Below are 57,671 nucleotides of genomic sequence, written 5' to 3'. Positions count from 1 at the left end.
CAGAATTAACGCAACAATTGCTCACAGTCGCCCGACGTCAACCATTAGACGCAAAGGTTGTTAATGTGCGTGATGTTTTTGACGGGCTGGCGGAGTTGCTCAAACCTTCATTGCCTTCAAACATCACGTTGGGCATGACGATTGAAGGTCAATCGCTGTTTGCACGCGTGGACCCCGGGCAGATGGAGAACGCGTTGCTAAACCTTGCGCTGAATGCAAAGTCAGCAATTGATGATGCAGGCAAGTCTTGTAAAGGCCAGATCAACTTGATGGCACGCTCGGTTACGCTTGATCGAATTCAAGCCGATCGATTGGGATTGCAAGCAGGAGAATTCCTAGAGATTTCATGCGAAGACACCGGTGCTGGCATGAGCCTATCAGTTCAAAAACAAATCTTTGATCCATTCTTTTCGACCAGAAACGAAGCTGGTGGCACAGGTCTGGGACTTTCCATGGCGCAAAGTTTTGTTGAGGTTTCGGACGGCAATATATCTGTTCAAAGCGAAGTCGGCAAAGGCACAGTTTTCACCATTCTTATTCCCCGCGTTTTCGACAGTCCCTCAGACACCCGCCCCTTGCAACCAGAATATCCAGCAAATTTTGATGGGCAAATCGCACTGCTGGTTGAAGACCAGGAAGAAGTGCGTAAAGTTTTGCGACGTGACTTGGTCGAATTAGGCTTTTTGGTTGTAGAAGCGGAAGATGGTGAAGAAGCGAAAGAACTCATTCACTCGGTCGATGAGATTGATCTTTTGCTATCTGACATCTCAATGCCGGGACAAATAAACGGCGTTGAATTGGCACAGTTAGTGGCCAAAGAATACCCGCTCACATCAATCGTTTTGATGACAGGACAAGCCCAGATTGACCAAGACCAAAGCATAAGATTTCCGTTGTTGCGCAAACCATTTGAGCAAAATAGGCTTATCGATGCTATTCAATATGCACAAATCGCGCGTAGTGATTACGGCGATATGGACACCAACAAAGAGTAAATCAAATCAATGAGCCAGAAGATCATCTATATTTTGGAAGATGATGCCGACGTGCGTGCTCTATATGCGCGCGAACTCAAGGCGCACGGCTTTGCAATCTCTTTGTTTGGCACAATAGCTGCGTTCGACGAAGCACTGCTGGCAAAAGAGCCTGACCTATGCATTATCGATCTATCATTGCCGGATGGCGACGCCCTAACTTTGTTGCGCGACACGCTGGGCCAAATTGACGTTCCCACAATTGTTGTTAGCGGTAGAGGAGCACTTGGTGACCGCGTGCTCGGTTTAGACTTTGGCGCCGATGACTATTTGGTGAAGCCAATTAACACGATTGAGCTTGCGGCCCGCGCACGCAGCCTATTGCGCAGAATAGATAAACTACATTCAGTTTCATCAAGTGAACAGCTTGAACATGTTTTATTTGCGGATTGGCGGGCGGATTTTTCAACGTTAGAGCTAACCAGCCCAAATGGGGTCACAGAGATAATGAGTGCAGCAGATGCTCGCCTGCTAAAAGCGTTCGTTGCGTCACCTGGCAAAATACTTTCCCGAGAGCGACTTATGGACATTTACAACCAAGACAGCGACGCTTTTGACCGGTCTATTGATGCGCAAGTTTCAAGACTGCGGAAGAAGCTACATGACACGGCAAAAAACCCAAAACTCATCCGAACAGTTTATGGCGCAGGCTATGTGTTCACGCCAAAAGTGTCAGCCTTGTCTTAACGTGGATGATTTCACTTGGGTGTGAACAAAAACACCCAACGTCTGATGAGGTTTCTAGACCCTAGTCAAAATTTATGTCACCCAACAACTGTTTACTGAGCACGCCTGCAATCCTATATGCCGAATATTGGGCGCGTAGAACATCAAACTTGTTTGAGATTTGCTCAGCCTGCGCCGTATACAGTTCTTGCTGTGCATCTAACACTTCAAATATAGTGCGCTTACCCGCTTTATACTGCTCCGTGTAAAGCCGCACCACATCCATGCTTGCACCAATGCGCCGCTCAATTGTGTTCCGTTGGGTTTTTGCAGTACTTACAATACGGGCGGTATCGCGGATATCTCGTTCCAAATCTCTACGAGCTTCACGGTAACGAGCTTCATTTTCGCTAATCCGTGCATTAATTTGCTCAAGCTTAGCCATTTTTTCACCGCCGTCATAAATTGAACCGCGCAACACAATTTGCAGCCGTGCATCGCCAATGGCTGGCGATACACCCATAACGTTTTGTTTTACAGCGGCAGCGCCTTCCAACGTAAGGCGAGGTAGATAAGCCAACTGCATAGATTCTTGCTGCCTATAGAGGCTTTGAATATCAGACAAAATACCGTTCAAATACGGATTGCGATTTACATAGTCTTCGCTCAGCCCTAGCGCAAAGTTACGCTGTCCTTTAGGCAGAGCTGGCATCACGAGCCTTCCAGGGGCCATTCCAGTTAAACGTCGGAACTCGCTTTCGTTGCGCTTTCTTTGCGAAGCCTGTTCAATCGATTGAGTTTTCGCATTCTCCAGTCGAGTGGCCGCCTTTTGGACATCCGCAACAGTTGCATTTCCCGCTTCTTCATTCAACTTTACCAATCGGTAGGTTTCACGATGAGCATTATAATTCGTGTTGCTATTATCCAGCAACATATCCAGCTCTAAAACCGTAAGATAAATGTCGGAAACTTCGTAAAGAATTTTTTCAATTTGATCTTTGTAGCGCCATTGTGCCGAGTTTTCCAATGCTTTGGACCAATCCACTTCGGCGCCAGTTTTCCCGAAATCAAACAACAATTGGCTCAAAGACAATCCAATTTCTGAACGAATATGTCCTTCGCCAATTTCAGTGCGAGTGTCGTAAGTCACCTCTCTGCCGGTTGCCAAACTATAGTCAATTTTGGGCAAATATTTGGCCTTGGTAATGTTTACGCCAGCCTTCGCATCCTCCCGACGCCAATGTGCAATACTAATAGTTGGATTTGTCTGAAGAGTAACAACCGCAACTTGTTGCAGGCTCAAACGCGCCTTGGCCGCGTTTCCCTCTTGCATCACTTTGTTTGATTTTGCCGCAGAGAGCTCAACCTCAGCTTCAGATGCACTCGAATGGCTGGAAGACATATCGTTTATCGCCGCGCAGTTGGACACCGTTGCTGTCAAGCAAGTGTTTGATCTGGACTTAGAGGCGCAAGCCGACAGACTCAAAGCCGCTCCTGTCAACACGACGACCAATAAGGGGCGTCCATAATTCTTGCAATAAAAACCAAACAAACCGCATTTCCTTACTTAGACTTTACGCAGAACATTAAGAAACGCGGTTAAAATAACCTTAAAGTGTGAATTATTTACATACAAATCGACTATCGAAATTTGGATTCTGCCGCACAGCCTACGTATATGTCACCAAGTAGAGTTCCAAGGCGCACAACGTACTCCTGCAGTAAATCGAGCCCGTGAATAACTACGACGTTCCCAAAATGGTTTTTCATTTCATTAACCACTATTGTTTACAAAAACAGAGACTAATATTTGCATTTTATTGGATCACTATAAGCAGTCCTGCCAATAGATCTTAAGGTTTGTTGTAGAGTGGGCGTATCGAGGTATCGCATGGAAAACGACAATCCAACTGAGCTCGCTTTAGGGGCAGCAGAACCCGATACAGCCAAAGGTACAAATGCGAACGTCGAAGTTGCCTCAACAGAAGCTATTCAAAAGCCAAGCTCAGGGGAAACACGTATAGTTGAGCCTGTAAATGGTGAACAGCTAACGTTCGACTTCGATATTGAGGACGCCCAAGTTGCTTTGTCAGATGTTGATCTGATTATTGAGTTCCCCGACGGCTCTAAACTCGTAATTCTTGAATATGGCCTATTGGCGACAATTGGTGAAGCACCAACGATGATGTTGGCTAACCAAGTCTATTCGGCGCAGGAAATATTGGGCAAAGTTGGTCAATTTAGAGATCAAGACAGCTCGGATACGAGCACATTCACATCTTTGTCTCAAACAGAACAATCAGAGCCTATAGAGGAAATACAAGAACCCCAACAACCGGTTGAAGCAGAACAAACGGCGCAGGTGGAGCAAGTACAAAAACTCGCAAAACCAACTCCTGAAGAACTCATTGACAAGAAAAAGGGCGACAGTGAGAATGAGTTTGATCGCTCCAATATCGACGAAAAAATAGGTGCAAGCGAGCTCACTGGTAGGTCTGACAGCACTGCATCGGCCTCCGCCCCCCCTGCACAAAACGGTATTGAGGCGTTGCCGGAAGCCGAGTTAAGCCTACGCGTATTTGGCATCACCGGGCAGACTTCAGAAATTGCCGACGATGGGCGCACCATCATTAAAGGAGCAACCCACCGCCCCCCAGCTGCAACGGATAGCAGCTATAGCGCTATGAGTGCTGATGAAGTCGTCAACGGCACTGCCAACGCTGATATCATTTATGCCGACAACCAAGATCTGGCATCAAGCGGTTCAAGCGCCGTGTCCGTGGAAGTCTCTGTTGATTTTCCTTTTAAGGGCTGGACGCCAACAAGCCTTACCGTAACCAGTCTTCCCGCTGGCATGCGTGTTTTGGGCGCAACAGAAACCGACCAAGGTTGGGAGCTTTCTGTCGATACGGCTACGCCGTTGACAACACAAATCCAGGTTGCATTCGATGTGCCCAACGCCGGGCAAACAGCCAATGAAAATGGTTTCTACAATCTTGGTTCGATTGGCATTGAATATGCACTGGACGATGGGAATGGTGGCTTAGGGACATCCAACGCCAGCGTACAGCTTGGTGTTGGTGAGGTGAATTCTGATGGTGACATCGTGTTTATCGACCCGTTGACGGAAGAGACCATTGCTGTCGTTTCTGGCAACCCTCCTGGTAACATAATCAATGCTGGCGCAGGCGATGATACAGTTTATGCAGGCATTGGACACGACCAGATTGATGGCAGCTCGGGTAACGACACTGTATCTTATTCAACATCAAATATTGGAGTTAATGTAGACCTTGGTGTCAATACGGCTGATGGCGGCTACGCAGCGGGTGACACCCTTACAAACATTGAGAATTTGGAGGGCTCTGCCCTTGTAGATCGTTTGATTGGCGATGGCGGCGACAACATACTTCAAGGCCTTGCAGGCGGCGACCATTTAGATGGCGGTACGGGCAACGATACAGCAAGTTATGAAAAATCTGATGAGGCGGTATCTGTCAACCTAAGCACAGGCACTGGTATTGGCGGCCATGCTGGGGGCGATACACTTATCAACATCGAGAACATCTCAGGATCCGACTTTGACGACAACCTAGCAGGTGATGGAGTGGCAAACACTTTATCGGCCGGTTCCGGGGACGATAAAATCCAAGGTGGCGCAGGTTCTGATCAACTCACCGGCGGCGAAGGAGTGGACACACTAGCTTATGAAAGTTCTGGCGCTGGGGTAAGTGTAGATTTAGGCAGTAGAGTGGTGTCGGGTGGTGACGCGAGCGGCGATATAATCGCAGAATTTGAGAACATTTCGGGTTCTGACTTTGCTGATATTCTTGTGGGCGACGCCGGAGACAACACCCTGGCAGGCAATGCCGGCAATGATCGACTTATCGGCAATGATGGTGCGGATAAGCTTTTCGGCGGTGCAGGCGACGACCAGCTTGTCGGTGGTGCAGGTGCCGACCAAATTGACGGTGGCTCAGGAACAGATACGGTAGACTATAGCGCCACGTCGAGCGCTGTTCAAATCGATCTGAAAGCGGGAACTGGAGCAGGTGGAAGTGCTCAGGGAGACACGCTTTCAAACATCGAAAATATTGTTGGTACTGATTTCGCGGATAGCCTTTTAGGTGATGACGCTGCAAATATGCTTTCAGGTGGAGCAAGCAACGATACGCTTGAAGGACGCGCCGGCGCTGACATTTTGGACGGCGGCAATGGACAAGATGTAGCAAGCTATGCATCCTCTGCCACTGCTGTAGACGTAAACCTAACTACATCTTCGGGTTCGGGAGGAGATGCGGACGGCGACAGCTACGTCAGCATTGAAGGAGTAGAAGGTACAGCTTTCGATGATACCTTAACCGGTGATATGGGCGCGAACACCCTGCAGGGTAATGATGGTGACGATGTTTTTGTGGGTGGCGGCGGTGCGGACAATCTCGTCGGCGGTTCCGGCTCTGATACAGCATCATATCAAGGCGCAGCATCGTCAGTGGACATCGATCTATTATTAAGCGTGGGCACGGGCAGCGATGCCAACGGTGACACATATTCCTCCATCGAAAACATAATAGGCACCGATTTCAATGATCAATTGAAAGGCGACGCCAGTGCAAACCGCCTTGAGGGCGGCGTAGGCAATGATGTAATTTCTGGCGAAGCTGGCGCTGATACTCTAATTGGCGGAACTGGCACCGACACGGCATCATATGAACGAGCTTCAAGTGGCGTCAGCGCAAGCCTTGCAACTAATTCCGGCAGCATCGGAGACGCCGCGGGCGATAGCTTTACTGATATTGAGAACCTACTTGGCAGTGGATATGCGGATGAATTGGTGGGCGACGCTAACACCAACACCCTTTCTGGCCGGGCGGGCGATGATACCCTGCGCGGTGGAGCGGGTGATGACACGCTTTTGGGCGGCGACGGCAACGATACCCTGGAGGGTGGAGCGGGCGCGGACGTGATCGCCGGCGAAGCGGGCATTGATACAGTAGATTATTCCGGCTCAGGCGCGGCAGTTCAAATCAATTTACAAACCTCTGCGGCCACGGGTGGTGATGCGGCAGGGGACACTTACTCAAATGTCGAGAATGTCATTGGTACATCATTCTCCGATCAGCTGATTGGCGATAGCGCAGCCAATGTTCTTTCGGGTGGTGCCGGCAATGACACACTGATCGGCGCTGCTGGAGCAGACCGTCTTGAGGGTGGAAGCGGGGTTGATACCGCTGACTATTCGAGTTCTACCGACGCGATCAACATCGATATGTCGGCCAATTTGGCCACTGGTGGAGATGCTGAGGGGGACACTTTTTCATCGATTGAAAATATCACGGGCACAAACCTGAATGACACCATCACCGGCAACGAGCTAAACAATTCGCTTTCCGGTGGTATGGGCCAAGATAGGCTTACGGGTGGTTTAGGAAATGACACATTGTTGGGTGGCGATGACGATGACACTTTAGAAGGTGGTCAGGGCACAGATACCCTTGACGGTGCCGCAGGTACCGACATGGCCAGCTATCAGGGGTCAACAAACGGAGTAACGGTCAACCTCCTAACGGGCACCGGCACAAATGGAGATGCTCAGGGCGATATCATTACAAATATTGAAAATATCGAAGGCTCCCAACAAAGTGATGAAATAACCGGGAATGAGGGTGCCAATACCCTCTACGGGCTTGGCGGTGATGATACGCTGAGTGGCGGCGCTGACGATGACAATCTCTTCGGCGGTGCAGGAAATGATATATTATCAGGCAACACTGGCGACGACACGCTTTCAGGCAATGGCGGCAACGATGTATTGGACGGTGGACAAGGCGCAGATGCTCTTTCTGGGGGGGCGGGATCAGATACGGCGACCTATCTTAATTCTGCTTCAGCTGTGACCATCAACCTTGCCCTTTCAACCGGTAATGGCGGCGACGCCACGGGTGATAGTTATGTTTCTATCGAGAATTTAACAGGTTCTGCGTTTAACGATAGTTTGTTGGGAGACAGTTCAGCCAATGCATTGTCCGGCGGTTTAGGCGATGATGTGTTGGAAGGTGCAGGTGGTGGAGATGCATTGGATGGTGGGGTTGGAACTGACACCGCCAACTATTCAACATCCGCGCAAGCTGTAAATGTCAGCCTTACTTCTGGAACAGGTTCGGGTGGCGATGCCCAAGGCGATACACTCACAAATATTGAAAACTTAACAGGCTCAATCGCAAACGACAGCCTGGAAGGCAATGCTGCAGTAAACAACATTATCGGCAACCTGGGCAACGATACGCTTTCCGGCGGAGCAGGAAATGACGCGTTGGATGGCGGCGATGGTGATGACATTCTGCGAGGTGACGCAGGGGCAGATACGATTGAAGGCGGTGCCGGTTCTGACACAGCCGATTACACGAATTCTCAAACCGCAGTAACAGTTAACCTGACTACAGATGTGCATTCGGGTGGCGATGCCGCTGGCGATACACTCATCAATATCGAGAACTTGACCGGCTCCAATCTTGACGATTTACTTACAGGTGACGTCAATGCCAACATCATCACCGCTGGAAGTGGAAATGATACACTTTATGGGATGGATGGTGCCGACATTCTGGATGGCGGTGCAGGCAATGACCAATTGTTTGGAGGCGATGGTGCGGATCAAATTGACGGTGGCACTGGTATTGATTCTGTCTCATATCTTAGTTCAGTATCGGCCATTACAATAAACCTTGCTACTGGGATGGGCTTTGGTGGAGAAGCACAGGGCGACAACATTATCAATGTTGAAAACGCGTTTGGATCGAACTTTAACGACCACATAACAGGCAACAGTTCCATCAACACTCTTTCGGGTGGTTTGGGTTCCGATACGCTTGAAGGTGGCGGTGGATCGGATAGTCTTGATGGTGGTGACGGCATAGATTTGGCGTCTTATGCTAGTTCTGTTTCTGCGGTGACGGTCAATCTTTCAACTGGAACCGGCTCATCAGGTGATGCGGCTGGGGATACGCTGATTAACATTGAGAACCTGTTGGGGTCTTCTGGCAACGATAGTCTTACTGGTGACAATAGTGCCAACGCGCTTTCAGGTGCATCTGGTAATGACACATTGGTTGGTCTTGGCGGAGCAGACGCGTTTGACGGTGGCGCAGGATCAGACATTGTTGATTATTCAACTTCGGCTTCTGCCATTGCGATTAATCTAGCCACCAACACCGCTTCGGGTGGGGATGCTGTTGGGGATAGCTTTGTCTCAATCGAGAACATTGTTGGTTCTGACTTTAATGATGACCTGACCGGCAATAGCTCTGACAATACCTTGAACGGTGGTGCAGGTAATGATCGTTTAGTGGGTCTTGGTGGTGCGGATACACTTGCTGGGGGCACAGGCTCTGATAGTGTGGACTATTCGGCCTCTTCTGGAGCCGTGGATGTAAACCTATCCACAGGCACAGGATCTGGTGGCGACGCTCAGGGCGACACCTTGTCCGATATTGAGAACATCATTGGTTCAGCCCAAGCTGATACGCTGACAGGCAATAGCCTTGATAACCAACTATTGGGCGGCACCGGCAATGACCAACTCTCCGGCCTTGCTGGGTCTGATGACCTACAAGGTGGCGATGGCACCGATACATTGGAAGGTGGTGCGGGTGCCGATAGTTTGGATGGTGGCGCGGGCAATGATACAGCAACCTATCAAGGTTCCGCATCCGCTGTGACCCTTAACTTGACCACCAACTCTGCTTCTGGCGGCGATGCGCAGGGCGATAGCTTTACAGACATTGAGAACCTGACCGGATCTTCAAACAATGACAGCCTTACTGGTGACACTAATGCAAACACCCTAACCGGTGGTGCAGGTGATGACACCCTTATCGGTTTAGCAGGTGCGGATACTTTAGACGGCGGCACTGGGATCGATACCGCAGATTATTCAAACTCCGCTGCTGGGGTTGATGTTGAGCTGATTACGGGTACAGGTGCAGGTGGCGACGCGCAAGGGGATAGTTTGGTCTCAATTGAGAACATCACCGGCTCCGCTCTTGATGATGTTTTGACAGGGAATGCAGGTGCCAACACCCTACTGGCCGGTGCTGGTAATGACACCCTCACCGGCAATAGCGGCAATGATAGTTTGCAAGGCGAAGCAGGCAACGACACTCTGGACGGGGGAACTGGCAATGACACTCTTTCGGGTGGTTTGGGTTCCGATACGCTTGAAGGTGGCGGTGGATCGGATAGTCTTGATGGTGGTGACGGCATAGATTTGGCGTCTTATGCTAGTTCTGTTTCTGCGGTGACGGTCAATCTTTCAACTGGAACCGGCTCATCAGGTGATGCGGCTGGGGATACGCTGATTAACATTGAGAACCTGTTGGGGTCTTCTGGCAACGATAGTCTTACTGGTGACAATAGTGCCAACGCGCTTTCAGGTGCATCTGGTAATGACACATTGGTTGGTCTTGGCGGAGCAGACGCGTTTGACGGTGGCGCAGGATCAGACATTGTTGATTATTCAACTTCGGCTTCTGCCATTGCGATTAATCTAGCCACCAACACCGCTTCGGGTGGGGATGCTGTTGGGGATAGCTTTGTCTCAATCGAGAACATTGTTGGTTCTGACTTTAATGATGACCTGACCGGCAATAGCTCTGACAATACCTTGAACGGTGGTGCAGGTAATGATCGTTTAGTGGGTCTTGGTGGTGCGGATACACTTGCTGGGGGCACAGGCTCTGATAGTGTGGACTATTCGGCCTCTTCTGGAGCCGTGGATGTAAACCTATCCACAGGCACAGGATCTGGTGGCGACGCTCAGGGCGACACCTTGTCCGATATTGAGAACATCATTGGTTCAGCCCAAGCTGATACGCTGACAGGCAATAGCCTTGATAACCAACTATTGGGCGGCACCGGCAATGACCAACTCTCCGGCCTTGCTGGGTCTGATGACCTACAAGGTGGCGATGGCACCGATACATTGGAAGGTGGTGCGGGTGCCGATAGTTTGGATGGTGGCGCGGGCAATGATACAGCAACCTATCAAGGTTCCGCATCCGCTGTGACCCTTAACTTGACCACCAACTCTGCTTCTGGCGGCGATGCGCAGGGCGATAGCTTTACAGACATTGAGAACCTGACCGGATCTTCAAACAATGACAGCCTTACTGGTGACACTAATGCAAACACCCTAACCGGTGGTGCAGGTGATGACACCCTTATCGGTTTAGCAGGTGCGGATACTTTAGACGGCGGCACTGGGATCGATACCGCAGATTATTCAAACTCCGCTGCTGGGGTAACGCTTTCGACAGACGGGACCTCTGGGGTTGGCGGTGATGCTGCGGGTGACCAACTAAACAGCGTAGAAACCATTCGCGCGACAGCATTTAATGATCAACTAACTGGATCGTCCGTCAGCGAGAGCTTTTTTGGCGGCGACGGGGATGACTCTATCGAGGGCAAAGGCGGTGCTGATGTTATTGATGGCGGCGCAGGCACTGATACGGCGTCTTATGCGACATCAATTGCCAGCGTAAACATAAATCTAGCAAGTGGCACATCAACGGGTGGTGACGCCCAAGGTGACACCTTCAATGACATTGAAACAATTGTCGGCTCCTCCCACGCCGATAGTTTATCAGCGGCGGTCAGCGGCAACACCCTAATTGGTGGCGCTGGCGACGACGTTCTTACGGGCAACGCGGGCGTCGATGATCTGCAAGGCGGGGCAAACAATGACAGTCTGAGCGGACTAGGCGGTGCAGATATCTTAGATGGCGGTTTAGGCACCGACACCATCGATTATTCGGGATCTGACAACGCTGTCCAACTTAATCTTGGCACCGGCGTTGGCACGGGTGGCCACGCCCAGGGCGATACTATCTCCAACATCGAAAACGTCACTGGTTCAAATTTCGGAGATATCTTGGTCGGCGATGGCAACGTCAATACATTGGTGGGCGGAAGTGGTGATGATTTACTTGAAGGCGCTGGCGGTGCCGATAGCTTGGACGGCGGGGCCGGTATAGACACGGTCACCTACACAAACGCGACTTCTGGAGTTGCTGTTTCACTTGCTGATAGCAACGGAACAAATAATGAGGCGCAGGGCGATTTTATTCAAAATGTTGAAAATATCACCGGCTCTGGCTTCGCCGATACACTGACTGGTGCGACCGGCGCTAACACACTAACAGGCGGGGCTGGCGACGACACCCTTATTGGGCTGGCTGGCGCTGACACATTGGACGGTGGCACTGGAAATGATACCGCAGATTACTCAAGCTCGGCGACTGCTGTAATAATCGATCTTGCCCTAAACACATCAAGCGGCGGCGACGCAGACGGTGATACTTTTACATCGGTCGAATCTATAATTGGTTCAAGTCATAATGACAGTTTGACTGCACATGCAGATGGCAGCTCTCTACAAGGCATGGCGGGGGCTGATACCCTTAATGGCAGCGGTAGCGGCGACACGCTAGATGGAGGAACTGGTAACGACACAATCAGCGGCGCAGGTGGCGACGATAATCTAGCTGGTGGTACTGGGAACGATACAATCGTAGGCGGCACTGGCGCGGACACTATAGATGGCGGCGGCGGTACGGACAGTGCAAGTTATGCCGGTTCTAGCGCCGCTGTGACCGTCAGCCTATCTGACGGCAGCGGTACGGGTGGCGATGCGCAAGGGGACACTTTGTCGGGCATTGAAAACTTATTGGGGAGTGATCATGCCGATGTCCTTACTGGTGATGTGCAGAACAACACCCTAGATGGTGGTGCGGGTGACGATACTATTGATGGTGGCATTGGTGCTGACGTAATTGATGGCGGCACCGGTACCGACACCGCAACGTACGTAAATTCAGGGGCTGCAGTTACTGTAAACCTTTCAACAGGCGCAGGCAGCGGTGGTGATGCGCAGGGCGATACTCTTACATCCATTGAAAATCTGACAGGGTCAGCCTTCAATGACAGCCTTATTGGCGATACGGGCGTAAACTTGCTCACGGGCGGCGGTGGAGATGACAGTCTTGAGGGCGGCGTCGGCGCAGATACACTCGATGGTGGTGCAGGAACGGACGCTGCAAGTTATGCCAATGCAGCAACCGGCGTGATGGCAAACCTTAGCACCTCTGCAAGCAATCTTGGCGATGCCCAAGGCGACACATATATTTCAATTGAAAACCTTACAGGCTCCGCTTTTGTGGACACACTAACAGGCGACGCCACCGCAAATACACTATCCGGTAATGCTGGCAACGACATTATTTATGGCGGTGACGGCAACGACACATTGGAGGGTGACGAGGGTGATGACACACTGGAAGGTGGTGCAGGCGCAGACAATATTTACGGCGGAATCGGCATAGATACAGTTACTTATTCTTTGTCGAGCGCTGCAATCGTACTGTTCTTGTCAGGTGCAGCAAGTGCTGGCGGCGATGCCCAGGGTGATCGCTTGTATGAAATTGAACACATCATTGGCAGTGACTTTAACGACACCTTCAATGGAACCGTCGGTGCTGAAAGCTTTGAAGGTGGATTAGGCAACGATTTATTCAACGATTCAATTGGCGCTGATACTTATATTGGGGGCGCTGGCTTGGACTCGGTGAGTTACTCTGCATCGGGCACAGGCGTCATTGTAAACCTATCAACCGGCATCAATACCGGCGGGAATGCGCAAGGCGATACACTAAGCGAAATCGAAAATCTCTACGGCTCATCCTATGCGGATCAACTTACCGGCGACAGTATTGCCAACATCATTTCTGGTGGCAGCGGCAATGACATTTTGCGCGGTGGTGATGGCGACGACACTTTGTCCGGTGGTGCCGGCAACGACACCCTATATGGCGAAGCGGGTGATGATGAACTTAACGGAGAAGATGGTGCGGACACTTTGTACGGCGGAGCAGGCGACGACAATTTGGACGGTGGTGATGGCGACGACACCCTAAATGGTGGTGGTGGTGCCGATGTGATCACCGGCTCATCAGGCATGGACACTGTTGATTATTCTGATGCGGCGTCCGCTGTCGCCGCCGATTTGGGTGCCAATACTGGCACAATGGGCGATGCGCTTGGCGATACATTTAGTTCAATCGAAAACATAACCGGCTCAGGTTTCGATGACACATTAATCGGTGGCGTCGGTAACAACACCATTTCTGGCGGCGCGGGAGATGACTTTATGTCAGGTCGTCAAGGCAGTGATATGCTAGACGGCGGTGCCGGCATTGATACCGCCGATTTTTCTACCGCAGGAGCCGCGATCAGTGTTTCGCTGGCAAGCGGAACAGGCACAAGCGGTGACGCCCTTGGTGATACGTTCATTTCTATCGAAAACGTCACCGGGACTTCGTATAACGACACTATTTCAGGAGATGCTGCAAACAATGTCATTACCGGCGGTGCAGGCAATGACATCATCTCCGACCAAGCTGGAAACGATACGGTTGAAGCTGGCACAGGCAATGACACGGTTTATGACGGATCGGGCGATGATACGCACAATTTGGGCGACGGCAACGACACCATTTATGCTGGTGCCGGCGCAGACGCCGTCGATGGTGGTGCAGGCACCGATATTCTAAGATTTGACAACTCCGGTACTGCCGTTACCGTTAATCTGCAGACAGGCTCAGGCTTGGGAGGCAACGCACAAGGCGACAGCTACACCAATATTGAGACGCTTTATGGCTCCCAAGGGAGCGATACGCTTACGACCAACAATGCGGGTAATTTGGTCTACGCTGAAGCTGGCAACGACACCGTAAACGGCGGTGGCGGCAACGACACTATTTATGGCGAAGAGGGCAATGACATCATCGACGCCGGCGCCGGTAACGATACCATCTATGCTGGCAACGACGATGATACAGTGACTGGTGGGGCAGGCAATGATTATGTGTCGGGCGGTTCAGGCAATGATCTCTTTATCGGTGATGACGGCAATGACCAATATTTAGGGGATTCTGGCACCGATACGATTGATTATTCAAGTTCTGGGTTTGCAGTCAATGTTGATCTTCTTGGAACAAGCGCGGGTGGCACGGCACAGGGCGATACTTATGAGAGCATGGAAAATGTCATTGGCAGCGCTTTCAACGACACTATTTCGGGTAATTCGTTCGACAACCGACTTGAAGGTGGGGACGGCGATGACAGTTTGAACGGCGGTCTTGGCAATGACGTCTTAGATGGCGGTGATGGAACTGACATTGTTGACTACTCTAACTCAGGCGCGATCAGCATCAACCTCGCCACCGGCACTCATACAGGAAGTCATGCCCAGGGCGACAGTTTTGTTTCGATAGAACAAATTAACGGATCGGCGAACAATGACACATTGGTAGGCGGAGTCCAAAGTATCATATTTGACGGTGGTGCAGGCAACGACACGTTTTCATCTCTTGGCGCAGCCGACACCTTGATAGGTGGTGGAGATATCGACACGCTTAATTATTCAGCATCGGCCGGAGGGGTCAACGTAAACCTAAGCACCAACATTGTTTCTGGTGGGAATGCTGCAGGGGATACGATTTCAGGCTTTGAGAACATCGTTGGCAGCGCCGCCGCCGACAACTTAACCGGCGATAGCAACGCGAATACCATAGATGGTGGTGCTGGAACTGACATAATCGATGGCGGTGCGGGCGCCGACACCATTGACGGCGAAGACGGTGACGACACCATAAATGGTGAAGGCGGCGATGATGTTATTGTTGGAGGCGAAGGGGATGACATAATTGACGGCGGCACCGGGGCAGATCAACTTCAAGGCGGCGATGACGACGATACCATAAATGGTGGCGACGGAAACGACACAATTGACGGCGGCGACGAAGAAGATTTGCTCTATGGCGAAGCAGGTAACGATACGATAACCGGCGGCAGTGGAAACGATCAAATCTCAGGCGGTGCTGGCGCGGACAACCTTGATGGCGGTGCGGGCAACGATCTGTTGGACTTTTCTGGATCGAGTGGCGGCGTTTCGGTTGATATTGGCAACAATACCGCTTCTGGTGGTGACGCTGCAGGCGACACGATCGCTAATTTCGAAGATCTCACCGGCTCAAGCCATAATGATACGCTTATCGGCGAAGCAAGCGCTAACGTACTGATCGGGGGAGCCGGAGACGACCAGCTGACAGGCCTTGGTGGCGCGGACACGATCGATGGTGGCGCAGGCAATGACACCGCAAACTATTCGACTTCTGGCTCAAGCGTCAATATCCTGCTCAATGGACTTGCCTCGAGTGGCGGTGACGCACAAGGCGATATTCTCACAAGTATTGAAGTCATTACCGGCTCATCATTTGACGATACGATTAGCGGAACCTCCGCCAACGAAACATTTGATGGCGGCGCGGGTGACGACACCTTAGATGGTGCTGGTGGGGATGACGTGCTCAACGGTGGCGATGGAAGTGATACCCTAGTAGGTGGCGCAGGTGGAGACAGCATAGACGGCGGCGCGGGTGTCGACACGATTGATTATTCAAATTCAAGCACCTCAATTACAATTAATCTGGTTGCAGGTACAGGAACTGGTGGTGACGCCCAAAATGATAGCATCACCAATGTTGAAAATGTAGTTGGTTCCTTGGTATCCGACACGATTGATGGCGACGACAACGACAATCAGTTAGATGGTCATGCGGGTAATGACACAATTACTGGGGCAGCGGGTGCTGATATACTGAACGGCGGCGAAGGTAATGACACCCTTTATGGTGGTGATGGGATTGATACCATTAGGGGTGGCAACGACGACGATACGATTTCTGGCAATGCCGGTGCCGACTTTTTGTATGGCGATGCCGGTGATGATATTTTTATGGCGGATGCAGGCGCTGACACGATAGATGGCGGCACTGGCTCTGATACAGTCAACTATGCAAGCGCATCCTTTGGGGTCACCGTAAACCTCGATGGATCAACATCTTCAGGCGCTGAGGCGGCTGGAGATATCATCAACAACGTCGAGCAAGTTGTTGGATCAGCGTTTGCAGATACCCTGAATGGCACAAGTGCAAATGAAACCCTTGAAGGGGGCGCAGGCAACGACATTTTGGATGGTGGCGCAGGCAACGATATCCTTGAAGGCGGTACAGGAAATGATATTTTTGTTGCGGGAGCTGGGTCTGACACAATGGATGGCGGCATTGGCAATGACCAAATTGACTATTCAACCTCAGCAAGTGGCGTCACAGTAAACCTTGATGGTACAATTTCAGCGGGAGGTGATGCGGCTGGCGACGTGCTAACAAACTTCGAACAAGTAACCGGCTCAACCCAAAATGACATATTACGCGGCACCTCAAGTGCTGAAACGTTGATTGGTGGCGACGGCGACGACACTATTGTCGGTGGTGGCAGTGGTGACAATATGCAAGGTGGCGACGGCAACGACACACTCGACTATTCAGGGTCCAGTTCTGGGGTCACAGTTGATCTAAGCGCCAACAGTGCCACAGGTGGCGACGCGACCGGTGATACCATTTCCGGCTTTGAAAATATGACCGGCTCCGCCCAAAACGACTCGCTGACAGGGTCGAGCGCTAACAACACCATTGCTGGCGGCGGTGGAAATGACACCATAACGGGAAATTCAGGCACCAACACCATTGTTGGAGATGCTGGCGACGATACGATTGTTGGTGGCGCTGGTATCGACATTATTGATGGTGGCACAGGTATGGACCATGTCAATTATACCAATTCTGCATCGGCGGTTACCGTCAACCTTGATGGCACCGCTTCATCTGGCGGCGACGCACAGGGGGACCAGCTCTCGAGTATTGAGCAAGTTACGGGGTCTTCAGGAAATGATCAGTTTAACGGCACTGGAGTTGCTGAAACACTGATCGGCGGAGCGGGTAACGATACATTTAATGATGGCGCCGGTGATGACACTCTAACTGGCGATGCTGGGGACGATTATTTCAACGGCAGCGCCGGCGCAGACAACATCAACGGTGGTGCTGACACAGATACAGTTGATTATTCCGTGTCCAGCTCTGGGGTCACGGTCAATCTTGACGGTACGACGTCTTCGGGCGGCGACGCGGCTGGCGACACTCTTTCATCTATTGAAGTCATAATAGGGACTGCGCATGCCGATATCCTAAATGGCACAGGCGCTGATGAAACGCTTGAAGGTGGCTCTGGCAACGATACATTGAAAGGTGGCGCAGGTAACGACACGTTGACCGGCGGCGCTGGCGATGACACGTTAGACTATTCAGGATCAAGTGCAGGTGTAACGGTTAATTTGGGCAGCAACAGTGCATCTGGAGGCGATGCGGCTGGCGATAACATCTCTGGATTTGAAAACCTAACGGGCTCGGCTCAAAACGACACACTTACAGGAACGGGCGACGCCAACACTATCTTTGGCGGTGCCGGAAATGACACCATTTCTGGCGCGGCTGGCATCGATAATCTTTCGGGCGGAGATGGCAATGACATTATCACAGGTGGAGATGGAGATGACATTATTGCCGGCGGTGCAGACAATGATACATTGTCAGGTGGCACGGGAACAAACACGATTTCGGGTGGTGATGGCGATGACATCATCACAGGCGGCGTTGGCGTTGATTTAGTCATTGGTGGAGCAGGAAGCGATACGATCGATTACTCGACATCAGGGTCCGGCATCACACTTAACCTTGACGGCTCCGTTTCTGCGGGTGGCGACGCGAGCGGCGATCAAGTTTCCGGCGTAGAAATTGCCATTGGCTCGGCATTCGCCGACACAATCAACGGAACAAGCGCAAATGAAACAATAAATTCAAATGGCGGAGCTGACAGCCTTTCAGGCGGCTTAGGAAATGATATTTTCAACGTGGAGGCAGATATGCTTGATCTTTCTGCAAGCATCGATGGCGGGGCAGACACCGACACGGTAAACTTTGCTGCAAGCACTGGAACAATAGATGATGAGACATTATTGGGGAGTGTGTTGACCGACGTTGAATTGATCGATTTTACAAATGTGGGTGTAAATGCCAATTTGGAACTTAGTTCAACCGATATTCAAAACATGACTGACACTAACAATGTGCTGACATTAAACACAGATGGCGGCGATACAATTTCCATCACCGATGCACCAGCAAACACCGTGGTCTCGGGTGGCGGTGGAACGACGACCTACACCATTTATGATGACATGGCGCACACAAATGAAATAGCCCAACTCATCGTCAATGGCTGATTTAAGGCTCTTTGATGGTGGCCATTTTACAAATGTAAAATTGGTAGTGGGCTAACGCCGCAGGGCGTTGGCTTGCACCCGACGAACCGGCTGTAATATATAATCCAGCACTGAATGAGAGCCGGTAATCACATTAACTTCAGCCAACATTCCCGGCACAATGGGGTTGTCCTCACCCAGTGAAGCACTGTCTGCACGTACCCGAATACGAAAATATGGATTTCCATTTTCGTCCTGTAGGGCATCTGGGGACACTTCAATAACTTCGCCTACTAGGCCCCCATATACTGAGTACTCATATGCACTAATCTTAATTACAGCTTCTAGTCCCGGCCAAACGTTAGCCCGGTCCTTGGGGGACAAACGCGCGTCAACGGCGATGGCCAAGTCGTTGGGTACGATTTGTGCCAACACTTGCCCTGGTTGAACCACTCCATTTACTGTGGAAACTAATAGTCTGTTTATACGTCCGTCAATCGGAGCAACAACACTGACACGCGACTTTCGATCGCCGAGTGCGCTTATCGATGCTTCCAATTGCGCAATTACTGTTGCAACCGCAGCAGCTTCCTTTTCCGCTTCAGCTTGCGCCCGGGTCGACAATTCATCTTGACGTCGCAATGCTTCATCTAATTCCGATTGGGTAGAGGGAACGCGAAACTCTAAATCATTGATTTGGGTTTTAACTTGCTGCAAAGCACTTTCGTGGGAGAGTAATTCGTTCCGAGATGCCGCGCCTGATTTCAGTAGTTTGCGATAGCTCTTAACTTGCTCCAATAACAATTCATATTCTTTGCGTTTGTTTTCCAACCTTAACTGATGTTCGGAAAGCTTTAGTCTTTGTTGCTGAGCTTGGTCCCGGAATATCAAGTTTTGATCATTGAGATTGGCTCTCAGCCGCCCAAAAATCAGTCGCTCGTTTGCGACAGCATCTGGAAAATCTTTCACTAAGTCTGGAGGAGGCGAAATCTGATTTGCTCCAATTGCTTCTGCCATCAAACGTACCAACTTTGCGCGCTGTGACCCCAACTCCAAACGGGTTTGCTCAAATTCAGCTTTGGAAAAACTGTTCTCGATCCGCAATAGAACGTCACCCTTTTGAACAGCGTCGCCTTCTTTTACAAAAATCTCTGAAACCAAACCGCCTTCCATATGTTGGATTTCGTGATTTTGTTCTAATGCTTCGACCCGCCCGTTGCCACGGGTTACTTGATCTAGCCTTGCAAACGCGGACCAACTTACGAACAACACTAAACCGACACTGACGACGACAAGAAACAGGCGATTGGCATGCTTATCAATTTGATCTGTCCGACGAGCAAATGACGACCTATCAATCAAATATTCAGATTCATTTTCATTTGGCGTGGTCAAAGACATGGCAATAAAGGCCTGCGAAAATTGGTTAATTACTTTTGGGATTAGAACTTATTAACCTTAATCAAATATTTAATCGCATGAAGTTAGTAACAATTAGTCAACAATTAGGAAACTAACACCCGTGTCCCAGGGTTTGGCTCAGCAAACTGAACAGACTGCACAGCCTGAACGAACCAGAACGGTTGATCAGTGGCAAAATGGTGAGCAAGTTCATCCTAGCGGTGAAGCCAATTCATCTAAAGCAGCATTTAGTCCGAATGGTTTCGTTTTCCCTATAGCTATAACAAAATTGACCAGAAGTTGGCTTGGTTCTAACACACCCAATGAAGATGAAATATTGGCGCGATTTGGCGCTTATCCCGCTCAAGAAACTTTAAAGAGCCTCGCACAGGAACTACACTCTGAGCTAGAGTTTGGCAAAAGCGATCCAACAAAAATAGCGAATGGGCCGCATCCCTTAATCGCTGAGTTGAACGACCAAACCAGTCTTATCATATTGAGTTCTGAAAATGGCCTTGTTAATATTTTGACCAGCGATGGCAGGCAAAAGGTCTCTTTGCGTGCGCTAAAAGAGTGTTTGACAGGCAATTGGCTAAGCGTACACCCAGCAATTGGGCAGACTAACCTGCCCCCTGTCAGGCAAAAATCTACTGAGCAGCCAAATATCAATTCAAGCCTCACGAGTGCTGTCAAACGCCTGATTTCGATGGCGACGAAAAACTACCGCCCATTTTTTGTAAAGCTTTTTTCTGCCGCGATTTTATCGAACTTATTGCTGGTAGTTTTGCCGCTATTTATAACACTTGTGTACGACCGAGTTGTCCCTCACGGGGCATTTGAAACGCTTACGGCACTAACATTTGGTGTGCTCATAGCACTTGGTGTAGATACAGGATTGCGTGCGACCCGTGTAAATTTGCAAGAAGCCGTTGGCGTTAAGTTCGGTTTAAACCTGCAGTCGGCGCTCTATCGAAAGCTGGTTAGCGTGCCGTTGGTCAAAAGCCAACAATTCACCAAAGGGTTCTCAGCAACGCTTCAAGAAACTGAACAAGCTGCACTTTTGGTACCGTCATTTTTGACTGCTCTACTCGCAGACTTGCCATTCGTGTTTTTGATGCTTTTACTCGTATTCAGTCTAGCTGGCATTGTTGTGATTGTACCCATCATGGGCATATTGCTAATCGCAACGGTGATTGCCTGGAATAGTTTTAAAGTTCAGAAAAGAGCTGGTGAAACGCACGAAGCGCGTATCGAAGTTCACGACCAAGCAATTGAAACAGCAGCAACAATTGCAACAACAAAGGCCACAGGCACAGAGCACTTGCTTTTAAATGATTGGGAACGACGGACAGACACCAGCGCCTTTCTTAATCATCAGGCGCGTCAGTCGCACGCTTTCTCTACCCAACTGATGCTTAATATCACTCAACTTACAATTGTTATGACCATCGTCGTCGGCGCGATTGAGGTGAACGCTGGCATGATGACACTTGGAAATTTGGCAGCAACAACTCTATTGGTTGGTCGAATAATCTCTCCGGTCAGCCAGTTGATCATGCAGCTCGCACAATTGGCCGGTGCGAGAGGCGGCATTTGCAAAGCCCTGAAACTATTGGACACGCAAGATGAAACAGGTGGCGACGTTACTCAAGGTGCTGCACTGACCAACGGCAACATCTCCATGCGTAATATCTGTTTTTCGTATCCCAACAACCAAGAACACAACTTGAAAAATATCCAGCTGGATATCGGTCATGAAGAACGTATCGGAATTATCGGTCGCAATGGAAGTGGTAAATCAACACTGTTGAAGTTGCTTCCGCGATTGTTCGAGCCTGATAGCGGTCAAATTCTGTTCGATGGTGTTGATGCGCGACAAATCTCACCATTACTGCTCCGTCAATCAATGGCCTATATGAGTCAAGACACCGAATTGATGAACAATTCTATACGTGCAAATATTCTGTCTGGAAACGAACACATCGACGACGCTCTATTGAGAAAAATTGCGGATATTTCTGGTGTAAGCAATATCGTGGACACACATCCCCAAGGGTTCAACTTGTCTGTAGGTCCACGTGGACAGCATCTTTCAGGTGGTGAACGACAAGCCGTTGGCCTCGCAAGAACATTGGCGAAAGATCCCAAAATACTTGTATTGGACGAGCCAACCTCTGCGATGGACAATACGACAGAGGCACTGCTTATCAACAAATTACCTTCAATACTTGAGGGGCGCACCCTGATTTTGTCTACACACCGAATGCAACTTTTGAAATTGGTTGATCGCATTATTTGGATGGAAAATGGCACAATCGTAGCGGACGGCCCGCGCAACGAAGTCCTCGAAAAATTGCAAAAAAAGCAATAAACGGGGCTCGGTAGCAACATGGCAAAGCGTTTAGAGGAAGAAGACAATCACTGGCCAGGGTTTGTGGATGCGCTCTCCACAATTGTGATGGTTGTAACATTCCTGCTCATCGTCCTTGGAGTTGTCATCTTTGGTATTTCCCAGCAAATTGCCAAGACAGTAATTACGGCTGAAATTTCAGGAAAACCGCCAACTGAGAAAGTGGACAACGACGTCCTAGAGGCGGACACACCAAATGTTGCCGAGAAAAAACCTGACTCAACCAGTGCTGAACTGCATGCTACGTCGGCAACCAGTGACGTTGGAGTAGCTGAACCAACTAAAAGCGAGAAAATAACTCAATCAGAGCAAGTTGAAGCCGAAAATCAACTTCAAATCCAATCTCGAAAAGTCTTAGAAGAAAAGACAATTGTAGTGGCGAAAGAAGACACGCCCAATACGAATCCAGAGCACAAAGTAGCTGTGACAAGTGCGGCGCAAATCCTAATTCTCAAATTTATGGGGAAAGGCGTCGAAATCACAGCCGATGCTGAAGCTGAAATGTTGCGCTTTCTGGAGGAAAATAAAGATGCACTGCGCGGGGCAAAACTAACCGCATGGAGCTTCTTTGATCCCCAAAGCACAGCCGTATCGCAGGCAAAACGCAAAGCGTATTTTCGCGTTCTCTCTGTACGCAACGTTCTAATAAATTCGGGTTTCGACGGCGAAAGCTTAACGATAAATGTTCGCCCTGCCCCCACTGAAGAAGAAATCAACCAGGTTCGTGTTTTTGTAAACGGCCAATCCTAATTTTAAGAAATGCTATGCCAATTACTTTCGAAGTCAATTCTTAACCAAATTTGCATTTATGTTTGTAAGTATCTGGGCGAGTTTTATATAATTAGGTAGATTCGAATGACAAAGACAATTCAAACGCCACTCATTCGTATGTCCGTAGTATTTGGCGTCCTGATGTTACTGTCTTTGTGGCAGTATGAATTTATTGTTTCAGCGACCATGTCAAATGTGATGCTAAACGTCACAATTTTTGCCACGTTCTTCTTTGGTGTATTTCTCACCTACCGCAATGTTCTGCGGCTTAAGAATGAGCATGTTGCCTATTTGGCACTGCAAGAACATTACAAAGATTGCAGAGTTGAACAGCTTGGCAACGTCAACGATCCCTTATGGCGTCACTACCGTTGCAAAGAAATGGCCATAGTTTATAAAAAACCAGAGGTCTTGGGCCCAACTTACCAACTCATGTCAGAAGAGTTGATGAAAAACCAAGACATAAACCTCTCTCCTTCGACAATGCAAACTTTGCTCGATGCAATTGATGCGCGATTGTATGACCGAAAATCTCTCACTCAATATGTTGCTGGCATTCTTGTGTTACTTGGTTTGATCGGCACATTCTTGGGGTTGATGGTTACGCTCGCTTCAGTTGGCCAAATTTTGGCAGCAATTGATTTAACCGGGGGTGACCCCTCAGCTGCCATTCAGAACTTAATGAACAAGTTGCAAGAGCCATTGGTCGGCATGGCAACGGGCTTTAGCTCGTCATTGTTTGGTCTTGTAACTTCACTTGCATTGGGACTGATGGTTCGGTTTTCGGGAATGGCATTTTCCGAATTTGTTCAAGACATCGAAGGCTGGATGTCAACAATCGTGGAAATGGATCCCGAGGGCAAAGCAGCATCAGGTAGTCCGGCCGCCCAAGCCATGATTGAAGAAAAGCGCTTAAGTTTAATTATGCGGACCGCCAGATTAAGTGCTGCGTCCAATACAAGAATAAACGAGAAGCTCTCTCGGCTAGCTGAAGTGATAGAATATCTTGCTCAAGATTCAAGAGAACAACGGCACGCGGTTGACACACTAGTAAGCGTACACAAGCAAACCAACGAGTCCCATCGTGCACTGCATGGGGCAATGCATCAAACAATCAGCGCTGTAAATCTTATCTCTTCCAACCAGAATATGAAAACCGAATTGGTCGAAACAGCCAACACTTTATCACGCCAGTTGGAACTTCGTGATGAGGATGTGTCAAAAAAACTCAAGAGCCTAGATATGCAAATATCTCATCTAAACAAACATCACGAAGCACCGCTCAAATCTGAATATGAGATTGATAAGATCGACCCATATTCTTTGCTAAAAGAGATTAAAACAAGCCTATCGCAGGGTGATATGGGGTCTGTTCGAAAACATATCGCAGATTACGAGTCCTCCATTCCAGAGGCCAAGGAACAACCTGACGAAAGTACAGATGCCCAAAGCTCCACGATATCTCAATAAGAAGGAGGCTGTTATGAACCAATTGCATCCCGACGAGCACACAGAACTGGTTGTTGACGAAGTTGCAGCCAAACAGTCCGAAATATTGCGTCGGCGTATGGACAAAGACGACGAGAAAAACGCACACAAACGTAAATCTGAGAGATTTCCGACGTTTGCGGTTGGTACAATGATGCTTCTCGATAATTCGTATGTTTTTGACGGTGTAATTACCGAGGTGTCCTCTGGTGGCGCCAAATTCAGGCCCGCGTCTGTGTTCTTGCAAGAACGAAACAATGAACGTGTCACGATCAAGATCGACGAAATCCAATCGGTTGGCGTTATTCGTGCATCCAGAGTTGATGGATATGGAATTCAATTAATGGATAGTTTGTCAGACGATGATATTGAGCACATCACGAGTAACTACGGGGTGGATGAATAATATCTTCCCGCGACTCTCATCCCGCAAGCGCTATTACCCCAATTCCACTATTCAGTTTCCTAGCGGGATCATGAAAAATTACAGATGAACGTGGCGATGGTGTTGTCCGTAATTCCCTTCGAGCGCTGAAGTTATGACTACCCCCCAATTCATTTTGACTTAAACTGCTTCGCCAAATACCAATTCATGTGCGCCAGGAACTGATTGAATCTGAGCCTTATCCATCAAGCAAAACGCAGTTGAAAGGCCATCAGCTCGTGCTGCTGACTTATCAATCACACTTAGATTTCGCCATTTTCCACCTGGCAAACCTGTGCGGGGGTCTAGAATGTGCCCAACTGTGCCAGCTTGGTCGAATAGAGTTCCGCCTGGGGCTGAGGTTGCGATGGACGTGTTTGAAAGATGTAATTTACGATCATCATTTGCCAGCGAAATAGGCCACGGCACGCCGTCTGGCGACATACCGAGCGCTGATATCTCGCCGGTGTTGACGAGGACATTTTGTATGCCTTCTTGGCGAAGTAGTGCTGCGACTTTATCGGCGATATAGCCTTGGGCGATACCATTGAAAGTCAATGCCATACCAGGCTTGTTAAACGAAACTGTGTTTGATGAAACTGATACATCGGCCCAGCCGACATTGGTTCGAGCGACTTCAATTTCGCGTTTATTTGGTGCTTTTCCGGCAGAATATTTCTGCGCGTAAAGCGCCCATAGCGGTTGAATAGTTGGATCAAACGCGCCGTTGGTTTCGCGATGTATCCGACCGCTCAAATTCAGGAGATCGATCAGCTCAAATGCTGGGTTATCGAGCTTTCCTTGTCGATTTAAAACCGACAATTGGCTATCTGTTTGATAGAGCGAGAACACCTTCTCTAAACGAGCAACTTCCGCCAAAGCTTTGTCGATCAGCATATCCGCATGGGGATGATCCAGAATAATATTTGCATTTGCACCAAGTGCAATACCGCGCCAGTTGGTCACTGATGCGAAAGAAGTAGACCCGATCAATGGTAGGGCCGCAACGCCACCCAATATTGAGATCATTCGGCGACGAGAAATCATTGATTTGATCCTTCTTCATATTCAATAGGTGCAAGTACGGCTTCGACAGAAATCTCGCTCAATAGCTTGACTTCACCGCCGCGCGCACGGGCAAATGTTGTGGCTTTTTCTTGAGAGGAAAACGGTGCCATTTCCGGTGCCCCCATGCCGCCAAGTGCATCTGAACCAACCACGTAGAACGCTTCATCAGCCCTTATCCAATTGTCTTGTCCCGGTTCCGACCAGCTTTTTGCCTCGCCCATATCATTCACATACATCACAAGTATTTCTGCTGTTTGCTCTTTAGATTTAATGTAGGCGAGCCCATCGCGAACCTGAGAAAACCATAAGGGGGATTGCATACCCGCGAGATACATTTGGGCCTTCGGGCCTTCATGTTCTAAAATCACCATTTGGCAATAATGACCCGCAGCCTCTTCGGTCAAAGCAATGGGTGCTGGAGCTGGCTGAACTGCAGCTTCACCGGAGCAACCTGCCAGCATTAAAGCTGCGATGAGAACAAATCCAATTTTTATGTTGATCACGGCTCGACCTTTCTAAAGGCAAGAAGGGCAAACAACAGTGCCGCAACAGGCCAGAGCAATAAAGAAATCAATTGGCCCAAAAATCCAGAAACACTACTCGCCGCACCAAGACCAGAGGCCAACAAGTTCACAGATTCGTCCGGCATATTGAGCAAGCGAAACGCATCGGCTGGATTTGCGACCAGCGCGTAAGGGAATATGGTTTTAGAGAATGTTCCCCCGGCGTCCGCAACCAAAGCGCCGAGTAGGCCGAGGTCATAAAGCACTACAGCAATCAACCACAATGCAATCGCCACGCCAGAGGCCGCGCCAGTTTGCTTGACGAGCGAAGATATGGTGTAGCCAAGTCCTAAGAATGTTGCGCCAAGTGTTAGGGATGTAAAATAAAGCCGAAACAACGCAAACCATTCAATGGCTTCAGTGCCATGTCGCGACACAATAATGCCGCAGGTCAGGCCGAGGCCAATCGCAATAGCTATGCCTAAAACCAGCATATGGGCGATGAATTTACCAAGCAGCATTTCAGCGCGGGACAACGGATAGGATAGACCAAGCGTAAGGGTGCCGCGTTCTGCTTCGCCCGAAATGGCATCAAAAGACAATAGCAAACCAATCAGGGGCACCAAATAAACCGACAAAGTTGTTATCGAAGTAATGGCGACTGTCATGGGGCTTGCGCCCAACACGCCGGTCGGCGCGTTACCAGCAATGGTCAAAACCACATTGAACATCGCCATTAAAAAAATTGCCGTGGCGACCCACAAATTCCGTCGGGCGATCAACAGTTCCAAACGAGCGATTGACAAAATTGAAGTCATTATCGTTTGTCCTCAATTTTGCTGAAATGGCGGTATAGCTCTTCCAAACTCGCTGGGGTGACATCGACATCTTTTACAATCGGGCCAAGCGCTGTGATCGCAGACAGGACGCTGATTTTTTTATCTGGCATACACAATAGCTCAAGCGACTGGCCATTGACCCGTCTGCCGCCCAAGCGCTGATTGACGTCGTTAATATCATCAACAGACGCAGTGACCTTGAATTTGATGGGCAAGCTGGCCAAATCACGCAGCCGTTGCAAACTATCGTTGGCCACCAATTTACCTTTTGAAAGAATGGCAATCCGGTCAGTGCGTAATTCCAATTCGGTCAGCGCGTGAGAAGAAAGCATAACTGCGGACCCGTTATGTGCGAGCTCTTCGACGATGTCGTAAAATTCGTGACGGCTAACGGGATCAAGGCCACTGGTTGGCTCATCCAATATTGCCAATTTGGGTTGCCCCAATACGACTTGTGCGAGGCCAATCCGCTGGCGCATTCCTTTGGAATAGGTGCTGATCCTGCGGTCGGCTGCATCGGCCAAACCAACCCGTTCAAGCAATTGATCTGCTTCTTTTAGGGGCGTGGATTTGAGCCGAGCAAAATGGTGAAGTTGCTCTCGACCAGTCAACGCGCCGTGAAAAGCAACACTTTCCGGTAAATACCCGGTTTGCTTTCGCGCTGCTGCGGAACCAGGTTGATGGCCAAGAACTTCAATAGTGCCTTGAGTAATCGGCATCAAACCCAAAACCATTTTGATGATGGTCGTTTTACCCGCACCATTATGTCCCAGAAGCGCGACGCGTTCTCCGGCTTCAACACTCAGACTTACATCAGACACGGTTTCAAGCGTGCCATGGCGTTTAACAACGTTGTTGATCTTAAGGGCAGTCATTACATTTCCCCCCATTCTTTGAGGGCGGGGAGTTGGGGTTTCATCAGCGGTGCGCCATCAACAACACCACCGGGCAATAGCGCCGGAAATGCCGATTGCGACCAACGGATCAATTGTATGGCGGGTGACCCCATTAATGATTTGGCCGCAGGTTGGGTCCACAATACGTGGTCCATAATGTCGTTTGGGCGATAGGCTGCGTCGGCAATGCCGTTGCCATCTAAGTCAAACGCAGAATGATCGGACCAATAATTGCCTTTGCCTTCAACACTCCAGTCGACCCATTTCGAACCCACATACTTCACCTGTGTGCGATTGCCAACGAAGGCATTTTGTACAAACAAATTGCGTTCTGATCCGGCGGTGAAGTGTATCCCGATTTGGCATTGGGAGAACAAATTGGCGGTAAACTCATTCTTGTGAGCATTGTAGATAAACACGCATTTTTCGCCGCCTTGCTCGATCCGATTGCCTAGAATTGAGCTTTTGTTGGTATAGTTGAGCATGATGCCGTGATCACGGTCGCCCCGACTCAAATTGCCCTCAATCGTCACATTGTCGGAATACATGATTGCATAGCCAAGGTGGTTGCCCAGCGAAACATTGTTGCGCACCACAGACTGGTTCGCATGCATATAATGGATCGCAAATCGCAAGTCCTGCATGCGGTTGCCAACGAACTCATTCTTTTTCGACGTATTGACGAAAATGCCGTCGCGTCCATAACGGATATCGTTACCGACAACTTTTGAGCCAGCAGCGTTCCAGACATATATGCCGTTGCCACGCGCATTCATACGGTGGTCCAAACGGCCTTCGATTTTGTTGGCGCGGACCATTGCATTTTTGGTGCCATGAATATCGATGCCGACGAGATTTCCGATCAGTGTATTCTCCTCAACCAAAGCGCGGTCAGCGGTTTTGGCAATCGTAATGCCTGCGTCTCGACCATCGCCTTCAGAGCCTGAGCCGGTGATTTTTAACCCGCGCACCACAACGTCTTTTGCGGTGATGGTGACGACGGAACCAGTCTCGTTTCCCTTAATGTGGGCATGTCCTTGCCCATCAATAGTGATCGAGTTGTTGATTTCAATTGGACCTTGATAGGTGCCAGGGGCGAGGCGGATGACATCACCCGCCTCAGCTGTTTTTAAAGCGATTGCTAATGCATCGCCTTCAGGCACAACTTGCCAATCGCGCGCCACGGCGGTGGCGGCGTAAAAAACGATCAGCAAACAGGCGAAAAGACGAAGCATTTGTTTTTGCAATCCTTATTTAGGTTCTACGAACATCCGTCCGCGCATTTCCATGTGCAATGCATGACAGAACCACTGGCAATAGAACCAGTGAACACCCGGACGACCCGCGATGAAGGTTACCGAAGCCGTAGCTTGTGGTCCCACTTCCATCGCCACATTGTGGTTAGACAATGAGAAACCGTGGGTAAGGTCGTCGATGTCATCAAGGTTTGTGACATACACGGTGACTTCGTCGCCTTGCTGCACAGTAAAGCTTTCCAATGAGAAAACCGGTGCCATTGATGTCATATAGACGCGCACTTTGTTACCATCGCGAATGACTTCTTCTGAGCCTTCTTCCAAATCAACACCATCGGCTGCTGCTTGGGCTTTGGCATCATCGAACATTGGGTCATTGCGATCCCAAAGAGCACTTGGGTTCACTTTTGAGCGGTGAACAATAATGCTGTCATGTGGTTCCGCAAATGTTGGGCCATCATGCACGATTTTCAACTCGTCCGACGAGATATCGATCAATTGCTCGTTTTCAGGCTTCAAAGGACCAACATTCAAGAAACGGTCTTTTGAAAACTTGTTCATTGAGACAAGCCATTTGCCATCAGCTTCTGAGGTTTCACCCATTGAAGTTGAGTTGTGACCAGGCTGGTAGGCAACATCCACTTTAGAGATGATTGGATCAACTTCTTCACCAGCATAAAGACGGATGGCTTTGTCGATGTTCCATTTCACCACTTGGCTGTCGAGGAACAATGTTGTGAACGCATTGCCTTGTCCATCAAACGCTGTGTGCAGTGGACCAAGACCCAATTCAGGTTCAGCCACAATGCATGAGCGTGGATCAGCATCTTCGTCAAACAAGGCATCTAGCTTTGTCACATCGATAACAGAAACCGTTGGTGACAATTTACCCGCAATACAAACGTGACGTTTGTCAGGCGCAGTGTTCACACCGTGTGGGCTGTTTGGAATTGGCACATAGCGCGTATATTTCTTGTTCGACCCTTTACGACCATCAATAATCGGCACGCCATTCATGACTTTAACATCACCGTTGGCCACGCCTTTTTCGATTTCCTTGATGTTAAACACCACAACGTGGTCCATCTCGTTTTCGGTCATCTCAGCAAGGTTCATGCCCATTTCTGAGTTGTAAGACGTCGAGAACGCATATTTGCCCTGATAATCACAATCAGTGTTATCAAGGTTGCCAGAAACCATAACCTGCCAGGAAACTTTCATCTCATCGCCATCAATGGCTGAGAAGATGTTTGTGTAGGTAGAAACGTCCCGCATTGTTGAGCCGTCATTCACCAATGGTGCTTCGTGCTCAGAGTTCGCAAAAATGTATCCGGTACGTGGGAATTTTTGAGGACGCAGACCGTGAATGTCGTGAGCATTCGGGATTTCGATCATCTTGTCGCATTTCATCACGTCCAGACGCACACGCGCAACGCGGGTGTTTGCTTTATCGTTCATGAACAAATAGCGACCGTCATATGTGCCATCGGAGAAAGACATATGGGGGTGGTGAAGGTCACCATTGTCATATGTTTTCATGCCTGAATCGGCCAAGAATTGCTTGGATTCTTCGGTTAGACCCTCAGTCAGAATTTTCAATGACTCATTGGTTTGGCCCCAACCTGTTGCTGAACAACGGTTAAACACCGGAATGCGCATCAATTCGCGCATGGAAGGAACGCCCAAAATCCGCAATTCACCGGCTTGGCCAGATGACCAGAAACCGTAATACTCATCCAATTCGCCAGGAGCCAATGAGTGGCTACCTTCAGATGCAGCGGCGGGTGTTGCCATCAGGGCAGCGCCGCCAGTTGCGGCTAGTGAGCCAGCTATGAATGCGCCAGCACCTGTGCCGGTGAGGAGTTCTCGCCGAGAAATTCCTTCGGCTTTGACTTTATTTTCAGACATATTTGGTCTCCTTTATGTCGATTTCTTAAGTTGGTTTTTTGTGGGAAAGCAGTGCCTTCATGGCAGCCGCAGATGCTGTGTCGCTTTGTGAACGACGTTCCCGTCCTTTTCTCTTCTTGATACAGACAGGACATTTTTGGTCGTCCTGATACAGAACTTGGCAATGCAAGCAGGAAAGACATTCGTTGGGGTTGATCTGGCCATTGGGATGGATCGCTTGAACGAAACATTCGTTGGCGCAAGTTTGGCAAGGGCTGCCACACTCCTTGTAACGATCGAGCCAATCAAACATCCGAATACGGCCCGGGATCGCCAACGCGGCACCCAATGGGCAAAGATAGCGGCAGTAAAATCGTTCTACGAAAAGGCCTGCGCCCAAGATGACGGTGGCAAACACGACAAACGGCCACGCACGATCAAATTTAAGAATAATTGCTGTCTTGAACGGTTCAATTTCCGCATATTGCTCAGCCATCGGAATGGATACCAAAGACATGCCGAACAACCCTAAGAAAATCATATATTTCAAAGGCCAAAGACGTTCATGCAAACCCCAAGGCAGTTCCCACTGCGGCACTTTGAAGAAACGTGCAATTTGATTTGAAATCTCTTGCAGCGCGCCGAACGGGCACAACCAGCCACAAAAGGCGCCGCGCCCCCAAAACAACAATGCCACAGCAACAGAGAACCAAAGAATGAACACAAGCGGGTCCAGCAAAAACGCGTCCCAGCTAAAGCCAGTTTGTAATGAAGCGCCAAGAGCCATCAAATTCACAATGGAGAGTTGCGCGTTTTGCCCCCAACCAAGGAACAATAGGGTCACAACAAGGAAGCTCATTCTAAACCAATAGAAAAAACGGGCGTTTCTGGTGAACTGCTTTTGAAAGAAGAATGTGGCGGTTAAAACCGCAAGCATTGCGCCCAGAACGATGATTTCAAACTGCTTTTCTTGCCAAATACGCTTCCACAAGGCGGCGCGTGCAGCCTGATCCTCCGTTTGATCGACGGCAATTGCTTGCGGCGCAACAAGGGGAAGGGGCTCCAGATATTGCTCGGGAAGTTTGTACCCTAGATCGAACGTTAAAAACGTCTTGTCGACTGGGCCAACTTGCCTGTGCGCAAGCAATTGCAACCGCCAAGGTTTCGCCGGATCGAACTCAGCATTTGCCCGGATCTTAAAGAGGTCAAGCTCCGTAAAGCTTGGCGCTCCATTTGCTGCAATTTGACCCAAACGGCGTTGATCCTTGTCGTGAAAGCGCACTGAAATGTCGCCTTGTATGAGTTGGATACGATCAAAAATACCGCCGCGCACATAGCCCGACCCTTTATATGAATAAATGCCGCGACCGGCGATCATGATCGCGTGTTCGCCTTCAGCCAGCCACTCTTTAAGGTTCTCGTTTTCAGCTTCCCCAAGCAGACCAAGACCAATACTGGGTGCAGACACAAGCGCTGTATGCATGTCGATATAGGTTGTTTCGGCGTCTTTCTTAATTGGTCGCTTAATCGCTCGTGGATCGCCAGTTTCCTCAAAAGCTTCATTGATCTGGCCCACGTCCAGCGTCATCCGGCGCACGGTGCCATCGCCCGACATCGTCTGCCAATCGCTAATCAGACTTTGATCCGCGCTCAGTTCCCGTTTGGGCGATTGGTCCGCACTCACATCGGACATGCCACCCAATCCCATTGCACGGGCAACCTTAATGGCTGATCGTACGATAGAATCATCGATGATCATTATGGTGACAGTTGCCCCAGAGATAATCTCAAGGTCGTGGCCCGAACCGCCTAATTCAGCTTCTTTGACGATATCCAAGCCGCTATAGCTGGCGGTTAGTTTTTTGATTTTACTGTCAGGAATACCAATGAGAACAATTGGCTCAGAGTGTTTGACCAGTTCAGCGCCAAACAGTTTTCCATCCAAATCAATTGCAACCATCACATGGATCGGCTTACCCGAATAACCGGTTGTACCGACATAGTCCGAAGTAATGAATGCATAGCCAAGCACCTCATCACCCTTCATAATCGGCGCAAGGGGAACGTCCGGTCTAATTTCACCAAAGCCGGTGGCTTCGGGGGCAAAAAAACGAGCTTCAATTTTTGGCAAGAATTTTTCAAGCACAGGACGCGTTGTCTGTGCTGTAGCGGCCGTCGCGTTCAACGCGATGGCCAGCATCAAAATGGCCAGAATAAGAAATGGGGGAAGGGCAGTTTTTGCATACCTCATGAGAGAACTCCCATGCGGCGCGTGTTTGTTGTTGCATTGAAATGCATATAATTGTCGCTTTTTCTGGCAGGTGGTCCACGCAACATCTGCGCGTGGGTCAAAGCTAGGGTTATGACGCCTAGATCAAGAATTTGGATGCTATTTTGGGCAACCAAAACCTCAACTCTCAAATTATTGTTTGGATGGAGAACTGCAGGTGGTTCGGATGTTGCTAAGCATTCATCACAGCTCGTGCAATCTGGGCATTGGCCATGCTCATTTGAAACATCCACTGCAATCACAACAGCGCCTTGCTCGCCACAAATCACATCAAATGTGGGGGCGGCTTGGGCCGCAAATGACTGAATAAGGAGAATCAACACCGCGCAAACAAGCAAAAATTCGCCAAGAAGCGCCTGAATTGCTTGGCTGAGGTTGTACCGGCAGATGTTGGGGCGGTGAGCAGACATGAGTGACCGTTTTTTGTTACGGTCGTTGGATAAGCCTTGATGAATATCAAGACCTTGTTCTAGATCAATTTTGTTTGATTTTAATCAAGAATGTTGTGGTTTCTGCATGCTGCTAAAAAATAAGTTCTGTATCAATTGCAATAATTGAGTTAAATCAATTCCACGGCCTATAAACTGACATAAACGTACGTAGGACGTCCGTTCCTTAGAACAAAAAGAGTATTTTCATGAAACTTGTACACCTAGCTCTAACCGGGGTACTTGCTGCAACAGCATTTGGTTCTACCGCACTTGCGCAAGACTTTGACCCAGCAGCAGAGCGCGAAGCAGCCATCGCTGCCGGAGACGTGGCAAAGGGCGAAAAAGTATTCAAGAAATGTAAGGCATGTCACAAGATTGGTGAAAAAGCTAAAAATGGTGTCGGACCACAACTGAACCATTTTTTCGCTGCTGAAATCGGCGCAAGTGAAGGTTTTAAATACTCCAAATCATTTTTGGAAAAGAAAGCCGAAGGCCAAATCTGGGACGTAGAAGCGCTAAATGAGTTTTTGAAAAGACCAAAAGACTATATCGCAAAAACCAAAATGACATTCGCTGGCCTTAAAAAAGAAGCAGACCGCACCAACGTCATCGCATATCTAGCGAGCATTCAGGTTGCTGAATAGATACTGAAAAGCCAACTCGCCATTTCCGCTTAAGACTGAACACTATCTAAGTGGACCATTTGCATCGATATAAAGGCCATTGACTACAGCGCTCTGCCCATCCTTTTCGATGAACACCTATTGATCAGAAAGAAAGTTCAATTATAAGTTTGCGGCACGAAATGGATCACACGAATCATCGAAGAATTTGTCATTTTTTTTGGTAAATGCGAATGGTCTTCAACGTTAGGTCATTGTTACACACGCAAACCGCTTGATTTATCAAACAAATGGATCAAGCTTGATTGAGCCTTGAAAAAGCGGCCTGCCGCTGTCTTCAACAGGCGGTTTATCCATCTTGGTGATGAACTCAGTACCGTTGGGGGTGACCATGTTCAAGAGGGCGAATTCACCTAGCTGCTCTACCAGTTCAATCTTGCCGACAAGCAGCGCATCCTTTTAAGCGCACTGTTCTAAATGTTCGGGGCGGATGCCAATTAATGCGCTGTCTGAGGGTGGATTTGACGGCTCAATCTCTGCGCCTTCAACAAGGTCTGTTTTGGTGAAGAAATTCATTTTAGGGCTACCGATAAACTGCACGACAATGCAATTGGCTGGGCGTTCATAAAGATCAATCGGTGAGCCCACCTGCTCGACTTTACTGTCGCGTAGACCAACAGTTTTGTCTGCGAGAGTCATCGCCTCAACCTGGTCGTGTGTCACGTAAATCATCGTGAATTTTAAGCGGCGGTGCGGTCGTGCGATTTCTAGGCGGGTTTGGCCCCTAAAGGAAGCATCCAAATTTGGGAGTGGCTCGTCAAATAGGAACACTTCCGGGTCGCGAACAATGGCACGGCCAATGGCAACCCGCTGGCGTTGCCCGCCGGATAGATTGCGTGGCGAGCGTTCCAAATAGTCTGTGATCTGAAGAACTTCTGCCGCAGCACGCACACTACGGTCAATTTCGTTCGGGTGTGTTTCGGCCTGCTTTAAGCCGAACGCCATGTTCTTATAAACGGTCGCGCGTAGGCCTGAAAGACCATCGCCACTTCCCGCTTGTATGGCGCTACATCATTCACGACACGGGCGCCGATGGAAGCTGTCCCATCGCTTATTTCCTCTAGACCCGCAATCATCCGTAAAAGCGTTGATTTTCCGCACCCTGAAGGGCCGACAAAAACAACGAACTCGCCATCTGAAATGTCCATATCAACACCATGCATTACTTGCACTTCGCCGTAAGATTTACGGACGCCACGGATAGTTACACTGGCTATGATTTTTCCATTTCCACGATAGTTTGTTTGAGTAATATGCTAAATTGAGGGAACCTTTTTGGCAGGTCAGACCAAAGGACATTTGACGTCGCAAAGCGCTCAATTTGACCTGGTTCAAGCAAGGTTGAGACAACATCCCAGCTGGGCTCGTAATATTCGAATGAAATCCGTTGATCTTTCACAGCTTGAGCGAACCAATACCAACTCGCGATCGAGCGAATTGCATGAATTGGTGCATCGCCATTTTCAAGTACCGCTTCAATTGTTGGGCGAATGAAAATTTGAAATTTTGCGAAACCGTCTGCACAAATCCGCTCTATGGAATCTGCAATCGTATTGTTGGAAAACCTCATTTCGACATTGTCCAAATAGGCAGTTGTGTCCAAGGGAATGTCCGCTGGCAGCGCCGGCAAAACTTCCAGCTGTTCGTAATCCCTGAAATGTTTAGCCAGCTCATCATCTTGCATTGCTTGGTCAAATGTTTGATGACCTTTGAGCGCTGCAAGGTATGCTAAGCAAGTGTGCCTACCGTTCAATATGTGGATTTTTGCTTCTTCATAGAGGTCAACATCATGCACAATTTCAACGCCCACGATGGAGATATCTGGCATTATGTCGGCACAATAATCTTCAAGCACCCATTGTGAAAATGCCTCAGATTGCACAACTTCGTCGACATTGGCACCAAACAGGGCTTGCGCGTCGCTTTGCACATCGTCTGCTTTCCTCGGGGTTATGCGATCAACCATAGAATTCGGGAAAACAACCTTTTTGCGCACCCAGTCCGCTAGGGTTTTGTTTTCGGTCAATGCCAGATAGGTGAGGAAATTACATCTAAGCTTATCGCCGTTTCCCCGAAGGTTGTCGCAACATGCAATCGTTAAGGGCTTGTCAATTTCAGTGGCCCGTCGCGCCAACGCTGCCTCAAGATAGGCGTAAACCGAAGACTTGCTATCACCATTAATTTCATCGCGAATTGTAGCGTCATCAGGGTTTAAGTGTCCCTCATTGTCCAAATGATGGCCACTTTCAGTCACCGTGATGGTCGCGACTTTCACCGAGTTTTGGGCTAAAAGGCTTTCAGCAAGATCAATCTCATTTGGCCAATCTCTGAACGCCACATGAGAACGAACGCGGCGCTGCGAGACCGCCCCATTTGGATCAACCGTTTTAAGAGCATAGCCGCCGACTGACAGGGCCGAGGTGGCAAAGCTCTTTGCTTCGGTCTTTCGCAGATTGACCGCTGCAGTTCCCTAATTGAGATCATTACTTTTTCGCATATAGTCGTCGATATAAACTGCCTGGTGGGCGCGATGGAACGCGCCAATGCCCAAATGCATAATACCGATTTCGCAATCAGACCTATCGTATGTGGTCTGGTAAAGTTGGGTGGCTTTCTCGTTACTCACTGTGCAACCCTTTTCGGCGAAGTCAATTCACCACGCGCCAATTCTCGATAGGCGGACGGAGTCATATTTTTCATCTTCAGGAAATGAAGATTATAATTGGCGAAATTTTGAAAGCCAGAGGCGCAACAAATCGAGGTAACTGGGTTTTCCTTGGTGTACAACTTGCTGCACACCTTTCCGAATTTGCTTACTATTGCCTTCGGGTTGAAAAATGGAGACAACTGATAGTTGCTTTTTTTCCGTATGCTCGTTTACGCGAACAAGGAACTGGAGAAAGGCAACAATCCGTTCCGCGCCCCGAACATCACGGATGGCCTCAAGATGCCCCTTTGCAAAAGTTGGATTGAAATCCACAAATTTGATACCAGACCGTGCTAAATCAAACATCGGTCGCATTTTATTGGGTTCAGGAAATGCGTCTGAAAGTTCGTCAATATTCTGCTGGTTAAATTGAACCAGCATGTCTCTGACACCAACGAACGCTTTTCCACGGGTTACGACGATTAGGTGCAACTCATATTCCTCGTGGCTGTGCCAACCGGTCGGCCATCCATGTTCCAAGTAGCGGATGGAACACGTAGTGCGATCAACGAATTCAATTTCGGGACGTACAATTGACATTACTTCACTGCCCCAAATTTTAGGCACCGCACCAATTGGCGCTGGCATAGCCATCCAATACTACGATGGCGCACATGCCAAGGTCGAAACGGCTGAAAGTTTGGCCCAGAACAAGGCTTCTGGACTTGAGAATGAAGCGTCTGCTTGCTTTGTGCCCGCAGGGATAGCAAGTGACCAAGCCCACAAACAGTTTGCGTCGCGACTGGTGACTGCAACAGGAGATTGTGCGACCGCAATCACGTCAGCAACTTTTAACTGTTTTGGATCAGATACGAATGATGCTGCGATAGTTGCACAATCCACATGCCACATTTGCCTTCGGTGATCAGCGCCAAAATCTCGTTGAATGAGTTGCCTTCTGATCCTGGAGGGCTGTATTTAGTCAACACACCAACATACATTGTTACTGCATGGTTCCATGCCGCACTGTCAATATCTGGTATCCAATCTTCATTGAACCGTTTGGCACCAAACGAGTTCGCCATAGAATTGTTTAGCACAATGCTTGCCGTCATGGCTCAATCCGCCATGCATAGCGGGTAGAATATCATCAACATCATATTCGGCGCTAAATTCAAGTGCTTCTAGCCAACCGCGTTCGCCCAAAATTGGTGCCTCATACATGCTGTGGTCATGATATCGAACTGACTCACTTTTGTAGAAATGTCTGCGGTTACACGAGAGCGAAGTGTTCCTTCGTCCAAAGTAACCCAATTCACTGTGATACCCAGATGAGGTATTTCAAACTCAGGTGTCAGTTTTGCATTTCGATCATGTGGTCATTGTTCAGCGTGGCGATGGTGAGCTCGCCGGCAAAAGCCGTCAATGCAGTTATCGCGCCTAATGCGAGACCACACCTGCCAACGCTTTTCAGACAGCACTGATTGTCTCTACAATGCAACCAACATGTTACAAACTGACCTAATCGCTCATCGTCGCGATGGTTTTCAGCGTTCCATCAAGTAACTTGCCGCCTTCATCTTTTAGGGCCGCGTTTCGCAAGCGGGTGATCCAAATTGATGCGTCTTTTCGTCCCTTTAGGAGGGGGAGTCCGGAGAGAACGCGGTCGAATTTTGATTGGCCCCTGACGTGCGTATCACCATATCCTTTTATCAAACGTCGACAATTCAGGATTTCGACAGCAAGCAAATAATCTTTTTGAACATGATCAAGTGAAAGTTGGAACCACTCATTCCAGTGCTTTTTCTCGAAATGGTGCCGCAATTGGGAACGACGCCACGATCTCGCGCCAGCGATCACCCAAAGAGAGGTGAAGCCAAACAGACTATCTGTGCGGATTTTTTGCCCGCGATTGATCAATTTATCCAATCTGGCGGCAAGCTTGGGACGATCCTCAATGAACTGCCCGACCGGACGCGGCATCATTCCGCAAAATTCTTGTATGCGCGGATGGAAATATTCCGTCAGATGCAAAACTTTTTGCTCATCCAGTTCAAGTTCGCCCCGCACACGTTTTAGCCTGGTTGAACGGGTTTTTAGCTCTGCGACTTGCACCACATCATTGTAGCAAAGTGCGTTTGCTAAGTGCTTGGCCGCCGCATTGGAGAGGGCAAAGTCTTCTTCTGCCCGATCCACGTCAATGGCTTTTTCGAGTAAATCTAGATATTCGCGGCCATATTCTACGTCTTGATAATCTATCGTTTTAATCAAACCGCGCATGGCAAAGTCGCGTGTCGGTTCAGGAAAACTACTGACCCGACTTTGAAGCGCCTTCCACTTGGCGATTTGCTTTTTTGGGCCCTGAACAGCGCTGCCCAATACTGGTGATTTCTCAACCGTCTTTTCGTCCGGCAGCGTTATCTCGCTGCCCTCGCGTAACTGGGAAGCTTTCAGATAGGCAGCGCGAAATCCGTTTAGGCTCGCATCAACCCCTCGACCGGACTTGGTGATCGCATTTTCGAATGCCTCTTGCTCAAATGGCAAACATCCCGAACCTGCAAGTGCCCCAAAAAGGCTAGATGAAATTACGGTTTTCGCCTCCAGCGCAATCCGTTCCATATCAAAGCCGATAAAGGTTTTGGCGGAAGTGCGCGACAGTTCGCTCACTTCATCTGAAGGTGCCCGACCATCGCCGGGTACGGTTTTTTCGGAGACTGCAACAATGCGGTGGGTGGAACAAATCAATGTTGTTTTGTCTTTTGATACAAAACCGCGCATCACAGCGCGCCCGGCTTCCATCAGCTCTGCGGCAACCAAAATGTCTACATCATCTTCAGATGGCGACAGGGAAAATACGGGTTGTTCACCCGTGCTTTTAGCCATCTCAATATAGTAGATCGTGGCGCCAGTTCGCTGTGCCACCCCTGCCACTGAGGTAGACTGAACGATAAATCCGGAGTTTTCGGCAACATCGACAATCCAGTTTGAAAGCACAGCCCCGCCTTGCCCACCAACGGCCAAGACAGCGAGTTTGATGATCTTATCATCACTCATTGCCTGCCTCCTCAAAACGCAGACGCCCGCGCTCTCGCCAAGCCTGCAGTTTTTGAATTATGCTACCGCGAATGTTGGCGACAAAACGAGATAGAGCTGTTGGGTTGTGAATTTGGTCCGCGCGATAAAATGACGGACAAAGAACAGCCGCATCGGCAACCTCACCACAGTTTCCACAGCCGACGCAGGTGTGGTCAATCGCAGCAACTGGATCATCTCGAAATGGATCGTTTAACGTTTTTAGGGAAAGAGATGGGCAGCCAGAAAGCCGAATACAGGCATGATCGCCGGTGCAGATGTCCTCATCAATACCAAAGCGTGGCTTTGAAATTTGCTCGCCATTTGAAATAGCTTTTGCAATGAGTGGTTTTTCCCGACGTTGCAAATTGAGCATACATTCCGACGATGCAATGATGACTTTGGGGCCCTTCACGGATGTTGTGAGTGCCTCGGTCAAAATCTCTCTCATTTTGGAAACATCGTACGTCCGGTCAAGTTGCTTGACCCATTTCACACCGACGCCTTTCACCGCCTCGGCGATGGGGTGGCTGGTCGACTTTGTGAGATTTATCGCCCTTGAAGACAGAATGTCTTGGCCGCCGGTTGCTGCTGAATAGTAGTTATCGACAATGACGATGACGCCGTCATTTTGGTTAAAAACCGCGTTACCAATGGAAGAAGTCAGGCCATTGTGCCAAAAGCCCCCATCACCAATAAATGAGATGGACCGCTTGGTTGCGTTAGGGGAGTTAAATGCTGCCGCCGACGCGGGGCCTAATCCGTAACCCATTGTCGTTGCGCCAATTTCAAACGGTGGCATGATGGAAAATAGATGGCAGCCAATATCCGATGAAATTAAATGTGGGCCCATTTCCTGCTCGACAAGTTTAGTCGCGGCAAAGATAGGGCGTTCCGGACAACCGATGCAAAATCCGGGTGGTCTAGCAGGCACGAGCTTTGCCAATTCGGCGGCCTGTTCTGGTTTTACTGTATCGTTCGGCGCTAAGAACTGGGAGGGCAACATGTGGGGCGCAGATGTGCGTAAAAAGGCACTAATGCCTCCCAGCAAAACTTTCCCCGTATATTCACCCGCCATCGGCAGTACGTTTTTGCCGCTGATTTTTACGGTTTCTTGCGCCTTAAACAACATGGCGGAAAAGGCCTGTTCCAGATAATCTGGCTGACCTTCTTCAACAATCAATATGTTTTCTTTGTCGGCGCAGAATGCCAGAAACTCATCTTCAACCAGGGGGTAAACAGCGTTCAACACATAAAGCGGCACCTTGGTCGCACCGTAGGTGTTTGCCAGGCCTAAACGTTGCAACGCGCGGATCACGCCGTTGTACATTCCCCCTTGAAGGACAATGCCGATTTTGGCGCCTTCAGGTCCGAACTTTTCGTTGATCTCATGCGTCTTCAAATATTGGATCGCGGCGGGAAGCCGCTCTTCAATTTTCTCTTTTTCATGGAGATAAGACGCTGGCGGAAGGACAATACGTTTCGTGTCGCGTTGCGGGTTGTTTAGCGCATCCGCAACATTCATTTCAGGCACTTTATTGTCTTTAGCGGTAAAATGCCCGTGGACATGGCACGAACGTATGCGCACCAAAAGCATAACGGGTGTGTTTGATGCTTCTGACAGTTCGAAACCGGTTTCAACTGCATCAACTATTGAGGGCAGATTGGGGCGAGGATCAAGCAGCCAGACTTGGCTTTTCATGGCAAAAGCGTGGCTACGCTCCTGCATGATGGAAGAGCCTTCGCCATAGTCTTCGCCCACAATAATCAGCGCCCCGCCCTTTACGCCACCCGAGGAAAGGTTCGCCAAAGCGTCAGAAGCCACATTGGTGCCCACGGTGGATTTAAACGTGACTGCACCGCGAATTGGATAGTGGACAGATGCGGCAAGCATCGCTGTCGCCGTGGCTTCAGAGGCGCTTGCTTCAAAATGAACGCCCAACTCGCCAAGAATGTCTTGGGCATCGGCCAGCACATCCATCAGGTGGCTTATCGGCGCGCCTTGATAGCCACCAACATAGCCAACGCCGCACTGGAGCAAGGCTTTAGTAATGGCCAAAATACCTTCGCCGGAGAAGTCTTCACCCTCTCCAAGCCGAAGTTTTTCAACTTCTTTGACGAAAGATCTTTCTGCCATTTTTAAGCCCCTAAGGTTGCTGCACTGCTAGCGACGCGGCACCAGTGCCAGAACGCGCGTTGGACTGCCTGTGCCATGCTTAATCTTAAGCGGCGCTGCGATAAGGGTGGCCCCTTTTGCTGGCAACCGATCAAGACCCGAAAGGCTCGCTAAGCCATATTTGTTGGCTTTATGCATCAAGCTATGTGCTGGAAATGGCGGCTCCATACCACCGGCTTGGCCAGCGTCCGTGCCAATCGTTTCGCTGCCCCAGCCAATTGCGCCTGTTGAAATAACATATTCAATGGCGTCTGCAGTCGGTCCGGGCGTATGCGGCCCGGTTTCATCGGCATTCAAGAACGCTGTTTCGGACCCATTGCGTTTATACCAGTCGGTCCGCATCAAAACCCATTCGCCTTTTCGAATGTCACCATGCTCAGCTTCCCAGGCTTTGACGTGATCAGCGGTCAACAAGAAATCTGGATCGGCTGCAGCTTCTTTAGAGCAATCGATGACATTTGCAGGGGCAACAAAGTTCTTGGGCGGAATGGTGTCGGTTGCGCCATCGGCATAATCTTTGCCGGTGATCCAATGGATGGGCGCATCAAAATGGGTGCCCGAATGTTCGCCAAGCTTAAGCCAGTTCCATGCCCACCATGGCCCTTTATCGTCATAGGCGGAAATAGAATGGATTTCAATTTTAGGCGTATCAACCGCCAGTTCTGGCGGAAGCTTTAGGAGCGGCGTTTCCGGTCCCAAAACGGCGGATAGGTCCACAATTTCTATGCCGTCATTTAGCAAAAGATCGCCAAATTGGGCTAACAATTCAGTAGAATTCATTACGTCCTCCCTAGTTTATACAATTCGCCATCCCACCACCTGCAAAAGCGGCATTGGACGTGCGCTCACTCTTTTTTGGTGTATCGAAGTTTTGGGGCTTTCTCGGGAATGATCCCAGACCGAAAACGCTGCAACACGAATTGCAGCAACAAACCAACCAGCAGCATTCGAATAAACGAACTGCGAGTAATCCATTCGGGTGGCAGTCTGTTGGTAAAGATTTCAGTTGCCGACCAAAGGAACCAAATAACCAAGGCGCCAACGATGGCCCCTTTATTATTCCCAGAACCGCCTGCCATCAGCATAACCCACACCAGAAACGTCACCAACATTGGGTCGGTCGCGGATGGCGATAAAAAGCGGAAATAGTGGGCTGAAAGTCCACCGGCGACACCCATAACCGCGCAGCCAATTACAAATGTTTGGATGCGAAATTTTTCAACGTCCTTACCAGCTGCAGAAGCGGATGTTTCATTGTCGCGAATGGCACGCAAGCTGCGCCCCCATGGACTGTCATAAAGTCTTTGCGAGAACAAAAATACGACGAGCACTATGGCCCAGATGAATGCCAAGAAAACGATATCTGCTGCGCGTCCGGATGCCAAACCGGCCAACGGGCGAGGAACCCCAGAAAGCCCTAGAGCGCCGTTGGTCAACCAACTTTCATTTACAATTATCAATCGCAGAATTTCAGCGATACCTATAGAGGCCATCGCCAAATAGTCACTTTTTAGCCGAATGCAGATCTTGGCAACGAGCCAGCCAACGCAACCCGAAATTACCGCTGCGCCAGCCAAGCCAACGACCACTGGAAGATCAAAACCACCGACGTGTTTTGCTGACTCGCTGGTGGTTAAAATCGCTGAGGCGTATGCGCCTGTTGCAAAAAAACCCGCAATCCCGGCGTTAAACACACCGCCCATGCCCCACTGAATATTCAGCGCCAAACATAACAGCGCGTAAATGCCACCGGCGATTAAAATGCTGACGAGATAGAAGAAAAGCCCTGTCATTTCCATCAGAGCAACCTCCCTTTAAACAGACCTTGCGGCCTAAAGATCAGCAATCCAATCATAATCACAAATGCTACGGCGGTTTTGTATGATGGGGAAATTAGCGCGTCGTCGCCGATCCAGTGATAGGACGACAATTCTTCTGCCAAGCCAATAATGAACCCACCTGCCATGGCTCCCATCGGCTTACCAATGCCACCCAAAATTGCAGCCGCAAACATGGGCATCAATAGGTTCCAGCCAAGATTGGGATGGGCGCTCGTATCTAATCCAGCAAAAACACCGGCGATTGCCGCTAGGGCCGCGCCGATAATCCACGTCCAGCGTACAACCTTTTCGGTGTCCAAGCCTGACACTTGGGCCAATTCGGGATCATCTGCCACAGCGCGCATGGAGCGACCGGTCATTGTTTTGGACAAGAAATAGTGAAGCGCAATGGCGATAACCGCGGTGGTTGCAACGGCCTGCACATGCAAACTGGAAATCCGAAATGTATCGAACAAAATAATCGGCGGCCGAATACCAGTTCCAAAGACTTGGTTTTCTGAACCGCCAAAAAGCTGGACCAACGAGCGAAAAATCAAAGCGACGCCAAACGACGAAATAACCGTGTAGATCGTCGGTAATTTTCGCAAGGGTTGATAGAAAACCTTATCAACGAACAGCGCTGCGCCAATGGCCAAGGCCACACCAAATGGCACCAATAGAAGCGGATTTACGGGCAACACCACACTTGCCGCGAACACGCCGTAAACCCCGACAGTCATCAAGTCGCCATGAGCAAAGTGCGCAAACCGTAGGATGCCGAAAATCATGGAAATGCCAACAGCACCCAGCGCATAAATACTGCCGATCGCCAGAGCGGGAAACAGGTAGAAATTGATGAATTCAATCATGATGCGGCTCCGCCCAAAAACGATTTTCTGACATTGTCGTCTGCCAGCAGTTCCTGACCCGTCCCCGAAGCGAAGTTTTTGCCAGTGACGAATACGTGACCATGGTCTGCGATTTGCAAAGCTTGCCGTGCATTTTGCTCAACCATCAATATGGTGACCCCAGTTTTTCGAACATCCAAGAGCAAATCAAAAATTCGTTCCAAGTATGCAGGCGACAGGCCAGCCGTGGGTTCATCAAGCAAAAGCAACGTAGGCTCACACATTAGCGCTCGGCCAATCGCCACCATTTGGCGCTGACCGCCGGATAGCTCACCGGAAGGTTGCCCGAGTTTGTCGCGCAAGTCAGGAAACAGGCTCAAGATTTTTTCGCGCGTCGCGACCTTATCCGCTGGGGGTGCCGCATAGGTGCCTATATCCAAATTCTCATCGACCGTGAGATTGGGGAACACATTGTGACTTTGCGGCACGACTGAAACGCCCATCGAGACAAGCTTTGACGTTTTTCGCGCGGTAATATCTTGGCCATCCAACGTGATGGAGCCGCCAAGAATTGTCGTTAGCGAAAAAATGGTTTTCAGCACAGTTGACTTACCGGCGCCGTTTGGCCCCAAAATAACGGCGATCTCATTCGTGAACACATCAAATGATATGCCTTCAATAATTGGCACGCCGCCATATCCTGCCGTGAGGTCTTTCACTTCCAAAAGCACACTCATGATTGAGCCTCATATTTTCCGCCACCGAAATAGGCTTCAATCACACGCTCATCGCGCCGAACTTCGTCCACTGTACCTTGCGTGAGCAACTTGCCTTGCGCCATAACAAGCACATGGTCACAAAGTTTGGAAACGTAATCCAAATCGTGTTCGATAAGACAAAATGTCAATTTTCGTTCAGCGTTAAGTCGTTGAAGTTTGTCTGCCAATTTGCCCAACAATGTGCGGTTGATGCCTGCCCCGATTTCATCCAGCAGAATTATTTTGGGATCGCGCATGAGCGCACGGCCAAGTTCAACAAGCTTTTTTTGCCCGCCGGAAAGATTGCCGGCCTGTTCATCCCGAACATGGTCGAGTTCCAAAAGGCTTATGGTTTCTCTTGCCGTATTATAAATTTCACGTTCTTCGGCTACAAAAAGCCCACGTCGAAAAACAACGTTGAAAACGTTTTCTCCAACTGGCGCTGATGCAGCGGCCATTAGGTTTTCAAGCACTGTGAGTTTTGCAAACTCGTGCGGAATTTGAAAAGTGCGCGCCAGCCCGCGATTTGCGCGCTGGTGCGGTTTTAGGTTTGTTATATCTTGACCATCAAGAATGATACCGCCAGAAGTTGGTTTTAGGGCACCTGCAATCACATTGAAGGCGGTGGTTTTTCCCGCACCATTTGGACCGATAAGCCCCGTGATGCGACCCGCGTCGATTTTAAAACTCACGTCATCAATCGCACGCAAGCCGCCAAAATCGACACAGATATTTTCTAGCTGAATCACAAACCTGACCTATCGACCGATTATTGGACGATTTCAGTTTGTTTGTACGAGCTACCGTCAACCACAAACTTTCCGATGAAACCGCTTACGTCGCCGTTTGCATCAAAGTCATATGTGCCGCCAGCACCATCATAATCAATGTCGGTTCCCGCAGCGATTAGGGCCTTAGCTTTTTCCCATTCGCCTGGCCCAACTTTTACGCCCGGCGCAGAAGCCACATCGCGTAAGGCTTGAGCCATTTTGCTTCGATCAGCAGAACCAGCTTGTTCAATCGCCAACATTGTTAGGAACGTTGCGTCATATGTTTGGTCAACAAACGCTTTGTCTGCCCCGTCGCCATATTCTGCATTGTACGCGTCGTGCAATGTTGCTTGGGCTGGGTTGTCACCAGGTGAAGTTGGTGATGAGAAAAACGATGTGCTCAAAATTTCTGGGCCAACATTTTTGATCAACAATTCATCGCGCAATCCATCAGTGCCGATGAAGCGCGTGAATAGGCCGCCTTCGGCCGCTTGCTTTACGATTTTACCGCCACTGTCGCCAGCATATGCAACCACAACCAGTGCTTCAGCATCGCCTTTTGCCAAGCTCGCGAGTTCAGAACGATAAGAATCTTTCTTTTCTTCGTGCTTACTTTCAGCAACAATTTCGCCGCCAGCTGCTTTGTAGGCTTCGATAAATGTTTGGCCAATACCAACGCCATAATCGTTGTTTACATAGGTAACAGCGACCTTTTTAATGCCTTCACCCAGGACCATTTTGGCAAGAATTTCACCTTGATAATTGTCAGATGGCACGATGCGGTAAACCAGATCATTATCGACAAGATTTGTCATCGCCGGAGATGTTGCTGTTGGCGAGAGTTGAACCACGCCAGAAGGAATGAACACAGCTTCAGCGGCAGCAATTGTGGTGCCTGACATAAGCGCGCCCATAACAACCGGCACGTTCTCAATATTGACGAGCTTTTGTGCCGCATCAACCGCACCTTGGGATGTACCTGTTGTATCGCCAAACACCGCAACGGCGTTGCCATCAAGCAAACCGCCTTGGGCGTTCACTTGTTTCACGGCCAAATTGGTGGCGTTTTGCAATGGTGGAATAAAGTTGGCGATGGGGCCAGTTATGTCCATCAAAATGCCGACTTTAGTGTCGCCTGCTGTTGCCAAAGCGGTGCTGCTGAGCAAAGCTGCTGTGGCAATCAATGTTGTGAGTTTTCTCATTTTATAGTCCTCCCTAATAATCCTGTGTTTCTCGAACATTGCCGTCTTTTATTTTTAGTTATTCGGCTTATTCGAATTAAAGTAGTTCTGTTTCAAACTCTCCTGGCAGATTGACTTCGAGCAATTCAAGCTCATCAGTTGGATCCGCATATCGCGTTGCCATTCCCGGCGGAATAACAAATGCATCGCCTTGAGTTAAACGATAGGGCTCTTTGCCTTCGCCTTCCAACGTCATCTCGCCGGACATCACAAAATTGAATAAAATGTCGCCATTGTGTTTTGTCCAAACGGTTGGTGCGCCGGTTGGGCGGGCGACTTTTACGCAGGCAACACCTTTGGTATTTTCATTGATTGTTGTGTCACGCGCTTCAAAACCAGGCACCCGGAATGGGGTAAATTTAGCGTCCTTTGCCAAACTATGGACAAAACGTTGCCCATCCCATTCGCGATCAGGCCGCAATGTTGGTGTGGGCAAGCTCATATCGTGATCAATTTGGGTTACATGCTCGGCAGGTACCCCGATCTCGATGACCTCAATCCCTTCGGCGGCGTGCATCACACGGTGTCGAATTGTCGGCGGTTGAATAAAGCAATCACCGGCATGAAGACGTCTAACATCACCCTGATCTTCATACAAAACATCAACCCATCCGCGAATGCAAAATATGAGTTGAAACCCAACTTTGTGGAAATGCACCATGTCTGGAACTGGACCGTCCGGCACCCGAATATGAGACGCAATCATCGCGCCACCCAGCCGTGAAGGAATAAGATCGCGATATGCCATGCCCGCACGACCGATGACCCAAGGCGCTTGGTCAGCCAGTTTGCGTACAACAAATGCGTGATCGGTTTCCGGCAAAACAAGCGGCGGGTTTAACTCATCAATTTCGATCTTCGTACCGTTTGGCGCAACTAGCTTGCGCTCACCATCGGCAAAGGAATTAGGGTTATCTGTCAGTATACGCAAAGTGCCGGGCGCTTCTGCAGCGCCTTTTTCGATCCGAACACGCAAACCATGGCCGGAAAGCACAGCGACTTCCGGGTTGTCAGCCGGGTAAATCATATCCAGACGCATTTGCAATGTCTTCGTGTAAAACGGCAAATCTGCGGCTAGGTTTTGTGTGGGCAGACGGACCTCTGCTCTTACTTCATTCATGGTTTGCGCTCCCTATCACGCATATATTTTTGGCGCCGCTATGCTATTGTTGCGGCGTTCTTTGTTGTTTGGTCTTGTTGCTTTGTTGCATCCAAATAGGCGCTTTCGCCCACATAAACAAAACGCGTGATACTGTCATATGCAGCGACACCGTTTCGACTGGAGAAAGCCTCGTAAAGTTCTGCGTTTCCAGAGGTGATCAGGGGATGATTTTTGGGGTCAACAAAAGTCATCATCCGCACCGCTTGTACTTGGGTCATGTACCGCTGAATCGCGCTACGTAACGATCCGTTTGGAATGGCGGATATCCACCCGTTCCTAAATCGCTCGCTTGCTTTGAACAAAAGTTCAGAATTGCCGCAATCGGTTGCAACACGCGCTTCAATCAGCGTTTGTTTGAGTTTTACAATTTGCTCATCACTGATCGCCTGAGCGGCCAAGGCGGCACCGCGCGGCTCCAACAATCGGCGAAGATCAAACGTTTCCAAAATTTCTTGGTGAGACATGCGTGGCAAAACGAAACCCCGCGTTGTTGCCTCTAAATAGCCCTCATGGGATAAGCGCATCAACGCATCACGCGCCGGCATACGAGAAACACCAAACTCTGCTGCAACAGCTGTATCAACCAGCCTAAAATTTGGGGCAATTTCGCCGCGCTGCATGCGCCCCATCAGAACATCATGGATATGAACGCTCTGCTTGCGCGCGCCACCAGCGGCACCGGAATTTGTGTTCTTAACGCCTGACATCGAGAAGTTAAATCCTCATTTTCCGGTTGTCTGCTACATCAACTGTATACAATTTAACTCGTAATTCAAATTCAAGACCCCCAGCTTTCAACGAATTCCTAATTTTGGATATCCTTTAAGCTTGTAGTATCTTAATTTCTGTATACGATAAGATCAGAATTTCGTCAACCAGTGTGAACGATGGCGAACCCGAAATTTTGTGGATCCTGGATGGATCGACAGCTGGAAAATCAACGACAAACAGAGCTAAGCAGGGAATTAATGGAAGATCGCAGCGCAACGAAGGATGACGGATATTTTTTATATCACTCGATTGGCCAATATCCTCAAAAGGGCCGAGATCTTGCTGAAGCGACTTCAACGTTTGCGCAGGTTTGGAGCGCCGTTAACGACCAACAATGGGACTATTTACTTGGGCAACGTGCAGAGTTCATTCGCTTATGGAGCGCACTTATCGGAGCGGCAAGTGGATCGGTTACAAGCTGTGAAAATGTCACGCAGGGCATGCACATGCTCATCACTTCACTGCCTGACAATATGCTTCGTGGCTGCAAGGTGCTGGTTGGGGCAGATTGCTTTCCGTCAAATCATTTCCTTTTAACCGGGTTGCAGCAAAAATTGGGATTTGAGCTGGAAACTGTGGCCATGCGGCAGGGCGCCTCTTGGGTGGATGACGACGATTTTATTGCCCATTGGGATAAAGACGTAGCGCTCGCCTTGGTCACTTGGGTCAGCTCAACAACTTCTCATAAGGCTGATTTGGAGCGCCTTGCCCAGCATGGGCGCGACATGGGCAGTCTTGTTGGGGTGGACATTACCCAAGCGGCCGGCCTTTTGCCGTTTTCGGTTGATGCGCCGCGCGTTGATTTTGCGATTTCAACCAGCCTAAAATGGATGTGTGGCACCCCGGGGGCAGGTATGCTCTATGTGCGACCAGAACTTATTGTGGAGTGTACGCCAGAAGTTCGAGGATGGTTTAGCCAAGACAATCCGTTCAACTGGGCTTTAGACACATTTGAGTTCGCAAACGACATACGTAGGTTCGACAATGGCACGCCAAGCATTCTTTCGGCTGCCGCGACTGTTCCGGCATTAAAATGGCACGCAGCATTGGATAAAGTCGAACTGCTCAAGCACAACAGAAGTCTGTCTCAAAAAATACTAGATGCCATAAAAGATACCGGCCTAAAGCTTGTTTCCCCCAGCGATGCGAAAAATCGCGGCGGCAGCGTCATGGTCCAATTTCAGACAGTTGAACGAGTGCAATCATTTCTTACAACCATGCGAGAGGCGGACCTTTACGCCGACTGTCGAGGTGCAACTTTAAGGTTATCACCGGGCGTGATGACCAGTGTCGCGGCCACAGATCAGCTCGCGGCGCTGTTGGCTGAAACCACTTAAAGTGTGTAGCTTAGAGGGATAATTTTGCAGCTGGGAACCAACGCAATTCAAACACGTTATTGCCCGGCCGCGCGAGCAGCTACACTCAATTCTCGCTTTAAGTCGATCCTAACACTCAAATTTGTTTAACCCTTTTTGACATTTCCCCTCGAAATGAACGCTCGGCTGCTCATTCTTCAGTGCTTTTATTTTACCTAATAAGTACAATTACTTGCAACTTCAAAGCGTAAATTCTATGGGGGATTTGATGACCAAATATCACTACAATAAGAGGTTAAATGCACAAAATTTAGCCACTTGGCGTTAACCAATTTTCGCTAGACTGCTGCAATTGTTGGAAATCCAAAAAAATACACTGGATGCTTAGTGTCGGAACGGGAAAAAATAGAAGCGTTGATGAAGGACGCGATCCAAAAGTATTTGGATGGCAGTCCTAAAACTTCTCTTCAGCGCAATTTAAAGGCTTTGCGGCTTGCTAAGGACCTTGGCGAACCGCACCTTATTGCGCGCGCGCAAATTGAAATTGCGCGTGCCCAGCGCTGGCTGCAAAAACCACAATTGGCAATGGATTACATCCACAAAGCACTTGCCATTATTCCCGAACTTAACGATTCCAAATTGTTCGCGTTCGCTCAGTTTGTTCATGGGCGCATTCTTTTGCAACTGGGGTTGACCGACGACGCTTACACCGAACTTGCAGAAGTTGAAACCTGGGCGAAAGCCCACAATGACAATGAGTTGCTTGCTCGCGCTTTTGATCTGCAGGCCATACTTTTTGTTCAAGGCTCCAACTTTGAAAAAGCACAAGATCTTATGGATCGGGCAAACGCATTGCAGGATGAGCATGACTTTCCCGCTCTTCGTCCCGTCTTTACGCTGCATCAGGGATTTTTCCATACCCGCATGGGGGACAGCGCCTTTGAGCAAGGCGATAAGCAAGCTCATCATGACCATTTTCAAATTGCATTGATGTGGACAAAACAGTCTATTGAAACAGCAAAGGAAGAGGGCAATCTTTGGTATCTATTTATCGGGTATTGCAATGCGGCAGAATGCGCCGCTGTCCAGCAAGAGTTTGAATATGCAGACGAGTTAATGTCTGCGGCGGAGAATTTACCTCAAGGGTTGATGGACATTGGCATCGTCCACTTTTTGTACACCAAGAGTGAGGTTGAAAACCGACGCGGCAACAGCGAAAAAGCCATTCAGTTTGGTCTTGAGGCCCTTAAAGCGGCAGAGGCCAATCCAGATGCGGACCACGTTATGAACGCCCAACGCCGGATGGCTGAAGCCTATGAAGCGGCGGGACAATTTGAGAATGCACTGAACGCGCACAAAACATATCACGCTCAATTCAAAAGCTCGTTGGCAAGGCGCGCTTATTGGCAGGACCGGATGGCTGCATATAAAGCGAATGTGAAAGACATGCGCGACCAACTTGAGCAAGCCACCGTACATGCAGAGCGCATGACGGAAGAAGCCTATAAGGACGCGCTTACGGGTTTGTGCAATAGACGGGCGTTCGATCAGGCTTTGCTGCAATATGATGCGGACCGGGGCATAAAATATGCAATCGCCGTCTTGGACTTGGATCACTTCAAGCGGATCAACGACAATTATTCTCATTTGGTTGGCGACGACGTTTTGCGATTTGTTGCCGATATTTTGGAAGAACATACCCGAAAAGGCGACATCGTCGCCCGCATTGGGGGTGAAGAATTTGCAATTTTGATGCCGAATACCAGCCAAGATTCAGCGATCATTGTGTGCGAGCGCATCCGACGACATATCAGCTCTTGGGATTGGCAATCCATCGAACCGGACCTAAAAGTATCGACCAGCGGCGGCATTGCCTTGTCGCGAGAAGGCCGTGGATCGCATGACGTTTACGCGATTGCGGATACAAGACTGTATCACGCCAAAACACATGGTCGAAATCAGATTGAGGCGTATGCCCTGCCCGCCGGCAGCCCGGCGGCGCACTGGACCTAGAACATCATTTCCGCATTGCAAAAATTATATGTAGCCCTATTTGTCCCTTGTAAGGCGACGCATAAGGCTTGAAGTGTCCCATCGATTGCCGCCCATTGACTGCACGTCCTTATAGAACTGATCGACAAGCGCCGTCATAGGAAGGGACGCACCGTTGCTGTCCGCTTCGGCCAAACACATGCCCAGATCTTTGCGCATCCAATCCACAGCAAATCCGAACTCAAATTCATCTTCAAGCATCGTTTTACCGCGATTTTCCATTTGCCAAGATCCAGCGGCCCCTTTCGAGATCACATCAAGTACAGCTTCCCCGTCAAGCCCAGCGCGTTGGGCGAAGTTCATGCCTTCAGCTAAGCCCTGCACCACGCCAGCGATACAGATCTGATTGACCATTTTTGTGAGTTGACCAGAACCCGATGGCCCCAACAATTGGCAGGATCGGGCAAAAGCATCAATGAGCGGGGCGGCACGATTAAATACATCTTCGTCACCACCACACATGACCGTTAAAACGCCGTTCTCGGCACCGGCTTGGCCGCCGGATACTGGCGCATCAATAAACCCAATTCCTTGCGATTTTGCCTTGTCACAAAGTTCACGCGCAACACTGGCGCTTGCCGTTGTGTGATCGACAAAGACCGATCCCTTTGGCATGGACTGGAACGCCCCGTCGTCACCAACAGTGACCGCGCGCAAATCATCATCATTACCGACACACGCAAAAACAAAATCGCAGTCTTTTGCTGCTTGTGAAGGCGTTAAAGCCATTTCGCCGCCGTTTGATTTCACCCACGCCTCAGCCCGTGAAGTGGTGCGATTGTAAACCGTAATTTGATGGCCAGCCTTTTTAAGGTACGCGGCCATTGGCGCGCCCATAACACCCAAACCAATCCATGCAATTTTGCTCATAAACACCCCGCACACGCGCCATTTGGCGTGGCCCCTCAATCATTTCGGTTTGAAAAGAACGTCCGGAATGGCGCGTTCTCTGCTCTATATTTTTCAAACCATCACATTTTAGATGAGAGAGGTCAAACCACTATTGGACAGGCATTAACAACATTTATCGATCACGTTTCCGGCCAATTGGCCTTTGCTATTCGCAAGGAGCCCGCCGGTACATCCCAAGCGAAATCCACGCCATCTATTTTTAAGGGAAATTTTAAACGTTTTGCACCGCCCAGATGAGTTTGCTCGCGTTCGGCTATAAAATCGTTATTGCACAGTTCTGCAACATCACCGCTGGCATGATCCCCGCCAGTTTGCGTCAGCATTTGCGCCACACGGGCCAGCGAAAGACGTGCCGCGCTGGCATGGCCGTTCAATTTGGATTGAGCCAAGGCCGATAAAACGGCAGCAGCAACAAGATATCCCGTGGCATGATCCAGCGCTTGCACCGGCAAAGGTGTGGGTTTGACGTGTTGGCCCTTCTTCATACCGAAATCTGCAATTCCCGAACTCATTTGAACCAAACTATCAAAGCCCCTTCTATTCGCCCAAGGCCCGGTCCACCCATAAGCGTTATGGGCAACATCGATCAATGCAGGATTAATTTTTTGGCGTTGAGCCGATGAAAATCCAAGTCTTTTCAATGCATCCGCGCGAAGCCCATGCACAAGAACATCGGCATTCTTCAACAAGTCGGTGAAATGGAGACGGTTAGTACGCTGAGTTAGATCAAGATGGGCGCAAGTTTTGCCAATCGTCATCTCCTCATAAAGGCCAGGTTCGTCCCACCAAACCGGGTCCAAACGCAAAACCGTTGCCCCAAGCCCCGCAAGCGTTCTTGTGGCCACAGGTCCTGCGATGACGCGCGTGAGATCGAGCACTTTGAGGCCCTTAAGCGGTCTTTTGAAGTTTTGGAGAACAAAGTTTGATTGATGTGCGCCTTGAGGCTTTTGCCAAGCGATCAATGGCTCTGATTTAAGCGCCTCCCCTTGCGGGTGAACTGCCCAATCGTCGATAGATCGCATTTGCGCGGCACAGCCGCCTGCATTCACAATGGCGGTTTCAAGCGCCAACCCGTCCCACTTACGAACTGCGGCTGCAACCTTCATTCTGTTGGCTTCAACACCCAACACATTTAGGGCCGCTTCTTTATGATGAGGCGCATTCGTGTGCAGTCTTATCCACCCTGAATTGGAGCGATAATCCCCTGCAATATTATCCCAAACCGCAGGCGGGTCGCGATCAACCAGATATAGGCTTTGGGCGAACCAATGTGAGGCAAGGCGTTGGTCCACACTTATTGTGGGGGTCCACGCATTATCATGCGCGAACATAAGTACTCTCAACGCCTCACTAACGCCAACAAGCGAAGCCGAAGCCAAACTTGAAACGTCAAACCAACTGGGCAACTTTTGAGCATTTTCAATCACGCAGTTCATTTCGTTGACTTCTACGCCAAGACGTAGATTTGCAACTATTTCGCTCAAAAAGGGATTGGTCATGGTTTGGCTCCGTGTTGAAACGAAGAAAACAGGGCTTTACGTTCTGGTCAATCTTGATCAAGATAATCAATATGAAAAATGGTGATACCGCCCATCCATATTCGGTCGACGCGAATGCAGTATGTCAACAAGTCGGCATTTCAGCAGATACGCTTTACGCTTATGTGAGCCGGGGTCTAATCCGCAAAATTCCCCATCCGCAGGACGGCCGAAAAAGTCTCTATCATCAAGATGATCTAGCTGCGCTCAAAATACGAAAGTTCAAAGGACGATCGCGCAAGGACGTTGCCGCTTCAACCATCAGTTGGGGCGAGCCTGTTTTACAGTCCGCGATTACCAAAATTCGAGATCAACACCTATTTTACCGGGGGCATAATGCAACAGAGCTTGCCAAAAATCATGATTTTGAGCATGTGTTTGCATTGCTGGTGGGCGAGAAATTTAAGGGCGTGGCGCCTTTGGCTGAACTCGACAGGCTTTTGCTCCCAAAAGGTTGGTCGCCCATTCAACGATTAACGATGATGCTCGCGTTTGAAAGCGGCAATGTCGGTTCAAAGGGAGGCCTTCAGACCGCTCGCCGTCTGCTCCGGCAAGCCGCTTTGGTCGTTGCCGATATTGAACAGGATGACCCCAGCCGTTCAATTGCGCAATTGGTCAGTGACAAATGGAGTGCCAACCACGACGCGGCATCTATCATTGAGCAAGCTCTTATACTTTGCGCTGACCACGAGTTGAACGCCTCCACCTATGCGGCTCGAGTTGCTGCTTCGGCGGGTGCGAACCTGCCTGCCGCTTTGCTTGCTGGGGCCGCCACATTATCCGGTGACTTGCATGGCGGCATGACCGACCGAACGCGAGAATGGGTAGATAAATTCAACTCAACGCCCGTTCTTGAACGTGAAAAGTTGGCGCCGCAAAACGCTGTACCGCCTGGGTTTGGCCACCCGCTTTATACAAATGGAGACCCCCGCGCTCTGGCCCTGATGAACGCGTGCGGCAGGCCGGATGATTGGGAAGATATTGCAAAGTTTGTGCTGGACAGAACCAGGGCGTCCCCAACCCTGGATTTTGGCCTGGCAATGGTTGAGGTGCATCTCAACTTGCCGCGCGGATGTGGTCTGGGCATATTTGCGCTTGGTCGAATGGCGGGCTGGATTGCCCATATTTTCGAGCAACGGAAAAAGGGAAAGCTGATAAGGCCGCGCGCTGTCTTTTCCGGTCAAAGATCTTCGGACTAAATCTACATTCAACAGAGCTCGCTGCTCAGGTAAGAATATTCATTGTTATGGCAGACGCTTGTGTCGGACCCAAACCAAAAGGCTGATGATAAAGGATTAAAAATCCTGCGAACCCAGTGATTGCCAA

Annotated in this window: 39 protein-coding genes and 1 pseudogene (1 of these 40 cut by a window edge); 11 read left to right on the top strand and 29 right to left on the bottom strand. The window is 49.5% G+C overall.

Translation table 11 applies throughout. The features are described from left to right. Positions 1-995: the end of a hybrid sensor histidine kinase/response regulator gene (locus ACSHWX_RS02635; protein ID WP_435666625.1), read on the top strand. Its footprint begins 1,000 nt before the window's first position; 995 of the gene's 1,995 nt are visible here — the last part of the coding sequence; the start codon falls outside the window, past its left edge; its stop codon occupies positions 993-995. A gap of 9 nt (positions 996-1,004) precedes the next feature. Beyond that, positions 1,005-1,721 (top strand): winged helix-turn-helix domain-containing protein, encoded by a 717-nt coding sequence (locus ACSHWX_RS02630; protein ID WP_435666624.1) that lies wholly within the window; start codon positions 1,005-1,007, stop codon positions 1,719-1,721. Positions 1,722-1,782: 61 nt separating this feature from the next. On the opposite strand, the gene ACSHWX_RS02625 is transcribed toward ACSHWX_RS02630, so the two are convergent. Next, positions 1,783-3,102 carry a TolC family protein gene (locus ACSHWX_RS02625; RefSeq protein WP_435666623.1) on the bottom strand — a complete coding sequence of 440 codons (1,320 nt, stop codon included), beginning with the start codon at positions 3,100-3,102 and terminating at the stop codon, positions 1,783-1,785. A gap of 489 nt (positions 3,103-3,591) precedes the next feature. On the opposite strand from ACSHWX_RS02625, the gene ACSHWX_RS02620 reads away from it, so the two are divergent. Next, positions 3,592-18,936 carry a hypothetical protein gene (locus ACSHWX_RS02620; protein ID WP_435666622.1) on the top strand — a complete coding sequence of 5,115 codons (15,345 nt, stop codon included), beginning with the start codon at positions 3,592-3,594 and terminating at the stop codon, positions 18,934-18,936. Positions 18,937-18,987: 51 nt separating this feature from the next. Here the strand turns inward: ACSHWX_RS02620 and ACSHWX_RS02615 are convergent, their stop codons facing one another. Further along, positions 18,988-20,316: an HlyD family type I secretion periplasmic adaptor subunit gene (locus tag ACSHWX_RS02615; RefSeq protein WP_435666621.1), complete on the bottom strand. Its 1,329-nt coding sequence runs from the start codon at positions 20,314-20,316 to the stop codon at positions 18,988-18,990. A 121-nt stretch (positions 20,317-20,437) separates the two neighbouring features. Between ACSHWX_RS02615 and ACSHWX_RS02610 the strand changes: the two genes are divergently transcribed. The 4 genes from ACSHWX_RS02610 to ACSHWX_RS02595 all read left to right on the top strand — a co-directional run bounded on the left by ACSHWX_RS02610 (position 20,438) and on the right by ACSHWX_RS02595 (position 25,391). After that, positions 20,438-22,687, top strand: coding sequence for an ATP-binding cassette domain-containing protein (locus ACSHWX_RS02610; RefSeq protein ID WP_435666620.1), 2,250 nt, complete (start codon positions 20,438-20,440; stop codon positions 22,685-22,687). Positions 22,688-22,750: 63 nt separating this feature from the next. Next, on the top strand, positions 22,751-23,476 hold the full coding sequence (locus tag ACSHWX_RS02605) for a hypothetical protein (protein WP_435666619.1): 726 nt from the start codon (positions 22,751-22,753) through the stop codon (positions 23,474-23,476). A gap of 105 nt (positions 23,477-23,581) precedes the next feature. Further along, positions 23,582-24,967: a hypothetical protein gene (locus ACSHWX_RS02600; RefSeq protein ID WP_435666618.1), complete on the top strand. Its 1,386-nt coding sequence runs from the start codon at positions 23,582-23,584 to the stop codon at positions 24,965-24,967. A gap of 13 nt (positions 24,968-24,980) precedes the next feature. Further along, positions 24,981-25,391, top strand: a complete 411-nt coding sequence (locus tag ACSHWX_RS02595) for a PilZ domain-containing protein (RefSeq protein WP_435666617.1) — start codon at positions 24,981-24,983, stop codon at positions 25,389-25,391. Between the two features lie 159 nt (positions 25,392-25,550). On the opposite strand, the gene ACSHWX_RS02590 is transcribed toward ACSHWX_RS02595, so the two are convergent. The 8 genes from ACSHWX_RS02590 to ACSHWX_RS02555 are packed head-to-tail and all read right to left on the bottom strand — an operon-like array spanning position 25,551 to position 34,558. Beyond that, on the bottom strand, positions 25,551-26,456 hold the full coding sequence (locus tag ACSHWX_RS02590) for an FAD:protein FMN transferase (protein WP_435666616.1): 906 nt from the start codon (positions 26,454-26,456) through the stop codon (positions 25,551-25,553). Continuing rightward, on the bottom strand, positions 26,453-26,980 hold the full coding sequence (locus ACSHWX_RS02585; protein ID WP_435666615.1) for a nitrous oxide reductase accessory protein NosL: 528 nt from the start codon (positions 26,978-26,980) through the stop codon (positions 26,453-26,455). The genes ACSHWX_RS02590 and ACSHWX_RS02585 overlap by 4 nt, the downstream gene beginning before the upstream one ends. Next, on the bottom strand, positions 26,977-27,798 hold the full coding sequence (locus tag ACSHWX_RS02580) for an ABC transporter permease (protein ID WP_435666614.1): 822 nt from the start codon (positions 27,796-27,798) through the stop codon (positions 26,977-26,979). Before ACSHWX_RS02580 ends, ACSHWX_RS02585 begins: the two co-directional genes overlap by 4 nt. After that, a complete protein-coding gene (locus ACSHWX_RS02575) occupies positions 27,798-28,694 on the bottom strand; it encodes an ABC transporter ATP-binding protein (protein WP_435666613.1) in 897 nt (298 codons plus the stop codon). Before ACSHWX_RS02575 ends, ACSHWX_RS02580 begins: the two co-directional genes overlap by 1 nt. After that, positions 28,694-29,950, bottom strand: a complete 1,257-nt coding sequence (locus tag ACSHWX_RS02570) for a nitrous oxide reductase family maturation protein NosD (RefSeq protein WP_435666612.1) — start codon at positions 29,948-29,950, stop codon at positions 28,694-28,696. Before ACSHWX_RS02570 ends, ACSHWX_RS02575 begins: the two co-directional genes overlap by 1 nt. Before the next feature lie 15 nt (positions 29,951-29,965). Further along, positions 29,966-31,879 (bottom strand): TAT-dependent nitrous-oxide reductase, encoded by a 1,914-nt coding sequence (gene nosZ, locus ACSHWX_RS02565; RefSeq protein ID WP_435666611.1) that lies wholly within the window; start codon positions 31,877-31,879, stop codon positions 29,966-29,968. 25 nt (positions 31,880-31,904) lie between these two features. Further along, positions 31,905-34,109 (bottom strand): 4Fe-4S binding protein, encoded by a 2,205-nt coding sequence (locus ACSHWX_RS02560; protein WP_435666610.1) that lies wholly within the window; start codon positions 34,107-34,109, stop codon positions 31,905-31,907. Beyond that, complete coding sequence (locus ACSHWX_RS02555; RefSeq protein ID WP_435666609.1) at positions 34,106-34,558, bottom strand: hypothetical protein; 453 nt, start codon at positions 34,556-34,558, stop codon at positions 34,106-34,108. Before ACSHWX_RS02555 ends, ACSHWX_RS02560 begins: the two co-directional genes overlap by 4 nt. Before the next feature lie 227 nt (positions 34,559-34,785). On the opposite strand from ACSHWX_RS02555, the gene ACSHWX_RS02550 reads away from it, so the two are divergent. Next, complete coding sequence (locus ACSHWX_RS02550; RefSeq protein ID WP_435666608.1) at positions 34,786-35,223, top strand: c-type cytochrome; 438 nt, start codon at positions 34,786-34,788, stop codon at positions 35,221-35,223. 453 nt (positions 35,224-35,676) lie between these two features. On the opposite strand, the pseudogene ACSHWX_RS02545 reads toward ACSHWX_RS02550, so the two are convergent. The 17 genes and pseudogenes from ACSHWX_RS02545 to ACSHWX_RS02465 form a co-directional block, all read right to left on the bottom strand. Next, positions 35,677-36,479: pseudogene (locus tag ACSHWX_RS02545) on the bottom strand (ABC transporter ATP-binding protein); the annotation flags it as partial. Then, on the bottom strand, positions 36,476-37,600 hold the full coding sequence (locus ACSHWX_RS02540; RefSeq protein WP_435666607.1) for a hypothetical protein: 1,125 nt from the start codon (positions 37,598-37,600) through the stop codon (positions 36,476-36,478). The gene ACSHWX_RS02540 and the pseudogene ACSHWX_RS02545, both read right to left, overlap by 4 nt. A 132-nt stretch (positions 37,601-37,732) precedes the next feature. Continuing rightward, positions 37,733-37,888: a hypothetical protein gene (locus ACSHWX_RS02535; RefSeq protein WP_435666606.1), complete on the bottom strand. Its 156-nt coding sequence runs from the start codon at positions 37,886-37,888 to the stop codon at positions 37,733-37,735. Positions 37,889-37,978: 90 nt separating this feature from the next. Continuing rightward, entirely contained in the window at positions 37,979-38,557 is a 579-nt protein-coding gene (locus ACSHWX_RS02530; protein WP_435666605.1) for a hypothetical protein, read from the bottom strand. A 12-nt stretch (positions 38,558-38,569) separates the two neighbouring features. Continuing rightward, positions 38,570-38,812 carry a hypothetical protein gene (locus ACSHWX_RS02525; RefSeq protein WP_435666642.1) on the bottom strand — a complete coding sequence of 81 codons (243 nt, stop codon included), beginning with the start codon at positions 38,810-38,812 and terminating at the stop codon, positions 38,570-38,572. Next, positions 38,761-38,994, bottom strand: coding sequence for an extracellular solute-binding protein (locus ACSHWX_RS02520; protein WP_435666639.1), 234 nt, complete (start codon positions 38,992-38,994; stop codon positions 38,761-38,763). The genes ACSHWX_RS02525 and ACSHWX_RS02520 overlap by 52 nt, the downstream gene beginning before the upstream one ends. After that, entirely contained in the window at positions 38,960-39,133 is a 174-nt protein-coding gene (locus ACSHWX_RS02515; RefSeq protein ID WP_435666641.1) for a hypothetical protein, read from the bottom strand. The genes ACSHWX_RS02520 and ACSHWX_RS02515 overlap by 35 nt, the downstream gene beginning before the upstream one ends. A 297-nt stretch (positions 39,134-39,430) precedes the next feature. Beyond that, complete coding sequence (locus tag ACSHWX_RS02510; RefSeq protein WP_435666604.1) at positions 39,431-40,963, bottom strand: indolepyruvate oxidoreductase subunit beta family protein; 1,533 nt, start codon at positions 40,961-40,963, stop codon at positions 39,431-39,433. Beyond that, on the bottom strand, positions 40,956-43,118 hold the full coding sequence (locus ACSHWX_RS02505) for a thiamine pyrophosphate-dependent enzyme (protein ID WP_435666603.1): 2,163 nt from the start codon (positions 43,116-43,118) through the stop codon (positions 40,956-40,958). Before ACSHWX_RS02505 ends, ACSHWX_RS02510 begins: the two co-directional genes overlap by 8 nt. A 27-nt stretch (positions 43,119-43,145) precedes the next feature. Further along, positions 43,146-43,937: a cyclase family protein gene (locus ACSHWX_RS02500; protein WP_435666602.1), complete on the bottom strand. Its 792-nt coding sequence runs from the start codon at positions 43,935-43,937 to the stop codon at positions 43,146-43,148. 65 nt (positions 43,938-44,002) lie between these two features. Continuing rightward, positions 44,003-44,956 (bottom strand): branched-chain amino acid ABC transporter permease, encoded by a 954-nt coding sequence (locus tag ACSHWX_RS02495; protein ID WP_435666601.1) that lies wholly within the window; start codon positions 44,954-44,956, stop codon positions 44,003-44,005. Then, positions 44,956-45,846 carry a branched-chain amino acid ABC transporter permease gene (locus ACSHWX_RS02490; RefSeq protein WP_435666600.1) on the bottom strand — a complete coding sequence of 297 codons (891 nt, stop codon included), beginning with the start codon at positions 45,844-45,846 and terminating at the stop codon, positions 44,956-44,958. The genes ACSHWX_RS02495 and ACSHWX_RS02490 overlap by 1 nt, the downstream gene beginning before the upstream one ends. Further along, positions 45,843-46,562 carry an ABC transporter ATP-binding protein gene (locus ACSHWX_RS02485; protein ID WP_435666599.1) on the bottom strand — a complete coding sequence of 240 codons (720 nt, stop codon included), beginning with the start codon at positions 46,560-46,562 and terminating at the stop codon, positions 45,843-45,845. The genes ACSHWX_RS02490 and ACSHWX_RS02485 overlap by 4 nt, the downstream gene beginning before the upstream one ends. Continuing rightward, positions 46,559-47,332: an ABC transporter ATP-binding protein gene (locus ACSHWX_RS02480; protein ID WP_435666598.1), complete on the bottom strand. Its 774-nt coding sequence runs from the start codon at positions 47,330-47,332 to the stop codon at positions 46,559-46,561. Before ACSHWX_RS02480 ends, ACSHWX_RS02485 begins: the two co-directional genes overlap by 4 nt. Before the next feature lie 20 nt (positions 47,333-47,352). Beyond that, positions 47,353-48,555, bottom strand: coding sequence for an ABC transporter substrate-binding protein (locus ACSHWX_RS02475; protein WP_435666597.1), 1,203 nt, complete (start codon positions 48,553-48,555; stop codon positions 47,353-47,355). Between the two features lie 76 nt (positions 48,556-48,631). Further along, positions 48,632-49,714: a cupin domain-containing protein gene (locus ACSHWX_RS02470; protein WP_435666596.1), complete on the bottom strand. Its 1,083-nt coding sequence runs from the start codon at positions 49,712-49,714 to the stop codon at positions 48,632-48,634. Between the two features lie 38 nt (positions 49,715-49,752). After that, positions 49,753-50,463 carry a GntR family transcriptional regulator gene (locus ACSHWX_RS02465; protein ID WP_435666595.1) on the bottom strand — a complete coding sequence of 237 codons (711 nt, stop codon included), beginning with the start codon at positions 50,461-50,463 and terminating at the stop codon, positions 49,753-49,755. A gap of 261 nt (positions 50,464-50,724) precedes the next feature. Here ACSHWX_RS02465 and ACSHWX_RS02460 point away from each other — a divergent pair, with 261 nt between their 5' ends. Further along, positions 50,725-51,864, top strand: coding sequence for an aminotransferase class V-fold PLP-dependent enzyme (locus ACSHWX_RS02460; RefSeq protein ID WP_435666594.1), 1,140 nt, complete (start codon positions 50,725-50,727; stop codon positions 51,862-51,864). A 366-nt stretch (positions 51,865-52,230) separates the two neighbouring features. Then, on the top strand, positions 52,231-53,856 hold the full coding sequence (locus tag ACSHWX_RS02455) for a diguanylate cyclase (RefSeq protein WP_435666593.1): 1,626 nt from the start codon (positions 52,231-52,233) through the stop codon (positions 53,854-53,856). A gap of 36 nt (positions 53,857-53,892) precedes the next feature. Here ACSHWX_RS02455 and ACSHWX_RS02450 read toward each other — a convergent pair whose 3' ends face one another. Together ACSHWX_RS02450 and ACSHWX_RS02445 are read right to left on the bottom strand one after the other, a co-directional pair. Further along, positions 53,893-54,765 carry an NAD(P)-dependent oxidoreductase gene (locus ACSHWX_RS02450; RefSeq protein ID WP_435666592.1) on the bottom strand — a complete coding sequence of 291 codons (873 nt, stop codon included), beginning with the start codon at positions 54,763-54,765 and terminating at the stop codon, positions 53,893-53,895. A 161-nt stretch (positions 54,766-54,926) separates the two neighbouring features. Further along, positions 54,927-56,306 (bottom strand): CoA transferase, encoded by a 1,380-nt coding sequence (locus tag ACSHWX_RS02445; RefSeq protein ID WP_435666591.1) that lies wholly within the window; start codon positions 56,304-56,306, stop codon positions 54,927-54,929. Positions 56,307-56,377: 71 nt separating this feature from the next. Between ACSHWX_RS02445 and ACSHWX_RS02440 the strand changes: the two genes are divergently transcribed. Then, positions 56,378-57,544, top strand: coding sequence for a citrate synthase (locus ACSHWX_RS02440; RefSeq protein WP_435666590.1), 1,167 nt, complete (start codon positions 56,378-56,380; stop codon positions 57,542-57,544). Positions 57,545-57,671: the final 127 nt, after the last annotated feature.

The organism is Maritalea sp. (assembly GCF_051251695.1).
GTDB lineage: Bacteria > Pseudomonadota > Alphaproteobacteria > Rhizobiales > Devosiaceae > Maritalea.
This window is presented reverse-complemented; position numbering and strand designations above follow the sequence as displayed.

Coding starts and splice junctions, on each gene's coding strand:
- ACSHWX_RS02470 (WP_435666596.1), bottom strand. CDS start 49,714: ATGAATGAAGTAAGAGCAGAGGTCCGTCTGCCCACACAAAACCTAGCC.
- ACSHWX_RS02620 (WP_435666622.1), top strand. CDS start 3,592: ATGGAAAACGACAATCCAACTGAGCTCGCTTTAGGGGCAGCAGAACCC.
- ACSHWX_RS02460 (WP_435666594.1), top strand. CDS start 50,725: ATGGAAGATCGCAGCGCAACGAAGGATGACGGATATTTTTTATATCAC.
- ACSHWX_RS02445 (WP_435666591.1), bottom strand. CDS start 56,306: ATGACCAATCCCTTTTTGAGCGAAATAGTTGCAAATCTACGTCTTGGC.
- ACSHWX_RS02550 (WP_435666608.1), top strand. CDS start 34,786: ATGAAACTTGTACACCTAGCTCTAACCGGGGTACTTGCTGCAACAGCA.
- ACSHWX_RS02490 (WP_435666600.1), bottom strand. CDS start 45,846: ATGATTGAATTCATCAATTTCTACCTGTTTCCCGCTCTGGCGATCGGC.
- ACSHWX_RS02555 (WP_435666609.1), bottom strand. CDS start 34,558: ATGTCTGCTCACCGCCCCAACATCTGCCGGTACAACCTCAGCCAAGCA.
- ACSHWX_RS02580 (WP_435666614.1), bottom strand. CDS start 27,798: ATGACTTCAATTTTGTCAATCGCTCGTTTGGAACTGTTGATCGCCCGA.
- ACSHWX_RS02450 (WP_435666592.1), bottom strand. CDS start 54,765: ATGAGCAAAATTGCATGGATTGGTTTGGGTGTTATGGGCGCGCCAATG.
- nosZ (WP_435666611.1), bottom strand. CDS start 31,879: ATGTCTGAAAATAAAGTCAAAGCCGAAGGAATTTCTCGGCGAGAACTC.
- ACSHWX_RS02530 (WP_435666605.1), bottom strand. CDS start 38,557: ATGCCAGCGCCAATTGGTGCGGTGCCTAAAATTTGGGGCAGTGAAGTA.
- ACSHWX_RS02520 (WP_435666639.1), bottom strand. CDS start 38,994: ATGGCGAACTCGTTTGGTGCCAAACGGTTCAATGAAGATTGGATACCA.
- ACSHWX_RS02495 (WP_435666601.1), bottom strand. CDS start 44,956: ATGGAAATGACAGGGCTTTTCTTCTATCTCGTCAGCATTTTAATCGCC.
- ACSHWX_RS02615 (WP_435666621.1), bottom strand. CDS start 20,316: ATGTCTTTGACCACGCCAAATGAAAATGAATCTGAATATTTGATTGAT.
- ACSHWX_RS02465 (WP_435666595.1), bottom strand. CDS start 50,463: ATGTCAGGCGTTAAGAACACAAATTCCGGTGCCGCTGGTGGCGCGCGC.
- ACSHWX_RS02485 (WP_435666599.1), bottom strand. CDS start 46,562: ATGAGTGTGCTTTTGGAAGTGAAAGACCTCACGGCAGGATATGGCGGC.
- ACSHWX_RS02590 (WP_435666616.1), bottom strand. CDS start 26,456: ATGATTTCTCGTCGCCGAATGATCTCAATATTGGGTGGCGTTGCGGCC.
- ACSHWX_RS02560 (WP_435666610.1), bottom strand. CDS start 34,109: ATGAGGTATGCAAAAACTGCCCTTCCCCCATTTCTTATTCTGGCCATT.
- ACSHWX_RS02575 (WP_435666613.1), bottom strand. CDS start 28,694: ATGACTGCCCTTAAGATCAACAACGTTGTTAAACGCCATGGCACGCTT.
- ACSHWX_RS02570 (WP_435666612.1), bottom strand. CDS start 29,950: ATGCTTCGTCTTTTCGCCTGTTTGCTGATCGTTTTTTACGCCGCCACC.
- ACSHWX_RS02515 (WP_435666641.1), bottom strand. CDS start 39,133: ATGTATGAGGCACCAATTTTGGGCGAACGCGGTTGGCTAGAAGCACTT.
- ACSHWX_RS02595 (WP_435666617.1), top strand. CDS start 24,981: ATGAACCAATTGCATCCCGACGAGCACACAGAACTGGTTGTTGACGAA.
- ACSHWX_RS02600 (WP_435666618.1), top strand. CDS start 23,582: ATGACAAAGACAATTCAAACGCCACTCATTCGTATGTCCGTAGTATTT.
- ACSHWX_RS02475 (WP_435666597.1), bottom strand. CDS start 48,555: ATGAGAAAACTCACAACATTGATTGCCACAGCAGCTTTGCTCAGCAGC.
- ACSHWX_RS02510 (WP_435666604.1), bottom strand. CDS start 40,963: ATGAGTGATGATAAGATCATCAAACTCGCTGTCTTGGCCGTTGGTGGG.
- ACSHWX_RS02505 (WP_435666603.1), bottom strand. CDS start 43,118: ATGGCAGAAAGATCTTTCGTCAAAGAAGTTGAAAAACTTCGGCTTGGA.
- ACSHWX_RS02500 (WP_435666602.1), bottom strand. CDS start 43,937: ATGAATTCTACTGAATTGTTAGCCCAATTTGGCGATCTTTTGCTAAAT.
- ACSHWX_RS02440 (WP_435666590.1), top strand. CDS start 56,378: ATGAAAAATGGTGATACCGCCCATCCATATTCGGTCGACGCGAATGCA.
- ACSHWX_RS02625 (WP_435666623.1), bottom strand. CDS start 3,102: ATGTCTTCCAGCCATTCGAGTGCATCTGAAGCTGAGGTTGAGCTCTCT.
- ACSHWX_RS02630 (WP_435666624.1), top strand. CDS start 1,005: ATGAGCCAGAAGATCATCTATATTTTGGAAGATGATGCCGACGTGCGT.